Origin of the sequence: Pseudomonas sp. LFS044 (genome assembly GCF_047978245.1) — a bacterium.
Lineage (GTDB): Bacteria > Pseudomonadota > Gammaproteobacteria > Pseudomonadales > Pseudomonadaceae > Aquipseudomonas.
Genome location: NZ_JBFPFX010000007.1, coordinates 110,849 through 168,519, shown reverse-complemented (window position 1 = coordinate 168,519; position 57,671 = coordinate 110,849). Strand labels below are relative to the sequence as shown.

Here is a 57,671-nt window from a genome sequence, read left to right as displayed (position 1 = left end):
AAACCGTTCTTCAGCCCCGCAGCCTCCATGAACCCCTTCATCGCATACAGCCCGTAGACATACCCCGAGCACCCCAGAGAAATGTCAAAGGCGGCAATGGCAGTGGGCAGCCCGAGCTTGTGCTGCACGATGGCCGCCGTATGAGGCAGGCCTTCGGCATCGCCGTTCTGGGTCACGACAATGACCGCATCGATACTAGCCGGGTCCAGCGACGGGTTGGCGGCAAAGAGATTCCTGACGGCCTCGACGCAGAGATCGGAGGTTTCCTGGCCGGAATCTTTGCGCGGCAAGAAGGTGGAGCCGATCTTGCCAAAGATAAAATCCTGGTCCTTGCCAAATTTCGCGCCTTGCGCGTAGTTGTCCACGCCGTCAGTCGGCACGTAACTGGCGATGCTTTTAATGCCAATCATATGGCTTCCCAATTCAATGACAGCAAAGTGCGTACTGCGCTTGACACCCCACGGCCAGGCAAGAAGGTATTTCCGGACAAACGGGGGCGATCACGCAGTCGTTAACGGATGTAACGATGATAACAGTGAAGATGCCCGCCGTGACTCTTAAGTCACGCTATTTGTCGATTCATGTGCCGGAAAACCGCTCGATAGCCGTGGAAACGAAGAAGGCGCGCCGACAAGTCGGAACGCCCTCCATTCGCTGACGTGCAAGATCAACGCCGGTGATTTCAGCCGGCGATCCAGGCGCGGTACCAAGCCTCCAGATGATCGCCTTCAAGCATCCAGTCCCGCTGCACCACTGCCCGCAATTGATCACCCATTCGCTCGCTGGCAGCCGGATCGCTTACATGCATCCTGATCGCTTCGACCCATTCGGCGGCGCAGTTGCTGACCCGCGTGACCGGCAGCAAGCCTTGGTATGTGCGGACATCGCTGCACACCACCGGTACACCACAGGCGCCAAATTCCAACAGGCGCTGGTGGCCGAGGCACTCGTTGAGCGCACCGTGCTCCAATGGCGCCAAAGCCACGTCCAGCCCCAGTTGAGCCAAGGCGAAGGGGTAGCGTTCGGCTTGCGCAGCGGCATGGATTTCATGGACGAATGCGCGCAGGCTTGGCGGGCATTCGCCCAGCAACACCCATTCCACTTCCCCTGCCAACGCGCTGACGACATCGAGGATCAGTGCCTGCTCAGCGGGGCAGCTTATGTCAGCCCCTACAAGCCCGACACGCGGCTTGCGCCCTGTGCCACGCGTGCTTTCGAGCGACTTCCACCATTGCGGCAGCAGCCGGCTTTCGATCACCCGGATATCGCCATGCACGTTGGCGAAGGTCTCGGCCAGCGCCTCGCTCCCCACAACCAGTCGGTCGGCGAACTCCGCGCTGCGATGCAGCGCCACGAGGGCGTGCTCCAGAGCTGGCAGGTCCGCCGCCAGGCCTCGCAGTGACTGCACTTCCAACTCCATCACCTTGAACGCTTTGGAGAACGCCGAAAGGCGCTGCATGCGCACCACTTGCCGATCATCCACCGTACGTCGCAAAACGAGCGTATCCGGGGCGTAACGTTCCAACTCAGTCACGGACAACTGCGTCTGAATCAACGCACCCTCAATCAGGCCAGCGCGGCTGAGAGCCTCGAACGGCTGAATAACCCTCGAGTCGGCGCTGTCATGCAAGCTTTCTACGCATGCCAATACCGTAGGCAGTGGCTGCCAGGATGCGAGAGGCTTCCAACTGAGCTTGCTCGGTGCCAAAGTGAATTCGCCGCCACTGAGTGCAAAATGGGCACTGTAGGCAGGGTCACGGGCCAGCAATGGCAACCAACGCGCGTACAGGGCATCTTCCTGTTCGGCAGTGACCGCCGGCGCAAGGGTTTCGCTGATCAACAGCGAAGCCCGCGGCGTCCACACATTGAGATACCCTGCGCCATGCAGACGCAGACACAGGTCAACATCCGCCCAAGGGGCCATCTCGGGGCTTTCATCAAAGCCACCGACCTCCATGAACAACGCCTTGCCCAGCATCATGCAGTGCCCACTGACCGCCGCATGGTTCTGATCGACAAGCAACCGTTGCAGGTAGCCGGCAGCCTCCATTGGCCGCCCCCTGGCTACCCTGCCCACCGGCCCATCGAGCCCCAGCACCAGGCCGCCGTGACGCACCGTGCAGTCACTTGCCAGCAATTTTGCCCCTACGGCGCCCGCTTCCTGCCGGCAGGCATGGTTGACCAGTTGGAGCAACCAGTCAGGCTCAAGTACGGCAATCCCACCGTGCAGCCACAACAACAGTTCGCCATGTGCCTGCTGGGCGGCAAGATTGCGCACCTGCACCGATGAAAGCTCAGCCGGGAACCGCAGGATCCGGATGCACGCTGCGCCCAATTGCTCAACGCCTTCAAGCCAGGCTTGCAAGGCAGGGTCATTCACTTGCTGGTCCAGCAGCATGATCTCGAAGGCGCGGTAGCTGGTTTTTTCCAACAGGGTATCCAGGCATCGGCGAACCCGCTCCAGCCCTTCCTCCGTGGAGATCATGATGCTGACCAGAGCACTCTCGCCCACTCCGTAGTCAACGTCATAGTGGCCCGGCAGGCGACTGCCCAGCGAGGCGCCCTCGAACCCCCTGGCCAACAGGTGGCGCTGAAGCACTTCTCGCGTGGCCGGGCAGTCGCGCAGCGGCACACTGTCACGGGTTAGCAACGGTTCACTGATATGACCCAGGCCTTCCAGCCCTTGGTCTTCGATCAGGCGCAGTAGCAGATCCAGCTCGAAGGCTTCGCCGGCCTCTTGGCGGAAACCACCGAGCGACAGCCAGGCATCACGACTGAACAACCAATGGTTGGCCAAAATACCCGGCACACTGAGCAGCATGTCCAGGTTCAACCCTGGGCGCAGGGCCAATGTCAGTGCACCCGCTGGCGAACGCAGCACTTCGTCACCGTGAACGGCGCGCAGGCCCGGCGCACCCAGCAAGTCCAGGGCGGCAATCAACAGGCCACTGGCAGTGAACTCGCACCCGGCTTCTACCAGCATGAACCAGTCGAAATCACCTTCGCGCACGGCATGCTCGATTTCGGCCATGACAGAACCTTCTGCAAGCCGTCGAATGTGCAGCTTGTCCCCGGGTCTAGACGCCGCACCTACATCGAGGGGCGTCAACGCCACAATCTTCAGCGCGGGATAAAGATTGTTTTCCGGGCTTAAACTGCGCAGCGTCAGCTCTAGCCGATCGGCATCACCCTTGCGGTCGATCACCACCAGGCCAAGGGTCGGCAGGGCATTGGCGGCCAATCGTGCATCGATCAATTGCTGCTGCACGGCACTTGGCCTGCGCTCGTCCAGCCAGGCCTGCACATCAAGGTCGACCGGCAACGGCGGATGCTGACGCAGCGCGGCCTGGATCTGCTCGTTCGCGGTGGCTACCTCGCCTCCCCTTGCCGTGATGTCTGCGATCTGCTGGGCAAAGGTAGCGCGGAAAACCTTCTCGCGCAGCTCCCCGTAACTAGTGCGGTTTTCCGCCGTATCAGCCTCGCGCAGGCACGCCTTGATCTGGTCCAGCCGAACCAGATCGGCATTCAGTTCTGCGCCGGTCAACGGTGGTTTCAATGCTTCGTTGACGTGAACGCGCCATTGCGTCTCGGTGGCCAGGATAAGGGAAAGCAGCCGCTCCATGACGAACACCTTGCACGCATAGCCTTCCGTGGCACGGTGCAAGGTGGCGGCATTCAGCGCGGCACCGTAGGCCGTTGGCCACTCGCCACTGCGCGCCTGTTCGGCCGCCTGGAAGATAGTCTCTGCTTTGCTCAGCCAGTGCCGCCAGAAGCGCGGCTTGGCGATGAAGTAGTTGCAGAACTGCGACTGCGTCGAATCCATCACCAAGGTTTCAAGATCCACCCCCGGGGCCAGACGACGCGCCATTTCCACGAACACCGGCCAGATATTGGGATGGTGAACGAGGCCTTGGATGAAGACGTTTTCGTAGCGGGCTCCGTCCGAGAAGAAGACCGGGAACAGCAAGACATCGGCATCGTCCGGAGCCGAATCGACAAAACTCAGTACCTGACGAGAGTCCAGGCCGGTCTTTTCCTTGAATCGAGGCGACAGAACGCCATAGAACGCGTTCTCGTCCAGCGCGCTGCTCTGCAGCAGGTTGCGGATCGGCCAGTACTCGGCCCAGTCGGGTCGCTGACCGATGTTATCCAGCGGTATGTAGCCCGGCTCCAGCATCGCGCGGGTTTCTTCTGAATAGAAGATCTGGTGAATATGCGCACGTGCTGGCGCTGTCACGGGTGCGGCATCCGCAAATGCCAGGCACAGCGACAGCGGGCCTGCCAGGCCCGGCATTCCGGCGAACGCGCCGGAGCTGCGCAGTTCGATATCGGTGACGCCCTGATCGTTGGGCTCGAATGGCAGCAGCAAGCGTTGCACGCCAGCATTCCCGACCTGCAGTTCGCGCACACAGCGGCCATTGATCCAGACTTGAGTGACGAACGGGAAGATGTCGTATTGCTGCCCGGCAACTGCACTCATCAGCAGTTCGACGCCGGCCGACGAGGCCGCACGTCCTTTCACCGCCGGGGCCAGCTGCAATGCCGCTCGCGGCCCGGCCAGATACTGGCCGGCGCGATTCCCGACGACCCGCAGTACCGATGAGCGCAGCACGAGGTTGATCTTCTCGTCTTGCCACAAGGCCGTACGCCCGTCAGCCGCTACCGTTTCCCAAAACGCATCGAATACTTCGTCGTCGATGGTTTGCGGCAATTGCTTGAGCAATCTTTGCAGAGTGTGCGCCGCCACCAGCTGCCAGGCCGGACGCCCTTGCGATTGCCTTAACGCGCAGCGCAGGCGCTGGCGCACCCAAGCCTGGCTGTCATTGCTGTACGTCTCGGCGGGTAAGCTCTGCGCGCTCAACAGCACGGCATCGACTTCCCCATTGGCCAGCGAGGCCAGGCCGTCGCTGACCTGATGGGCGCTGCCAGGGCTGCAGGCAAGTTCGCCGTCCACCAGCAGGTAGCTATGGTCGGCCTGGCCATCGCGCAAGCGCCCTGCCAGCCATCGCTCACGGTCTGCCGGTGCGACGACGGAAATGTGTTTGAACGCCAGGCACGCGTCGAACGCTTCATGCAGATGCGCCGCCTGATCGCTGTACTGCCCATCGATCACCACATGCAGGCGAGGCACCTGGGCAATGGCCGAGGCCACACGTTCGGCCGAACGGCCATCCCTGAAGTGGCCGTAGAGGTGACGAACACGTTCTCGCTGGGCAGCCCGGCAATGCATATGGTGCAAGCCATGCGCGTCTTTGAGCAGCGCTATGAACGCTTCGTCGTCACCGAATTCCATACCGATATCACGCCAGGCGTTGCCGGGTGCATCGGGGTTGTACTCCCAGTGCCCTACCCGGGCTTCGCTGGAATACAGCAAGATCGGCCGGTCCAGCACCATGTATTCGAACAGCAGCGACGAACGATCCGCGACCAGGATATCCGCCTCGGCGAAGCTGTCGGCAATGCTCGCTTCAGGATCATCGACCAGCTCGACCCGGGGATCGGCTGCCACCTGCTCACGCCACTGCCCCATCAGGTCACGGAACAACGCCTTGTCCACGACGAAGCTGTGCTCATGCTGCACGATGGCAGGATGCGGCTTGATGATGATTCTGGCTTGGGGGTAGACCGAGCGGATCAGGCGCACGATACGGTCACCGAAATACACCGCCGCACTGATTTCCGGGTTGTAGGTGGGTGCAAACAGAATCGTCGGCTCGGCTTCGCTCAACTGGCGCTCGGGCAGTTTGAACACCTGGTCGACCCAGGCATTGCCAGTCAGCAGGAAACCATGGCGTGGATGAACATTGGACAGCAACGTGTCTTCGATATCCCAGACGCTGCCGCACAAGTAGTCAGCATGGTTGTATTGCGGCTCGGCATAGCCATATCGAGTGACCGAGCCATGGCGCATGCCGATCAGCAGTACCTGATGCGCATCGCAATAATCCCGCCAGAACTCCACCGACCAACCATCGGCAACCACAATGACCTGCGGCTTCCAAGCCATCACTTCATCGATCGAAAGGCTCAGGAGGCTTTCGTCGAAGCAGGCTGCCAATGGCCGCAAGGAACGGAAATGAAACGGCATGCTGCCGTAGCAGGCCACACGCAAGCCGGCAACAGGCAATGTGGCAGGTGCCTCGAGCACCGTGCGAAACACATAAAGCACGCTGGTCTGACCGCAGTTGTGCATGGTCAGCAGCGGATGCCTGGCTTCTTCGCGCAACCCCAGCGAACGGATGAGCGCGAGGTAGCGGGATTCAGGCCGATACTTGGCTTCGTAATGCTCGTTGAGCAGGGTCCGTGCCTCGCCCTCCTGCAGCAGGACCGAATCCTTCAGGATCAGTTGCCCACCGGGCTTGAGCATCGACAACGCTCGCAGGACCACGCGCGCGGCGGCAGTGTCATCACTGATAGTGGTCAACACGCCCATCAGGCTGACAGCGTCGAACTGCTGCTCGCAAGCGAACTCGAACACATCGGCAACCTGGAAATCGATGTTGTCGACGTTTTGCTCCAGGGCCTTGGCTCGCGCCTGCTCGATCAGTTTTTCACCCACATCGAACGCCACCACGCGCCCCGCACCACGGGCGAAGAGCAAGCTGAACTCACCATCAGCACAGCCGATATCCAGTACCTGGGCGTTGTTGGGCAGCGAGGGCAATACCTGCGAAAGCAAGCACTCGCGCTGGCGCTTGTAGAGTTCTTGCGGGCCAATCTGGCCGCGCTCGGTCTGGCTCCAGAAGTGACGCGCCACTTGACCCTGTTGGTTATTACTCATTCTCGCCCCACTGCGTCGCAAAGACTTTACGTGCCATGTCCAGGTCCGCCGTCGTGTCGATATCAAATGCTTTGAGTTCGAAAGCAGGCAACGGCAGGCAGGTTTCCAACGCCTGGTAAACGAAGATCGGCTGGTTGACCACGATCTGCGGCTTTATCACGGCGATGCCCGTCCACTCCATGGCATATTTCGGTTCACGGGTGAAACCCAGCAATCGGGTGCCAGCGTCATCGAGGTGGACCCTCACGCCGTCGCTGGTGATGTAGGGCGAAACGCCTACCAACTGGTCGTGGTGTTGCGCTGCCTCCAGGAACGCATCGAAGCTGCGGGGCTCAACGACAGTATCCGCGTCCAGCACCAGCATCCGCTCATCGAGGTGTCGAGAAACCCGGTAGATGCTTTGCAGGGTGTTGGTGCGCGCGTAGTCGGGGTTGCGTACCACGATTACATCGGGACGCAGTGAGATGGCATGCTCGATCACCTCTTCCTCATGAAAGCCGACCACCAGCCAGACAGTTTCTGCCCAGTGCAGACGCTCGAGGTGCCAATCGAGGAGCGTCCGACCCGCCACTTCGACCAGGCATTTCGGCTTGTTAAGCCCCAGCCGCGAGCCGATGCCGGCGGCGCAGATTACAGCGTGCTTAACAAGCGACATAGGGCCTTCCCATCGTAGGTAACAAAATCACTCAGTTTGATCAGCTCTTTGTTCGGCCGATGAACCCCGCCGAAAGCGATACGCCAATCGGCAGCCTCGAACATCGGCACATCATTCATGCCCTCGCCGACTGCGACGATGCGCTCGAAGCGCGAACGCAGGCTGCTGACTGCATCGCCCTTGTGCAAAATATGCTCGACACCGTCCAACTGGCCTTGCTGGTCGAGCCTGGCGAGCGAGGTGAAGCTGTGAATGCCCAGTTTGTCGAGCACCGGCTTCACCCACAGATCAAGGTTGCCCGTGACGATGAAGGATTGTTCGGGGTGACGCGTGATGAACTCCAGGATCGCTGGGTCGAACTCGACGTGCTTGTCGAGCGCCGCATGAATCCAGTCCAGTCGTGCATCGCGAAGCAGTTTGACGCGCAACTTGAACGACTTGTCGAACGGCAGCAGCCCTTCGATGGTGGCCTGTGTAAGGGCGCTGATCTCGTCCTCCAGGCCCACCGAAGTGGCGATCAGCGGCAGTAACTCCTGACGGGTAAGGGTACCGTCGAGATCGAAGCAGTAAGCGGTGCTCATACTTCCCCCCCAGGGCGTCGCAGTATGAAGAAGTACTGCCGGGTCTCTGTGCGCTTCTCCAGGCTTTCGGGGAACAGGAACCCCTCATGCTGGACGAACAGCCCCAGCCCGTCGAAGGCCTGCTCCATCAAGACGTGCAGCTCACTGGCGGTGCGATAGATTGCCGAATACTCGTCGGCAAGCTCTTCGGAATAGAACCGGTCCAGGGTGAACCGCTCGGCAACACCGACGGGCTCGCGCAGGTAGATGCCGCCACCTACAGCGGTCAGATGCGCGGCATCACGCAGTACCTTCACACAGTCGGCATCGTTGAGGTAAATGAGCAGGCCGGAGATCAGGGCCAGATCGAAAGGCCCTTTGACACTCAGTGCATCAGGCTGGATATCGGTGGCCGACATGACTTGAAAGTGCATGCCCGGCAGCTGCCGCGTGGCAGCCTCCTGCTCGGCTTTGGCAATCAGACTGGCTGAGAAATCAAGGCCCAGATAGTCGAGTGCTTGACACTGTTCGGCAAGGAACCATCCCCATCGCCCTGTCCCGCAGCCAATGTCCAGGATTCGCTGTGCCTGGCCCAGGCCGAGCATATCGGCCATTGCCGTTTTTTCCGCCTGATCGCGTTGTTCGACCAGTTCGGCATTATGATCCTGATACATGGTGGCGCTGAGCACATTGGTGTAGCTGCGGTTGCCGCGCGCTTCGAAAAAGGCTCGGGTCGCGTCGTAGTCAATGGCGACATGCGTACCCTTAATGCGTCGAGAGTCGTTCAAGATTGCTCCTTGTCACTGCAGCGGTCGGGCAATCAAGCAGTCAGAAATCCAACACTCGCCCTGTTCCGATGGCTGAAAGCAAGATGTTTGCCAACGCGCACAAAAAAGCCGGGCAGCGCCCGGCTTGATTGAACGAGGCCAGTCAGGCCAACGCTTGCAGCCAGCGGGGGCCTGCCGCTGTGGGCGGTACGGCAATGCCATGGCTGCCATCCACCGCGACTGCACGCGTGAACGCCCAGGGGGCTTGCGCTGCCAGCGCCAGCGCCGCGTCGTCAGGGACACCCGGCACTGCGGGGTTGAACAGCTGCGCGTGAGGGGCCATCAGCACCAACAGACCCTGCTGCCCGACGCGCAGGCACAAGTCGATATCCAGCGCTGCCTGCTGGCCAAGGCCACCCACAGCATCGAAAACCTCTTTGCGTACCATCAGGCCATCAGCGGAAACAGCTTGGCAGGTGCGAACAACACCCAGGCCCAGCGCTTCGACGGTCTCGCCAACACCGCGTCCACGCCAGCCGGCATGAACCTTCCCGCCTTCGAGCAGCTCGTAACCAGCATGACTGACGTACCCGGCACCGTCATGCATCTGGCAACCCACCACACCTACTTCCGGGCGCTGCGCCTGGTTGAGCAGGCTTTCGATCCAGCCTGGGCTGGACACCTGGCTACGGTCACTCATCAGCACAAGATATTCGCCACGCGCCTCGCTGGCGGCCAGGTTGAGCCGCTCAGCCAGCACCGGTGATGGGCATGCCAGCATTCTGACTCGGCTGCCAAGACTAGCCTCCAGGCGCTGCTCGCCCTGGGTAACCACCAGCACTTCATAACGCGGGTAGCGTGTGCGCTGCTGGATACTCGCCAGGCTGGCACCCAGAACCTGCAGATCATCGCCGCCTACCAGCAGGATGCTCACCAGCGGCGTGCTCGTATGCCGGAAATCAATGTGCAGGTGACCCGCTTCATCCTGCCCCACCTGCCCGCGGTAGCCCAACAGCGACAGATGCCGCTCCAGGGTGGCCCGTGCATCAGGCAGCATGGCTTCGCGTTGATTGCTGGTGATGACCAGGAACTCATCGATATGCGCCAGGCCACCCAAGCCTTGAGTCTCCACTATGCGCAACAGCAGATCGAATTCGAGGGCGCCCCGACAAGTTTCGCTATAGCCATCGACCTGCAGGACTGCCTCGCGGCGCACTAGCCAATGCGTAGCCATCGCATCCGGGCGGCTGCGCAGCAGATCAAGGTCAGCTCCCGGACGCTGCAACGCAACCAGGCGGCCTTCGCCGTCACGCTGAACTTCGTTGCCACACACTGCCTTCAGGTTGTTGTCCTGCGCCAGCTCCAGTTGCAGACGCAACAGCCCGCTGCCGGCCAACTCATCCCCCGCCTGCAACAGCATCATCCAGTCACTGGGTACCTGCCGGGCCACCTGATTGAGGTGCGATACGCTGTTCTGCGCCGTGACCTTGACGAAGTGCACCGTGTCTCGCGGCGTGGTGATGGCGGGAAGGTTGCCGGCCTTGAGCACGACAATGCGCATGTCACGCAACCCGCTGCTGGCGACGCTATCGAACGTCCGCTGCAACGCTTCGTTGTCATCTGCGAGGTCGAGCACCAACAGCGCCATGCTCACGCCTTTGCCTGCCGCCTGGTGCTGCTGTACCCGCTGCCGGCTGGCATCATCCAAGGTGGCTGCGGCCAATGCGTGCAAGACATGCCCCGAGGGCGTAGCGGCCAGGCGCGCGGCACTATCCGGCGCACCTGCAAGGGCCAGACGCTCGATCCAGGCTTCAAGCTCCTGGCGCGCTTCTTCATCCTCCTCGGTCAACACGTCCAATAGCAACTGGCATACTTGCGGCGCGAACAGGTTGATTGACAGCGCCTGCCAATAGCGGTTACGCAATGTGCTCACATTGTCGTTGCCATGCTGCAGCAGCAGATCGCGCTGCCGAACCCAGGCCCCCTCCACCGCGCGCACATGGGCAGGGCCCGCAGGCCATGCATGCAACAGGAATTCCAACGCCGTCAATTGCTTGAACAGCCCGGCATTGTAATAAGGCAGCTCTACGTACTGGCGCACCTCGAAACTGCGCACAGGCTCATGGACGACGCTCGCCCAGGGTGAGGTGAACAGCAGCGGTGCAGCGCCAGTCAATCCGGTAGTCAGTACGAACTGGCGCAGAATTGCGAACCCGTCGTCGTCGTTGAAACACCCACCCTGCTGCGCATCCCATTGCCGCAAGGCGCGCAGGGTCGGCGCCAGTTCGTCACCTTCCACAGCGTGCTCGGCGCACTCGCTGACAACCATGGTCTGCTCCAAGACCTTGATCGCCCCCTGGCGCAACAGGGCAAAAGACAGGCAGAGCAAGCCGTCTTCACCCTCGACATGGGCCGCCATCTCTGCCAGCGCACTGCGCAACTGCTGCACACGCAGTAACGCACGCCACGGCTGCAACCCGCTCAATGCATGCTGCAGCACCCGCTCACGCAAACCGCCCTCGCCATCCTGATGCGCCGTTTCACCCAACCGGTGATAGCCCACCGTCGCATTGCCCGGACGCATACCGAGTGAGTATCCCTGTACGCCCTGCACCTGCGGGTGGCTCAACAGCCACTGCCGAGCCTGCGACAAAGCATCGTGCAGCAGGAAGTCGCTGTCTTTGGCCAGCACCACGAACGGCGTAGTCACCTGATCGAGGGCCCGCGCCAGCGCTACGTGCAGTGGTTCGCCATTCACCCGGTCGACCCCTACAGGCTGGCACCCAAGCCCACGGATGTGCGCACTTGCGCGCGCACGGTAGTTTTCGTCTGCATTGTGCAGGGCGCCCCCGAGCTCAGTGCCCAGCAGCAGTACACTGGTATCCAGCGACGACAAAGTATTCAGGGTTGCATGTCCAGTCATTGGGTTACCCGATGCTATAAAACCAGTCTTGTCACGGTCACTCGCCAGACGACCTGCCGTGACGCTTCAGTCAGCCAACCACGCGTTGGCCCAGTGCTGCAGATGGCGCTCGTTGAGCACGTAATCACGTAAAACGGTTTCCCGCAGGGCATCACCCTGCCGGTAGCTCGCATCAGGGTCGGCCAGGTGCATCCGAATGGCGTCCAGCCACTCGTGCGATCGATTATGGGTGACCCGTGTGCAAGGCAGATATCCGGCATAGGCCTTGGTATCCGAGCAGATCACCGGGAAGCCGCAGGCCCCGTACTCCAGCAGCCGCAGGTTGCTCTTGCAGTCGTTGAACAGGTTCTGCTCGAGCGGAGCAAGCGCCAGGTCCAGGTTGAGACTGGCCAGTTTCTGCGGATAGAACGTCATCGGGATGCCCTGGTGAAACTCCTTCACGTAAGGGCGCAGCGGCTCCGGGCACATGCCGAAGAATACCCAGTCGACCTCGTCGGCAAGTGTCTTGATGACCTCCAGCAGCAGCTCCAGATCGCCTCGATGGCTGGTGCCGCCAGCCCATCCCACGCGCGGCCTGGCAGCGGTCTGTCGCTCACTGGCAAGCCCGGTCCACAGCCCGGCAGCGAGCATGTTGGGCACCACCCGGATATCCTGGTGCATACTCGAAAGCGCATCGGCCAGCGGCTCGGTGGAGACGACCAACCGATCACACATCGAGATACCGCGCTCGACGAGGTTACGTATGTCAGCAGCGATGTTGCGGGAGTGGTCGTTGCGCTTGGGCACATCAATGATGTAGTCATCGATCTCGTAGATGTGCCTGGCACTGGACGAGCGCACCAGCCGCTCCATCTCCACCACTGAGCTCGCTTTGCTGCGGTACTGGAACACAACGATGTCCGGCTTCTCGCGCTCGATCTGGATCAACTCCGGTAGCGAGTAATCCACACGCCCCTGTAGCCAGCCAGCATCTTCCAGCGCCTGGAACGGCTGAGACACACGATAGTGGCCCACGGCGGACGAGTTGACCGGCAACGCCATGACCGACGGCAGGACTCGTTTGATGAACGGGTCCCAGCCCTCGCGCAAGCCGGGGTCCATGGTGAAGCTGGCCATCTTCAAGCTGAGATTGCGATTGTAGGCCGGGTCGCGGGCTATTTTGGCCAGCCAGCGGCTGTAGAAAGCATCCCGGTCTTGATGCGGCTCGCTGACTTGCACCTGGCGATGATGGGCTTGACTGGTCAGGCGCAACAACATCGCCGCAGGCGTCCAGACCGCGAGGTATCCCTGCTCACCTGCACGCAAGCAGAAATCCGCATCTTGCAGCTCACCCTGCAGCGCTTCGCAGTCGAAACCACCCAAAGCAAACAGAAGTTCGCGACGCACCAGCAGGCACTCCAGCGACAGGGCGCTCCAGTTCTGCACCGTCATCAGTCTGTGCATGTAGCCGCCGCTGTCCGCCGGCATGCCAACGAACGGGCTACCGGCTTCGCCGTGGAGCCCTAGGACCAGACCGGCCTGCAGGATACTGCCAGCCGTATTGCAGAGCTTGGGGCCAACCACGCCGACCTCGGGCCGACGCGCCTGGGCCATGAGTTCGGCCAGCCACTGTGCCTCGAACGCCACGCAGGCGCTTTCAAGCATCAACAGATAGTCACCGCGCGCAGCGGCACTGGCCTCATTGAGCCGCGCCACCCGTCCCTGCGCGGCAACCTCGATCAGCCGCAGTTGGTCGCTGCCCAGGCTGCTCATCGCCTGTAGCCACTGACGCAACTCGGTGGGCGCGTCCGAACCGGCTATCAGCAGCACCTCGAAATTACTGTAGGCGGTATGCTCGAAGAGCGATTCGACACATCGCCGTGCTGCGATCAGGTCGACACCAACGTCCACCAGTATCGACACGCTGGCCTGCCCTTCATGACGGTAAGCCACCCTGCACAGTGCTTGCCCCACCACCCCTTCGACCTCGGCATCGACCCCCAGACGGCCCAGATGGGCGCGCACCACGCGGGGCGCCTGCGCTACGCAGCGCGGGTCGCTCAACCATTGGGCATAATCCCACTGGCTGTGCACCAGCAGTTCGTCGACGTGCCCGATAACCTGCAAGCCACGGTTTTCTGCGAGACGCCAGAGCAGGTCATGCGGCGCCAACAGGTCGAAATCGTGATCGAACCCGCCTGCTTCGCGCACCGCCTTGCACTCAAAGGCCAGCAAGCGTCCGACGTAGGGCAGGCTGCGCATCAGGTCGAGATTGAAATCCGGTTTGAAGATCGGCGTGGATGGGTTGATGGTGTCGTGCCCACCTTCATCGACATACAGGCACACTCGATTGCCCAGGACCATGCGCTCAGCCATGATCGCCAACGCGTGTGGCACCACGCGGTCACCGGCACGGAGCAGGAAAATCCAGTCGGCGTCTACCGCCCCGGCCAGGCGTGCCTGCAACTGAGCAATGCCATTGCCCTGCAACGGCAGATGGTGGACACCCGGTACCGGGGGGCAGCACATCTGGGCAGGTGCAAGCACCCAGTATTCGGCGGGCGCATAAGATTGCGCTGCGAAACTGTCGAGGGTCGCGCGCAACGCTTGTTCTTCACCTGGCTCGGCCCAGATCACTGGCACGATCCGCGGTTGCGAAGGCCACTGCTCGATACGTTTGGGCAACAACTTGAGTTGTGCCGGGGACAACGCTCGGCATTCCAGCCACTGCGCGTACACTTCTTCGAATGACAGACAGTCGCTACCGACCTGCTGCCGTGCCCGGGCAGCCTGCAAAGCGCTCAAGCCATTGAGGTCGTACTCCTCCCACTGGCTCGTTCGCTCACCCGTGTAGGTGTGCAACGGCACATAGCGCACCCAACCCTTCGCAGGCGCAGGCTCACTGGATCGCGCAGCCAACATGGCCTTGAGCCAGTCGGTTTCGGTGGGATATAGCAGGGTAATGCCGGGGTTATGGCTCAACCGCCCCGCATGCAGGCGCTCCATACTGAGGAAACGATCGAGGTGCCCGAGGTTGCCGCGGCGCATCATGCAAATGTAAAGCGCCATGTCCAACCGAGCAGTGAAACCCTGGCCTTCGAGCACCAGCGACGGCAGAAATTCCTCCACCAGGGCTCGGCGCAGCAGCGCACTGCTGAGCCCGCCGAACAGGTTGGGCGCATGCTGCTCCAACCCCTCAAGCAGGTCGGAGCCCTTGACCACCGCATCATCCGGGCACATCACCATGTTGATCATGCGTGACGGGAGCAGCGTGTCGTCTGCCGAACACAGCATACGCTGGCAGATGGTCAGGCTGACATCCGCATGCGTGTTCATTACGGCCGCCTGCAGGCTTACGCATTCAGTGAACAGCAGGTCGTCATCGCACAGGAACTTGATCAGCTCACCCCGAGCCTGCTCCAGGCACGTCAGCAGGTTGCGAGCAAAACCCAGCGTCTGCGGGTTGCGCAGGTAACGTACAGGCCTGCCGGTATCGTTCACCACTTCATCGACGATGCGCTGGACTTCCTCACCACGGCTATCGTCGCAGACCAGCACTTCACAGTGCGGATAATCCTGGTTGAGGGCGCTGATCAGCGTTCTGCGCAGGAAGTCTGGGTTGAAGGCCGGAATGGCAATGGTGACGAGAGCCGATTGATTCACGATGCGGGACCTGGGAGAGGGTCCGCGCACCGCCCCGGTGGAGCGATGCACGGTGGGTGACACGAGAGGAAAATCAGATGTAGTTGACCAGCGACAGGCTGGAGACCTTGGCATAAGCCTGCAGCGAAGCCTGCAGCATGTTGGTCTGCATTTGCAGGCGCAGCATCACCTCGGCTGGATCACTTTCACGGATCGAGCTCTGCGTCTTGGTGTTCTCGGTGCTCAGCGCCTCGTTGGTTTCCGCTTGAACGTCCAGCGCCTGGCCACGGCCGCCGATGGCACTGATCGACGAGGAAACCTGATTGGTAGCACTGGCGATGTTGCCAATCGCCGAATCCAGCGACGCCAGGAAGTTCTGCCGGGCAACGGGATCGTTGTCGACCGGGCTGGTAAGCGCCTGTCGCAGTTGGCTGATGGTATCGAGCACGTTCTGGGTCTGATGGGTATCAACCTTTACCGCGAACGAGTCGCCCGCGTTTGGGGCCGCCGACAATTCAAAACTGACCCCCGCCGCCGTGGCAGTGGTGCCGTTCGGGCCGCCCAGAGCGCCCGTGGCGACCGGACGGCTGTCAGCGGTAACCGGCGAGGCGTACAACTCGAACGTGCTGGTACCGGTGAACTTGAGCACCGCGCCACCGGAGGGGAACGCAGCCTTGTAAGCGTTTTGATCGGTGATGGTCGCACCCGTCACCTGCTCCGACGACGTGTTGCCCGGGCTGCGGGTACCCGAGACTTGATCGGCTTTCGAACTCAGGCTGAAGGTATGACCGGCGATGGCAGCATCTTCATTGCCCTTGTCGCCGTCCTTGAAGGTGATGTCCAGCCGCAGGTCGACACCGCGGAAGCTGATCGAGCCGTTGTCGGCAGCAGGGTCGAACTTGCCGCCCTGGCTGGCTTCCAGGGTAACGTCGTTGTTGTTGGCGTCGGTGATCTTGTATTCGGTGCTGCTGATGAACTCGATCTTGTACGGCTCGCCGCTGCGGAAACGGTCGTTATAGGTCGAGCTGCCCGCAACCTGGCCATTGGACAGGCTGACGCGCCCATCGTCGGTGGCCGGTGCAGTCAGCCTGGTCTCGCTACGGCTGGTGTTGAGCGCCTGTTCGAAAGCGTCATAGCCGGTTTCGTTGGCCGCCAGGCTAAGCATGTCACCGACCTGCAGGTTCAGCTTGCCCTGGTCGCCCTGGTAGCTGTAGGTACCATCGGCGTTCCGCGCGTAAGGCGGGGTATCACCCTTGGACCCCGAGAAGATGTACTTGCCGTTCTCGTCCTTGCTGTTCATCAGCGAGAACAGCTGATCTTCCAGCGAGGCCAGCTCATCGGCGTTGGCCTTGCGATCGGCGTCGGTGAACGTGCCGTTGCCCGAGGCCACCGCCAGTTCGTTGACGCGCTGCAGGATGGTGCCGATCGAGCTCAACGTACTCTCGGCAGTGCCCAACGCATTGCGCACATTGGTGATATTGCCCGAGTACTGCTTCAGCATGTTCTGCTGCTGCTCCAGCTGCAGCAACCGCGCCGCACCCACCGGGTCATCCTTGCCCGACCGCACGCGGATGCCATCGCTGGCCTCCTGCTGGGTCTTCACGGTATTGGCGAAGTTCTTCTGATAGTTGGCGCTGTTGGTGTTGTAGAACTGCGAAGTAGAGATGCGTACGCTCACGATCTACGGCTCCTTAAAGACTGTTGATCAGGGTGGCGAAGGTTTCCTGGGCCGCCTTGATGATCTGCGACGACGCGGTGTAGTACTGCTGGAACTTGATCAGGTTGCCGGTCTCTTCGTCGATCGAAACGCCCGACAAGCCGTTGCGGCTGTCCAGTGCAGAAGTTTGCAAGGCGCTTGTGGCGTCGCTGTCCATCTGCGCCTGGCCGGCCTTGCCGCCGACGTTGGACACCAGCTTGGCGTAGGCATCGGTGATGCTGATGCCCTTGCCGTCGGCCCCGACCTCGACCGTGGCCTTGGTCTGCAGGTCGATGATCGACTGGCCGTTGCGGTTGTCCGCCGAGCCTGCGGCGGTCAGCGCCACGGTGTAGCTGTCGCCGTTCTTCGGAGCGCCGGAAACGCTCATCTCGAAGGTGAAGTTGCCGCCCAGCGAGTTGCCGTTGGCATCGACCATCGGCACCGACAGCTGCAGCTTGTTTTCCTGGCCGGGCACGATGGTGCCGCTGCCAATTTCGGTGCCCTTGGCGTCGTACATCTTGTAGGCCTGGGGCGACGTGGCTTCGTCACCGAACACCAGCTTGACCGGGGTCGAGTACTTCAGGCCATTTTGCAGCTGGGTGCGCTGGGCGGCATCGTAGATGTCCAGCTGCGAGGTCAGCGTCGGCTGGGTGATTACGCCGGTGCCCTTGTTGCCCGAGCCGCTGGTGGCGGTCAGCGGCGACGACAGCGCCAGGCGCTTGGGGTCGGTGAGCACGGTATCGATGCTGGCCGCCGCGTTGCGCGTCGGGGTGATCTTGAAGCTGTCGCCGGCACTCAAGGCACCGCCATTGAGCGACAGGCTGAAACCGTCGATCACCGGTGCCGGGTCGTCGTCGAGGCTGTAGCTACCCATGTCAGTGCCGTCGGGCAGCTTACGCACGGTGTACTGCTTGTCGCTGGTGAAGGTCACCTGGTAGTCGCTGGTGGACAGCTTGCCGGTGTCCTTGATGGTCACATCGAGGTTGCCGGAGCCGGCGCTGTTGCCGGTCTTGGCGATGCTGCGCTGGCTGATCGCGGCGGCACTGTTGATGTCGCCGAACAGCGTGGCGCCGAAGTCACCGTTCTTGTCGATGCCCTGGGCCAGCTGGCTGTTGATGGCATCGGCCACCACCAGGGCCACGCGGCCCAACTCGTTGAGCGCAGGGTCGAGGGTTTCGCTGCGATAGCGGATCAGCCCGCCCAGCTCGCCACCGGTGGCGCTGCTGGTGACGTCCATCTTGGTCGAACCGCGGTTGAGGATCAGGCTCATGCGGGTCGGGTCGGTAGCGCTGGCCTGCACGCCCAGGGTCTGGGTGGTCTTGCCCAGCACCAGTGCCTGGCCGTTTTTCAGGTAGATGTCGTAGTTGCCTTCACGCTCGACCACATCGGTGCCGATCAGCGAACTCAGCTGGCGCACCGCGCCGTCGCGCTGGTCGAGCAGGTCGTTGGGCTGGCCGGAAACGGCGCTCACGCGGGAAATCTGTTCGTTGAGGTCGGCGATGGTCTTGGTCAGGCTGTTCACCTGGTCAGCCAGCGACGCCATGTTGCTGTTGATGTTGCTGTTCTGCTGATTGAGCTGCGCCGACAGGGTATTGAAGCGCTTGGCCAGCGACTGGGCGCTGGTCAGCAGCAGCTGGCGCGAGGCGTCCTCGGTCGGCTTGGCGGCGGCATCCTGCATGGCGCTGAAGAAGCTTTGCAGCGCGGCGGTGATGCCGGTGTCGCTGCCGGACAGGGAGGTATCCAGCGGGGTGATCTGATCCAGGTACGAGGAAGCCTCGCTGCTCAGCGACGTGGTGGTGCGCAACTGGTTCTCGAGGAACGCGTTGTACACGCGGCGCACGTCGGCCAGCGTGGTGCCGCTGCCGATGAAGACCTGGCCGACCTGCTGGCCGCCCTTGGTCTTCTGCACGTTCTGCTGGCGCGAGTAGCTCTCGACGTCGGCGTTGGCGATGTTGTTACCGAGGGTGTACATCCCCGACTGCGCGGCGCCAAGCCCCGACATACCAATATTGATCAGACTCGCCATGGTTCCATGCCCTTAAAGTTTCGTTGTGGTACCGAGCATTGCGTAGCGCTCGTACGACTTCATCTGTCTTGCGATCTGCGAGATCTTGCTGGCGTAATTCGGGTCGGTGGCATACCCGGCCTTCTGCAACTCTTGCACGAACTGTTCTGGTTTATCGGCCGCCTTCACCGCTTCTTGATAGCGGGAATTGTTCTGCAGCAGGCTGACCAGGTCGTGGAAGCTGTCCTGATACGAGTCGTAGGAACGGAACGCCGCCGTCTCCTTGACGAACTGGCCGTCGCGGAATTCGCTGGTGATCGCCCGCGCCGAATCGCCTTCCCAGTTGCCAGAGGCCTTGATGCCGAACAGGTTGTGGCTGCTGCTGCCGTCGCTGTTGCGCATGACCGACTTGCCCCAGCCGGTTTCCAGGGCCGCCTGGGCCACCAGGTAACGCGGGTCGACACCGATGCGCTTGGCAGCCTGTTCGGCCATCGGCAGCATGGTGGCGACGAATTCGTCGCTGTCGCTGAAGGCCTTCTTCGGCGCCAGGGGCGGCTGTGCCACGGCGCGGCCGGTGATGCGCAGGCCGCCCTCGGGTACCGCGAAGCTCTGCGCGACCTGTTGCCCGTCGCGGGCCGGCACGGCGGCGGTATTGGTAGTGGCTGCAGGGTTGGTTGCCGACGGCACGATACCGGCCAGCAGGCGGTCGGTAAGCTTGCCCGGCAAGGCCAGGCGCCGCGAATTGAGCGCGGCGACATCGTTGCGGCTGGCCGACTGCGCGGCATGCACCGGCTCGGCCACCTTGTTGCCCCACAACGCCGGCGCACTGCCCTCGTTGCGCGGGAACGGGCTGGTGTTGGCCGGCGTGCTCTTGTTCTTCGACAGCTGGCGCACCAGCACGTCCTGCAAGCCGATACCCCCGCCCTCGCGGGACATGCTCACGGCCAACTGCTGGTCGTACATGTCGCGGTACTGCTTGACCGTCTGGGTGTTCATCGGGTTGTCGTCGGCCAGCACATCGCTGGCCTTGCGCGAGGCCTTGAGCATCTCGCTGATGAACAGCGACTCGAACTCCTGGGCCACCTTGCGCACGTTGGCGTCGCTGTCGCGGTCACCGTGCTTGAGCGAGCTCAGGCGGTTGAGGTCGGTGTAGGCGCCGCTGTCGGCGGCGCTGGACACCAGGCTTTTCGAGTTCATGGGTGGCGTCCTCAGATCACGATCAGGTCGGCCTGCAAGGCGCCGGCCTGTTTCAGGGCTTCAAGGATCGCCATCAGGTCGCTGGGCGCCGCGCCGACCTGGTTCACCGCGCGGACGATCTCATCCAGCGTGGTGCCCGGGCCGAACTTGAACATCGGCTTGGCTTCCTGTTGCGCGTTGACCCGCGAGCGCGGCACCACGGCGGTCTCGCCATTGGAGAACGGCCCCGGCTGGCTGACGATCGGGTCTTCGGTAATGGTCACGGTCAGGCTGCCGTGGGTCACCGCCGCCGGCGAGACCTTGACGTTCTGGCCGATGACGATGGTGCCGGTGCGCGAGTTGATGATGACCTTGGCCACCGCCTGGCCGGGGTCGATCTCGAGGTTTTCGAGGATCGACAGGTAGTCCACGCGCTGGGTCGGGTCCATCGGCGCACTGACGCGCACCGAACCGCCATCCACGGCCTGGGCGACACCTGGGCCGAGCAGCTCGTTGACCTTATCGACGATACGCTTGGCCGTGGTGAAGTCGGGGCGATTGAGGTTCAGGGTCAGGCTGTTGCCCTGGTTGAAACCGCTCGGCACGGCACGCTCCACCGACGCGCCACCCGGGATGCGACCGGCCGACGGAACGTTGACGGTGATCTTCGAGCCGTCGCGGCCTTCGGCATCGAAACCGCCGACCACCAGGTTGCCTTGGGCGACCGCGTAGACGTTGCCATCGATACCCTTGAGCGGGGTCATCAGCAGGCTGCCGCCACGCAGGCTCTTGGAGTTACCGATCGACGAAACGGTAATGTCCACCACCTGGCCGGGCTTGGCGAACGCTGGCAGGTCGGCATGCACCGACACCGCGGCGACGTTTTTCAGCTGCACATTGCCGGAGCCTGCCGGCACCTTGATGCCGAACTGCGACAGCATGTTGTTGAAGGTCTGCAGGGTGAATGGCGTCTGGGTGGTCTGGTCACCCGTGCCATTGAGCCCCACCACCAGGCCGTAACCGATCAACTGGTTGGAGCGCACGCCAGAGATACTGGCGATGTCCTTCAGGCGCTCGGCATGGGCACCGAACGCACAGGACAGAAGCAAGGTTGCGGCAATCAGCTGCCTGACGTTGAACATGTTCATCCGTACTCAGAAAGGCCAAAGCGGGCTGAGGAAGAAGCGATCCAGCCAACCGGGCTGGCTGGCATCGGCGAATGAGCCGGTGCCCGAATAGGTGATGCGCGCATCGGCCACACGGGTGGACGGCACGGTGTTGTCGGTGGCGATATCGTCGGCGCGGATCAAGCCGGCAATGCGCACCAGTTCCTCACCGGTGTTCAACGTGAGCCATTTTTCACCGCGCACGGCGATGATGCCGTTGGGCAGCACCTCTGCAACGGTCACGGTGATCGAGCCGGTCAGGGTGTTGCCCTGGGTGGCCTTGCTGTCACCTTTGGTGGTGCGGTCGCCGCTGTAGCCAGCCTCGAGCGAAAGGTCACCGCCGCCGAACGGGTTGTTGGTGTTCGGCGAGGCGCCGAACAGCGAGGTCAGGCCGATGTCTGCCTTGCTGTTCTTCTGGATCTGCGAGCCGGCGTTCTTGCTCGCCGAGGTCTTCTCGTTGAGCGTGATGGTGATGATGTCACCCACCCGAAACGCCTTGCGATCGCTGTACAGGTTCTGGTCGAAACCGGCCTGGTAGATCGAACCGTTGTTGGCCGCTGCCGGCAACGGGGTGCGCGGCAATACCGGCGCGTAGTACGGGTCGTTGGGCTTGGCCGTCGGTGCGACGCAACCAGCCAGCAACACCGCCCCCCCCAGGGCGAATACGGACAACAGACGATTCATGACGCTTACCTCACGGTGTAACAAGGGCTAGGGCTTACAGCTGCTGGGTGACGAACGAGAGCATCTGGTCGGCGGTGGAGATGACCTTGGAGTTCATCTCGTAGGCGCGCTGCGTGGTGATCATGTTCACCAGCTCTTCCACGGTGCTGACGTTGGAGTTTTCCAGGGTCTGCTGCAGGGTGGTGCCGAAGCCGTTCAGGCCTGGGGTGCCGACCTGTGGCGCGCCGCTGGCGGCGGTTTCCAGGAACAGGTTTTCGCCGATGGCCTGCAGGCCCGCCGGGTTGATGAAGTCAGCGGTCTGGATGTTGCCGATGACCTGTGCAGCCGGGTTGCCGGCAGTGGTGATCGACACGGTGCCGTCCTGGCCGACGGTGAAGGTCTGGGCGTCGTTCGGCACGACGACCGCAGGCTCCAGCGCAAAACCGTTGGCGGTGACGATCTGGCCGTCCGAGTTCAGGTGGAAGGTACCGTCACGGGTGTAGGAAACCGTGCCATCGGGCTGCAGCACCTGGAAGAAGCCACGGCCGTTGACCGCCATGTCCAGCGGGTTTTCGGTGGTCTGCAGGCTGCCAGTCTGGAAGTTCTTCTGGGTGCCGACGATGCGCACACCGGTACCCACCTGAAGGCCCGACGGCAGTTCGCTGTCCTGGGTGGACTGCGCGCCTGGCTGGCGTTTGATCTGGTACAACAGGTCCTGGAATTCGGCGCGATCACGCTTGAAGCCGGTGGTCGAAACGTTGGCCAGGTTGTTGGAAATGACCGTGAGGTTGGTGTCCTGGGCGGACAGGCCGGTTTTAGCGACCCAAAGAGCCGGAAGCATCAGTATTCTCCTCGTGCGCCTGTTTTACGGCACCCGTTCAAGTGTGGTTAGCCGATTTGCAAAACACGCGCCATGGCTTCGTCGCCTTCCTTGGCCGCGTTCATCATCTTCACGTGCAGTTCGAATTGGCGGGACAGCGCCAGCACCGAGGTCATCTCTTCAACGGCGTTGACGTTGCTGCCTTCCAGAAAGCCCGACACCACTTTGACGTTGACGTCGGCCGCCGCTGGCTGGCCGTTGCTGGTGTGGATCAAACCGTCCAGGCCCTTGGTCATGCCTTTGATGTCCGGGTTGACCAGCTTGATGCGGTCGACTTCGGCCATCACCCGCGGGTCTTCACCCATGGAGCGGATACTGATGGTGCCGTCCTCGCCCACTTCGACTTTCTGTTCTGGCGGAATGGCGATAGGGCCGCCATTGCCGATCACCGGCATGCCGTTGCCGGCGCGCAGCACCCCCAGGGCGTCGATGTTCAGGCTGCCGGTGCGCACGTAGGCTTCGCTGCCGTCCGGTGCCTGCACGGCAATGAAGCCCTGGCCGGCGACGGCTACGTCCAGGTCACGCCCGGTCTCGACCATCGGCCCTTCGCTGAAGTCGGTGGCGGGACGCTCGGTCATGGCAAACGCCCGCGACGGAAAGCTGTCGCCGAACACCGGCATCGAGCGCGCCTGCTCCAGGTCGCGCTGAAAGCCATTGGTGGAAATGTTCGCCAGGTTGTTGGCGTGGGCCTTCTGCGCCAGCGCGTTCTGGCTGGCGCCGGTCATGGCCACGTAAAGCATCTTGTCCACAGTCATCCTCCGCTGCACTGGCGATCGCTTGCCGCTCGCCGTTGCTGTGCAGGCACTAAAGCAAGTTCCGAACCAACTTTTGGAAATCGTGAAAAAGCCCATGATTACGGGCTTTTGCGGGTGAGGGTGGCGAGAGGAACGCCGGTTATCCGGCGCCGGATTGCCGATTGCGGCAAACCTGTACCGGCCTCTTCGCGGGGCCAGCCCGCTCCCACAGGGAATTGTGTTGCGCCCTCAAACCTGTGGGAGCGGGCTTGCCCCGCGAAGAGGCCGACACAAGATTCAACGATCGCGGCACCCACCATTGTTGTAAGGCCCGGCAAACCGCTTCCAGCCCTCCCCCGGCGACCACTGCGAGCACACCAGACGCCCATCCACCTGGCTTTCCCAGCGCCACCAGGGGGCAGTGCCGGCTTGTGCCTGATACAGGCAGAAGGCGGCGAGCAACGCGACAAGCAACCTTTTCATGAACACTCCCGCAAAAACGACGAACCCCTTCACGACAAAGGGGTTCGTCCTCACGCCATCAACCCGCGACCATCAGGCCATCTGGATGACGGTCTGCATGATGGTGCTTTCGGTAGAGATGGTCTTGGCGTTGGCCTGGTAGTTGCTCTGCGCCTTGATCAGCTCGACCAGCTCTTGAGTCAGGTTGACGTTCGAGCCTTCCAGCGAGTTGGACTCAACGCTACCCAAAGTACCGGTCTTCGGTGCATCGATGCCCGGAATGCCCGAGTTGTAGGTCTCGGTCCAGCGAGTACCGCCAATCTGCTGCAGGCCCTGCTCGTTGGCGAAGCTGGCCAGGGCAACCTGACCGATGGCGCGCGACTGGCCATTGCTGAAGCTGGCGAACAGCACGCCCGTGGCGTCGATGCTCAGGCTCGACAGGATACCGGTGGCAAAGCCATCCTGGGACTGCGACATACGCGCGGTCTCGGTGTTGTAGGAGGTGGTGCTGTTCATCGACAGCTTGATGCCGTCGGCATTGCCGGCCGCCCCGTTGGACGCCCAATTGCCCGCGGCATCTTCCACCGCCGGCACCCAACCGGTCATGGTGAAGGTGTTGTTGGTCACGGTGAACGACGAACCTGCCGGGTGGCCGGTGTTGTCGGCCGCCATGCTCTTCACCGAACCATCGCTGTTGAAGCTGATGGTGCCGGTCAGCGGCGCAGTGGAAGACGGGTCGAACGGGTTGCGGCCGTCGATCAAGGTGTACGACGTCCACTCATTGGTACCGGTCTTGCGGTAGTACTGCTCCATGGTGTGCTCGTTACCCTGGCTGTCGTACACCTTGGTCGGGAACGACTTGCTGTAGGTCGTCTCGTCAGTAGGGTCGAACGGCAGGTTCGGGACCATGGCGCCGGTACCATCGTCGACTTCCAGCGGGATGTCCTTGGACGAGGAATTCAGGTTGATGCCCTGATCGATCAGGCTGGTGGCCTTGGGCTGCAGCGCCGACGTATCGATCTGCAGATCGGTCAGTACACCCTTCTGGATCTTGCCGGACGAATCGGCCGCGTAGCCTTGCAGGCGCAGGCCGTCCGAGGTGGTCACGAAGTTATTCTTGTCGGCCTGGAAGGCACCAGCGCGGGTGTAAACCTTAGAGCCGTTGTCGGACAGCACGAAGAAGCCCTGCCCCTGGATGCCCATGTCCAGCACGTTGCCAGTGGTGTTCACATCACCCTGGGTGAACTGTTGCGAAACAGCTGCCAGGCGCACGCCGTTACCGACCTGGTTCTTGCCCACGCCCAGGCGGTTGGCGCCTGCGTAAACGTCGGCGAACTCGGCGCGCGAGGACTTGAAGCCGGTGGTGTTGACGTTGGCGATGTTGTTGCCGGTGACGTCGAGTTGCTTGTTGGCTGCGTACAGACCGCTAAGGCCGATATTGAAAGACATGAATTCGCTCCTGCTCCGCGCTGGCGGGCCTTAGATACCGATAGTTTGTACGTCGGAGAGGGAAACCTTACCGACACCCGCGAGGTTGAGCACCATTTCGCCGGTTGCATTGAAGCTGACGCTGGTCACCTTGGCCGGCAGCAGGGTGTTCATCTGCACTGCCTGCCCGTCCACGGTGGTGCTGGCGGTGAAGGTGTAGGTGCCCGGGTCGACCTTCTCGCCACTGTTGTTGGTGCCATCCCAGATGAAGTCGGCATAACCGGCTTTCTGCTCGCCCAACTCGATGGTCTTGACGGTGTTGCCGTCCTTGTCCTTGATGGTGATCTTCGCTTCGCTGATCGCCTGCGGTACGACGAACTGCGCATTGAAGCTTTCGGCCGTATCGACCACGGCCTTGTCGTTCTGCACGACCACCGAACGGCCGACCAGCGACGAAGCCTGCAGGGCCTGGGACGAGGCCATGGCGTTGGTGATGCTGCTGACCGAATCGTTCAGCGTAGTGATGCCTTCCAGGCTGCTGAACTGCGCCAGCTGGGCCACGAACTCGCCATTGTCCTGCGGGTCCAGCGGGTTCTGGTGCTGCATCTGGGTAACCAGCAACTGCAGGAACGCATCCTTGCCGAGCGTGTCGGTGCCCGTCTTGGAGGCGGTATCCGTGGTTTTCTTGGTGGTGCCACCGACGCCCGATGCCGTGAGGACATCATTGAGGTTTACACCGCTGGTGCTATCGACTGCCATGGTCTGGATTCCTTATCACTGACCCAGGGTCAGGACTTTCTGCATCATGTTCTTGGCGGTGTTCATCAGCTCGGCGTTGGTCTGGAACGCCCGGCTGGCGGAGATCATGTCGGCCATCTCCTCAACCACGTTGACGTTCGGGTAATAGACGTAGCCGTCCTTGTTCGCCGCCGGGTGGTTGGGCTCGTAACGCGCCTCCAGGTTGCTCTGGTCTTCGATGATGCCCTTGACCTGCACACCCTGCCCCGCCTCGCCCTGGTCTTCGAACAGCGACTGACTGCTGCCGGCCTGGGCATTCTGGAAGGTGGTGGCGAATACCGGGTGGCGTGCGCGGTAGGTCTGGTCGATGCTCGACGAGACGGTTTCGGCGTTGGCGATGTTAGAGGCAACGGTGTTGAGGCGGGTGTTCTGCGCACTCATGCCGCTACCGGCAATGTTGAAGACACTGGAAAGGGACATGGTCATTCTCCGCGCAGGGCCGAAACCAGCCCTTTGAATTTACTGTTGAGCAAGGTGAAGCTGGCCTGGAAACCGATGGCGTTTTCGGTGTAGTTCGATTGCTCGATCTGGGCGTCCACGGTGTTCTGGTCGATCGACGGTTGTGTCGGCGTGCGGTACTGCAGCGTGTCGTCGGCCATCGCCAGGCCTTCAGCCTCGATGTGACGGCTGTTGGTCCGGTCCATGGCGAACCGGCCAGCGGTTTGCTGCTTCTGGCTTTCGGCGGCGAGCACCGAAGAGAAGTCCATGTCACGCGCCTTGTAGTTGGGCGTGTCGGCGTTGGCGATGTTGTTGGCCAGCACTTCAGCGCGCTGGGCGCGGAAGCCCAGGGCCTTTTCGTGGATGCCAAGCGCCTTGTCGAAACTGATGCTCATGTCGGGGAAACCTTCGAAGGTTGACCGGAAGATCGTTGGCCAAGTTATAGCAAGGGCTGTGCCAATGTTCGGAAAGCCCGGAAACGCTGGGCTGGGCGGCGGATGATTGCGGGGGTGATGCCAGAAAAGCGGCAAAGTGCTTCCGCCTGGGGAAGGCAAAGCGGCAATTGCCGGGTGGCAAAAGCGGCAAAACAAAAAATTGACGTCAAGGGTTGGGATTGGGGGGGGTTAAAGCGCTCGGCTGGAGATTTGAGGGGGTGCGCAAATCGCTCGGCTGGAAATTTGAGGTGATGCGCAAATCGCGCGCCGCCCGCGCGGCGCATCGCTGGCAAGCCCGCTCCTACATTTGTTGCAACGTGCCATTCCAGTCAGGCCATGGTTGTTCGCCTTGGTGCATGACTGAAGACAGGTGGGGCGGCGGCAGCGCCGGCCGAAAAATCGCGTCGTGCTAACAAGGCTGACAACTATGGCCTGACTGGAATGGCACGTTGCAACAAATGTAGGAGCGGGCTTGCCCGCGATGCGCCGCGCGGGCGGCGCTCGATCTCAAGGACGCCGAAGCAATCGCGTCAAGCCCCCCCCCAGAACGCAGCACAATCCCCGCCAATTAGCGCCGATAGAGACTTTTCCTACAACCTTCTCAGAAATGATTACGTTCATTCCATGATGTGATTTCCCCCTGCACGCACCTGTCAGGGAGACACACATGTTTCTGAGCCGCCTTGTGCCGTCATGGCACGAGATCGAGTCGCGCATCATCGATGAAATGGGCTATCAAGGAGGTGCCCGTTTCGTCGACCAGTACAACCAACCGGTCGCGTCACTCGCACTCAACATTCGCCGAATCCGCGCCGTCCAGTCCGCCTTCAACCAGGCTGAATGGCAAGCCGCGCAGCTCTTGCGCCAACGCTTCACCGAGCTGGAAATCGCCAGCATCCTCGACGAACTGTTGGTCGTGGTCCGGCAGATGGCGATGATCGTCGCCGGCAGTGCCGTTACCGGCGGCGCCATCGGTGCCGGGATCGGTGCCTTTGGTGCCGGTGCCGGAGCTTTTCCCCTCGCAGGGGTAGGCGCCACGATGGGCCTGAAGGTTAGCGGCTGGGTCCTCGGCGTACTCGGCCTGTCGTCCATCGCCGAGTTTTTCATCGACGGGTTGCCGCGTATAGGCGAGTACTACCTGGACGGCATCCGCAGCGCCTGGGAAGGCACGCACGATGAAGGCTTGAGCCCGTTCGGCAGAGATGATCCGAATGCGATATCGCGGGCCGCGCATTCGATTGCCCTTGGCCATGTGGAAGTCGTGGCGCTGTTGCTGGGTGCGATTGTTTCGTACCTCACTCGGGGGCGCGGCGATGCCCGGGTGCTGGCGCAGGAAATGGCTGCCAGCGACAAGGGGGCGCGGCTTGGGCAATGGATGCTCAAGCATGAAGAGGGGTTGAAGAAGCGGCCGGATTTGCAGGTGCCGGAGCGCCGCAGGGGGGCGGTTGATGATCCACCGCCCGCGCAGCCGAATCGGCCTGCGGGGAAAGACAAGGAGCCTTCGACTGGGAAGCCCGGTAGCATGCCGTTGCATAGGGTGGCGTGCTTCAAGGCGGACAACTTGCCGACCTCCAAGCATGGGGAGTTTGAACGGCAGTTGAAGGGGCAGCAGGATGGGTTGAACCGGCTGACGGTTGAGGAGTTTCTCGAAAACGTTGCCAATCCCGTGAAACGCAGTCCGAATGCAGCCAGACGCGCCCGGAAAGAATTGGAAGAAACCCTGACTCGGCGATTCGAAGAAGAATTGCAACAAACGCTAAGCTACAAAGCGGCGAGAGTAGAGGCCGCGAAGAGGGTGAAGGAAACGATGGCCAGTATCGCTGCACTGCACAACCCTGACCTTATTGCCGGAGGGAAAGACGTAATCGGAGGATTCGGCGATCGCCAGGTCAACGCCAGTATTGGACCGCAATGGAAAACGAAGATTGAAAACCTAAAAAACGCCGCCCAGGCAGTCCCTGAGTCTTCGCACAGCAAAACACTAATGAATGTCGATCTTCATAAATGCTAAGGAGCTTTGATATGGATGAAGCATTTTCCATGTTTCTGGAAGAGTTTGGACCACCGATCGAGCGCCGGGAGGTACCGACATCCAGCATTCAACGCTACAAAGGCAAGCTACCTGATCAGCTGCTGGCATATTGGGCCGAGCATGGATGGGCCGGCTACGGGGAGGGTATCTTCTGGATGGTAAACCCTCAGGAGTATCATGGGGTGGTCACCTCTTGGCTCACGGGTACCGAGCTCGAGACTATCGATAATTACCATGTAATTGCCAGAAGCGCTTTTGGCGATCTGTATCTCTGGGGCGAACAAACAGGCGCCTCACTCAAAATCACAACCATTCTCTCGCGATATACAACCCACAAGTCCATCTACACAGGAGACAAAATGGATAAAGGCATAAGAGCCTTCATGGCGTCCCTACGTATGGACACCAATGATTATGGCGAACTGTTCATCCCAGCCAAAAAGAAGCTAGGCCCACTTCTCCATGACGAGATGTACGGTTTTACACCGGCACTGCTACTTGGCGCCCCCGACAGTTTGGGACATTTGGAAAAAGTAAAAGCAGTGGAGCATCTTGTCTTTCTTGCACAGCTTGCACCCCTTTCACCCTACAACTTCTCGGACTTCTGATACAGCACAAAGCGTTATCAGCAGGGCTGCTAAGCAGCCCCTCGAAAAATCTACCAACGCCTTACTTAGCCTGATAAATGATCCCCGGACTGCACTGCACCATCTGATAATGATCCGGCAACCCATTGAGCGCCTCGGAGGCGCCGAGGAACAGATACCCACCCGGCTTCAGCGTGCTGTGAATCCGCAGCAGGATGTCCTTCTTCACCTGGGCCGAGAAGTAGATCAGCACGTTACGGCAGAACACGATGTCGAACTTGCCCAACGCTGCGTAGCTGTCGAGCAAATTGAACGAGCGGAATTCGACACGGCTGCGGATGGCCGGCTTGACCGCCCAGCGCCCCGGGCCCTTGGTATCGAAATAACGCTGCAGGCGCTCCTGGGACAGGCCGCGGGCGATTGCCAGGCTGTCGTACTCGCCGGTCTTGCAGTTGTTCAGCATCGAACCGGACAGGTCGGTGGCGACGATCTGCGCGCCCATCTTCAACTGGCCGAGGTTGCTGCGCTCGAACTCGTCGATGGCCATCGAGATGGAGTACGGCTCCTGGCCCGACGAGCAGGCTGCCGACCACATGCGCAGGCGCTGGCCCGGGTTGTTCTTGATGAACTCGGGGATGACCTTGTTCTTCAGCACTTCGAACGGGTAGGTGTCGCGAAACCACAACGTTTCGTTGGTGGTCATCGCATCCACCACCTGCTCGCGCAAGCCGCCACGCGGCTGGGCCTGGATGCGCTGCACCAGCTCGCCCAGGCTCTTGATGCCCTGTTGCTCCATCAGCTTGTTGAGACGGCTGGCGACCAGGTACTGCTTATTCTCGCCCAGCAGGATGCCACAGGCTTTCTCCAGGAATACCCGGAACTGTTCGAAATCCAAATTACCCGTAGACACTACTGCGGCCTCTTTTCAATCACTGGTGCCGGGAGTCGCCTCCCGGCTGCTTCAATGCGCTGCCTTGATCCGGTCGACCACTCGCTGGGCCAGGTCGTCCGGCTTGAACTTGGCGAGGAAATCATCGGCACCGACTTTCTTGACCATCGCCTGGTTGAATACCCCGGACAGCGAAGTATGCAGGCAGATGTGCAATTTTTGCATACGTGGATCGCTGCGGATCTCGGCAGTGAGCGTGTAGCCGTCCATTTCCGGCATTTCAATGTCCGAGATCATCATCAGGAATTCTTCTTCCGGCCGCTTGCCCTCATCCACCAGCTTGCGCAGGTAGTCCAGGGCCTGACGGCCGTCATTGAGTGCCACCACCTCGACCCCGACCGTCTGCAGGCAGCGGCTGACCTGCTTGCGCGCCACCGACGAATCGTCGACGGTCAGCACACGCAGCAGCACGGCCTTGTCCTGCGTATCGGCATCGACCACACCGGCAGATACCTGCTCCGACGACGGCGCCACCTCGGCCAGCACCTTTTCCACGTCGATGATTTCGACCATGCGGTTGTCCACTCGGGTGACTGCAGTCAGGTAGTGGTCGCGGCCGGTACCCTTGGGTGGCGGATGGATTTCTTCCCAGTTCATGTTGACGATGCGCTCGACCGAGTGCACCAGGAAGCCTTGGGTCTTGGTGTTGTACTCGGTGATGATCACGAAGCTCTTGCGCGTTTCTTCCTGCAGCCCGGGCAACCCGGTGGCCATCGACAGGTCGAGGATCGGAATGGTCGCCCCGCGAATATTGGCCACGCCACGCACCACCGGGTGTGATCTGGGCAGCACGGTCAGGTCCGGGCACTGCAGCACCTCGCGAACCTTGAACACGTTGATCCCGTAAAGCTGTGCGCCATTGAGGCGAAACAGCAGCAACTCCAGGCGATTCTGCCCCACCAGCTGTGTGCGCTGGTTGACCGAATCCATTACCCCCGCCATGCCTGACTCCTTCTTCTTTCTGCCATTTCGTAGCAACTCATGTAGCGAGTCGGCACGGGCTTTGCTTTTTTGAGCGCCATGTACACGAAAACGACAATTTTCCGACGACTGACGCACCTGCTGAGCGGCTCGCTTGCCGTGCTGTGCCTGTTGGCACCCGGCGCTCGCACCTGGGCGGACGCGGTTACCTTGCCTGAACAGCTTATCGGTGTCACCCAAGGGTTTCTTGAATTCACCGTCGAGGATTACCTGGCCACGACCCAGACTGCAGGCCGCTACGAGATCCAGGTCAACCCGCTCGACCCGCGCCTGCGCATGCCGTTGTGCAGCCAGCCGCTGGACGCCTCGCTGGAGAGCCCTGCGCAGCCTTTGGGCCGGGTGACCGTGCGGGTGCGCTGCGATGGCAGTGCGCCGTGGACGATCTTCGTGCCGGCCACCGTGCGGCTGTTCCGCGACGTGGTGGTGGTGACCCGCCCGCTCAAGCGCCAGAACATCGTCGGCGAAGGTGACGTGGCCCTGCGCGAACGCGACGTCGGCACCCTCGGCCAGGGCTTTCTCACCGACCTGGACCAGGCAGTGGGCATGAAGATGCTGCGCCCGACGGTCATCGACCAGGTGCTTACCCCGCAGCATCTGGAGCAGGCCGAGGTGGTGCAAAAGGGCGACCACGTCGTCATCATCGCCCGCAGCGGCAGCCTCAGCGTGCGCATGCCTGGCGAGGCCCTGAGCAAGGGTGGCCAGGGTGAGCAGATACGGGTGCGCAACCTGAATTCGCAACGGGTGGTAAAGGCCCGGATTACCGGCCCCGGCCAGGTCGAGGTCGCCATGTAGATTGGGCTGGCGGTTGGGAACCGCTTTTCCTAAACTGTGTCAGAACACGGGTTCGCGGGCTTGCCGACAGGCGGCTGAGCATTTGTGCCTAAAGTTTCTTTCGGGATGGCCGAAAACAAGGCAAGCGTCCAAATACCCAGGGGTTTCTGATCATGGTCATCGACTTCAGTCGTTTGAATAATTCTCCGTCCATCACGGGCGGCGTTCGCGGCAATGCCGCCCCCGGCAACGCCGACAAACCCGGCGAAACCAGTGAAGCGCCGAAAAGCGCCAGCGCCAGCGGAGAAGCGGTACACCTCAGTCAAGAGGCCCAGCAGTTGCAGAAGATCAGCGACAAGCTGCGCGATCAGCCGGTTGTCGACAGTGCCCGCGTGGCGCAGTTGAAACAGGCGATCGCAGATGGCAGCTACCAGGTCGATGCCGGCCGGGTCGCCAGCAAACTGCTCGATTTCGAAGCCCAGCGCTGACCGTTCGGCGCGCTGACTTCACGGACGCTTTAAAAGCCAAGAGTTAGCCATGCACGACATCACATTGCTGCAACTGATCGAAGACGACATCGCACCCACCCAGGAACTGCTCGACCTGCTTCAGCAGGAGGCAGTCGCCCTGCACGGCCGCGACATGGCACCGCTGGAGGGTATTCTGGCCCGCAAGCAGTCGCTGATCGTCCTGCTCGAGCAGCAAGGCATCCGCCGCAACAACCTGCTCGCCAGCCTCGGCCTCAGCGCCGACCGCGCCGGGGTGCAGGCAGTGGCAGCGCAGTCGCCCAACGGTGAAGTGATCATGCAGCAACTCAACGTGCTGACCCAGTTGATGGACGCCTGCCAGAAGGTCAACGAGACCAATGGCCGGATCATTCAGGTACAGCAGCACGTGACGGCCAACCAGATCAGAATCCTCATGGGCGGCGATTCTCCGTCGCTCTACGACAGCCGTGGCGCTACCTCGCCACTGGCCAAGCCCCGGGCGCTCAGCCAAGTGTGATTACTTCTATCAAGGCACGGAACATACTGGCAAAATGCCGTTACTTGCGTGTGCCGCTTTTGCCTGGAGATTGATAACCCGTGTTCAATGAAACCGATGCTCCGCAGCCACCAAAGGTGCTGAACACTCCTTTGGAGATCGCGGCCAACCTGCGCCAGCTACAGGACAGTCACGATCCTCTGATCATCACCTTCCATGAGCGCAGCCAGCGGTTCCAGAGCTACGTGGTGGATGTGGACCGTGACAGCCATACCCTGGCGCTGGACGAAATGATCCCGCGCGACGGCGAACGATTCATCGAGAACGGCGAACCGTTCCGCGTCGAAGGCTTCCACGATGGCGTGCGCATCGCCTGGGAATGCAACCACGAACTGAAGATCACCGAGGTCGACGGCCACCGCTCGTACCGCGGTGCAATGCCTGAAGAGATGACCTACCACCAGCGCCGCAATGCGTTCCGCGCCGCGCTGAAACTGTCGCAACTGGTCGATGTGATCCTCGACGGCGCCCACCTCAAGGGCAATGGCGCCCTGCGTGGCAAGCTGCTGGACATCTCTGCCACCGGCTGCAAGCTGCGTTTCGACGGCAATGTCGAAGACCGCCTGCAACTGGGCCAGGTGTACGAGCGCTTCAAGGCCGGCAACCCCCTGGGCCTGGTCGACACCATGGTCGAGTTGCGCCACCTGCACCACGAAGAACGCATCAACACGACCTTTGCCGGCGTGCGCTTCCATAACCTTAATGGCCAGGCGCAGCGCAAGATCGAGAGCTTCGTGTACCAGTTGCAGCGTGAAGCGCGGCGCTTCGACAAAGACGATTATTGATTGCCTGTCGAATGCGCAAATGCCACCCATTGGGTGGCATTTTTGTTTTCGATGTGCCTGAACCGGCCTCTTCGCGGGGCAAGCCCGCTCCCACAGTGCTACCAATGGCTTGGGGCCTGCAGGGTATCTGTGGGAGCGGGCTTGCCCCGCGAAAGCGCCGGTACAGACGACACAAGGCTCAAACCGACTTGCTGATCTCATCCCCCACCGGAGCCTCAGCCACAGGCTCTGCTTTTTCTTCCACTTCGGTATCCTCAGCCGCCACCGGCGCCTGCATCACATCCTGCACGGTCTGCTCATCCACGCGCGGGTCGAGCGCCGCCGACAATGGCGAACCCGCCGCCGGCATCGCCACGTGGCCCAGCGGTGCGTCCTGCACCTGGTGCAAGCCGGTGACCGCTTTCGGGCGGATCCGCCACACCAGCACCAGCGCGAAGAACACGAAGAAGGCATAGAGCATCTGGGAACCCAGCACCTTCATCAGCACCCCCGCCGCCAGCGGCCCGATGCACGCCCCCACGCCATAAGTGACCAGCAACATCGCAGTCAGCGAGACGCGCCGCTCGCTTTCCACATGGTCGTTGGAAAAAGCGACCGCCAGCGGATACAGGCAGAACTGCAGGAGCGAGATCAAAAAGCCGATGCCGAACAGCAATTCCAGCGGCACGTTGGGGAGAATCGCCAGTGGCGCCGCCGCCAGCGCCAGCCCCACCGCCACACTGCGGATCAGTACCGCCCGGTCGTAGCGGTCGGACAACCAGCCCAACGGCCACTGCACCAGCAAACCGGCAAAGATGCAGCTACCCATGAACAGACCGATCTGCTCGGTGGACAGCCCTTGGCTTGAGGCATACAGCGGCGCCAGGCCGTAGAACGAACCGACGATCAGCCCCGACCCCAGCACCGTGCTCAGCGATTGTGGCACCCGCTTGATGAAGAATTTCGGCTCCATTGGCGCCGGGCGCAGCGGTGCAGGGTGAATGCGCCGGGTCATCGCCACCGGCACCAGGCACAGCGCAAAGCACATGGCGACCAGCATCAGCAGTTCAGGGCCAAGTTCCGGGTGCACCACCAGGATCAGCTGGCCAAGCACCAGCCCCAGGTAGGAGGCGATCATGTAGCCGCTGAACACCGCACCACGGTGCTTGGCATCGGCCTGTTCGTTGAGCCAGCTCTCGATGACCATGTACTGGCACATCATGCCCAGGCCGACGATCATCCGCAGCCCGACCCAGGCCGGTAGCCAATTGGTCAGCCCATGCCCCAGCACCGCCGCACCGACGATACCGGCACACGTGGCATAGGCGCGAATGTGCCCGACCCGGCCGATCAGCCGGTGGCCGACCTTGCCGCCCACGGCCAGGCCGAAATAGTTGGCTGCCATCAGCGCACCGACCCACAGGCTGTCGACATGATCGGCCGCCAGGCGCAGTGCCAGGTAGGTACTGAGCAGACCCGAGCCGATAAGCATCATCAAGGCAGCGAAATACAGCGACTGAAACGGCTTCCAGATGTTTCGCATACGTCCCGTCGGGCTCCCTGGTCTGGTGGCGTTGGCTTGGCAAGCATAAAAGCAATTGTGCCGCAGCGCAGTCCCCTGCCGGCGAAATAGCCGAACAGGGACGCGCCCAGTAGCGATGGTGTCGCGATCAGGCCTGTGCTGCCAACACGCGCCGCTCCCACGGCGTGATCTCGTCAAAGAAATCGGTCAGCTCAAGCGTCTTGGTGGCAACGTAGCCTTCGATGAACTCACTGCCGAACAGTTCCCGTGCCAGCGCGCTGCGTTTGAGGCGCTCCAGCGCCGCGTGCAAGGTGCACGGCAGGCTCAGGTGCTCCGGCACCGCGAACTCGCCCTGTATCGCCGGCGTGGGCTGCAGGCGTTGCTCGATGCCGTGCAGGCCGGCCGCCAGGCTGGCGGCGATGGCCAGGTAGGGGTTGGCGTCGGCACCCGGCAGGCGGTTTTCGACACGCCGCGCCACTGGGTCACTGGCCGGGATGCGCAGCCCGGCGGCGCGGTTGTCTTCGGACCAGCAGGCATTGTTAGGCGAGGCATAGGGGTGGCAAAGCCGCTGGTACGAATTGACGTTGGGAGCGAACAGTGCGGTGAAATCGGCCATGCACGCCTGCTGCCCACCGATGAAGTGGTAAAAGGTCTCGGTCGGCTGGCCCTGGTCATCGCTGAACACGTTACGCCCCGTGGCAACCTCCACCAGGCTCTGGTGAATATGCATCGAGCTGCCCGGCGTATGCGCCAAGGGCTTGGCCATGCACACCACGTTCAGCCCATGCTTGAGCGCCACTTCCTTGAGCAGGTGCTTGAACACGAAGGTCTGGTCAGCCAGCACCAGCGGGTCGCCGTGCAACAAGTTGATCTCGAACTGGCTGACGCCCATTTCATGCATGAACGTGTCGCGCGGCAGGCCGAGCGCGGCCATGCAGTGGTACACCTCCTGGAAGAACGGGCGCAGGCCATTGTTGGAACTGACACTGAACGCCGAATGGCCAAGCTCGCGACGGCCGTCCTTGCCCAGCGGCGGCTGAAAAGGCTGCAGCGGGTCGCTGTTGGGCGCGAAGACGAAGAACTCCAGCTCGGTCGCCACCACGGGCGCCAGGCCGAGCGCAGCATAACGGGCGATCACGGATTTGAGCTGGCCGCGGGTGGAAAGCGCCGATGACCTGCCGTCCAGCTCGTTGGCATCACAGATAGCCAGGGCCAGGCCCTCCTCACTCCACGGCAACCGGTGGATCTGCGAAGGCTCCGCCACCAGTGCCAGGTCGCCGTCGTCACTGCCGTAAAAGCGCGCCGGCGGGTAGCCGCCCATGATGCATTGCAACAGCACGCCGCGGGCCATCTGCAGGCGGCGGCCCTGCAGGAAGCCTTCGGCGGTCATCACCTTGCCGCGAGGTACACCGTTGAGGTCGGGGGTGACGCATTCGATCTGGTCGATGCCCTGGAGGTGCTCGTCGAGCGAGCGTTGGGCTGCGGTGGTCATGACGCTTGTCCTTGTTGTTATAGGCTGACCACAACATAGGCTGGGGGTGTTTAAAATATCAAGCACCCCGCACTGGCCTCATCGCCGGCAAGCCGGCTCCCACAGGGAAATCACAGGCCCTCACAGCGGTGCAATACCTGTGGCAGCCGGCTTGCCGGCGATCAGGCCCGTATGAACAACCTTATTCGCGCAGGGTCATGCCATTGGCAGGCAACGGCAAGGCGGTCTTGTACCGCACCTGCTTCAAGGCAAAACTCGAGCGAATGTTGGCCACCCCCGGCAACCGCGTCAGGTAATCAAGAAAGCGTTCGAGCGCCTGAATGCTCGGCAACAACACCCGCAGCAGGTAGTCCGGGTCACCGGTCATCAGGTAGCACTCCATCACCTCGGGCCGTTCGGCGATCTCTTCCTCGAAGCGGTGCAGCGCCTGCTCGACCTGCTTCTCCAGGCTGACATGAATGAACACATTCACATCCAGCCCCAGAACCTCCGGCGACAGCAACGTCACCTGCTGGCGGATCACGCCCAGTTCTTCCATGGCCTTGACCCGGTTGAAACAGGGCGTGGGCGACAGGTTCACCGACCGCGCCAGCTCTGCATTGGTGATGCGGGCGTTGTCCTGCAGGCTGTTGAGAATGCCGATATCGGTACGATCGAGTTTGCGCATGAGACAAAATCACCGGTTTTTTGTGTTTATGCAGAATGTTTATCTGTGCCGCCCGATAAAGGCAATCAACTTGAGAGAAAAATTCTCCCAGCGTGTCACTACTATGTAATTGACGCTGACCTACCAGTCACAAGCCGGTATTCAGCGGCGGCCGCTTCAGAGCTCACAAAAACAACATCCGAGCGAGCGTAAAAAGCATGAACGAGTACGCCCCCCTGCGTTTGCATGTGCCCGAGCCTACCGGCCGGCCAGGCTGCCAGACCGATTTTTCCTACCTGCGCCTGAACGACGCAGGTCAAGTCCGTAAACCCCCTATCGATGTCGATGCTGCCGACACCGCTGACCTGTCCAACAGCCTGATCCGCGTGCTCGACGAGCACGGCGATGCACTCGGCCCATGGGCTGAAGGCATCGACCCGCAGATCCTGCGCCAAGGCATGCGCGCCATGCTCAAGACGCGCATCTTCGACAGCCGCATGGTGGTTGCCCAGCGCCAGAAGAAGATGTCCTTCTACATGCAGAGCCTGGGTGAAGAAGCCATCGGCAGCGCCCAGGCGCTGGCGCTCAACCGCACCGACATGTGCTTCCCCACTTATCGCCAGCAAAGCATTTTGATGGCCCGCGACGTGTCGCTGGTGGAGATGATCTGCCAGTTGCTGTCCAACGAGCGCGACCCGCTCAAGGGCCGCCAGTTGCCGATCATGTATTCGGTGCGCGAGGCCGGCTTCTTCACCATCAGCGGCAACCTGGCGACCCAGTTCGTGCAGGCGGTCGGCTGGGCCATGGCCTCGGCCATCAAGGGTGATACCAAGATCGCCTCGGCCTGGATCGGCGACGGTGCCACCGCCGAGTCGGATTTCCACACCGCCCTGACCTTTGCCCACGTGTACCGCGCGCCGGTGATCCTCAACGTGGTCAATAACCAGTGGGCGATTTCCACGTTCCAGGCCATTGCCGGCGGTGAATCGACCACCTTCGCCGGCCGGGGCGTCGGCTGTGGCATCGCCTCGCTGCGGGTCGACGGCAACGACTTCGTCGCCGTATACGCCGCCTCGCGCTGGGCCGCTGAACGCGCCCGCCGCGGCCTCGGCCCCTGCCTGATCGAGTGGGTGACCTACCGCGCTGGCCCGCACTCCACCTCCGACGACCCGTCCAAATACCGCCCGGCCGACGACTGGAGCCACTTCCCACTGGGCGACCCGATCGCCCGCCTGAAGCAGCACCTGATCAAGATCGGCCAATGGTCCGAGGAAGAACACCAGGCGGTTACCGCCGAGTTCGAGGCCGCGGTGATTGCCGCGCAGAAGGAAGCCGAACAGTACGGCACCCTGGCCAACGGCCACATCCCGAGCGCGGCCTCGATGTTCGAGGACGTGTACAAGGAAATGCCCGACCACCTGCGCCGTCAGCGCCAGGAACTGGGGGTTTGAGATGAACGACCACAACAACAGCATCAACCCGGAAACCGCCATGTCCACCACCACCATGACCATGATCCAGGCCCTGCGCTCGGCCATGGATGTCATGCTCGAGCGCGACGACAATGTGGTGATCTACGGCCAGGACGTCGGCTACTTCGGCGGCGTGTTCCGCTGTACCGAAGGCCTGCAGACCAAGTACGGCAAGTCGCGCGTGTTCGACGCGCCGATCTCCGAGAGCGGCATCGTCGGCACCGCCGTCGGCATGGGCGCCTATGGCCTGCGGCCGGTGGTGGAAATCCAGTTTGCCGACTACTTCTACCCAGCCTCCGACCAGATCGTTTCCGAGATGGCGCGCCTGCGCTACCGCTCGGCCGGCGAATTCATCGCCCCACTGACCCTGCGCATGCCGTGCGGTGGCGGCATCTACGGCGGCCAGACGCACAGCCAGAGCCCGGAAGCGATGTTCACCCAGGTGTGCGGCCTACGCACGGTGATGCCGTCCAACCCGTATGACGCCAAAGGCCTGCTGATCGCCTCGATCGAATCCGACGACCCTGTGATCTTCCTCGAGCCCAAGCGCCTGTACAACGGCCCGTTCGACGGCCACCACGATCGCCCAGTGACCCCTTGGTCCAAGCACCCGCACAGCGCAGTACCCGATGGCTACTACACGGTGCCGCTGGACAAGGCAGCCATCACCCGCCCCGGCAGCGACGTTACCGTGCTGACTTACGGCACCACGGTCTATGTGGCCCAGGTGGCCGCCGAAGAGACCGGCGTCGACGCTGAAGTGATCGACCTGCGCAGCCTCTGGCCGCTGGACCTGGACACCATCGTCGCGTCGGTGAAAAAGACCGGCCGCTGCGTGGTGGTGCACGAGGCCACCCGTACCTGCGGCTTTGGCGCCGAGCTGGTGTCACTGGTGCAGGAGCATTGCTTCCACCATCTGGAAGCGCCCATCGAGCGCGTCACTGGCTGGGACACCCCCTACCCTCACGCGCAGGAATGGGCTTACTTCCCAGGCCCTTCGCGGGTAGGTGCGGCATTGAAACGGGTCATGGAGGTCTGAATGGGCACGCACGTCATCAAAATGCCGGACATTGGTGAAGGCATTGCGCAGGTCGAGTTGGTGGAATGGTTTGTCAAAGTCGGTGATGTAATCGCCGAGGACCAGGTAGTAGCAGATGTCATGACCGACAAGGCCACCGTGGAAATTCCTTCGCCGGTCAGCGGCAAGGTACTGGCCCTGGGCGGCCAGCCAGGTGAGGTGATGGCGGTCGGCAGCGAGCTGATCCGCATCGAAGTCGAAGGCAGCGGCAACCATGTGGATGCGCCGCAGGCCAAGCCTGCCGCAACTGAAGCCGCACCGGTTGCTGCCAAGCCGGAGCCGCGTGTCGAAGCGCAACCGGTTGCCTGCCCGGCAGCAGCGTCGCACAGCGCGGCGCCGATCGTGCCGCGCCAGGCCGACGAAAAACCCCTGGCCTCCCCGGCCGTGCGCAAGCGCGCGCTGGATGCCGGCGTCGAACTGCGTTACGTGCATGGCAGCGGCCCGGCCGGGCGCATCTTGCACGAAGACCTCGACGCCTTCATCAGCAAACCGCAGAGCACTGCAGGCCAGGCGCCCGGCGGCTACGCCAAGCGCACCGACAGCGAGCAGGTGCAAGTGATCGGCCTGCGCCGCAAGATCGCCCAGCGCATGCAGGATGCCAAGCGCCGTGTCGCGCACTTCAGCTACGTCGAGGAGATCGATGTCACGGCGCTGGAGGCCTTGCGCCTGCAACTCAACAGCAAGCACGGCGAGAACCGCGGCAAACTGACCCTGCTGCCGTTCCTGGTCCGCGCACTGGTTGTCGCGCTGCGCGACTTCCCGCAGATCAACGCCACTTATGACGACGAAGCGCAGGTGATCACTCGCCATGGCGCGGTGCATGTGGGTATCGCCACCCAGGGCGATAACGGCCTGATGGTGCCCGTATTGCGCCACGCCGAGGCCGGCAGCCTGTGGGGCAATGCCAGCGAGATTTCCCGCCTGGCGAACGCCGCCCGCAACAACAAGGCCAGCCGCGAGGAACTGTCCGGCTCGACCATCACCCTGACCAGCCTCGGCGCGCTGGGCGGCATCGTCAGTACGCCGGTGGTGAACACCCCGGAGGTGGCGATCGTCGGCGTCAACCGCATGGTCGAGCGGCCGATGGTGATCGACGGCCAGATCGTGATCCGCAAAATGATGAACCTGTCCAGCTCGTTCGACCACCGGGTGGTCGATGGCATGGATGCCGCGCTGTTCATCCAGGCCGTGCGTGGCCTGCTTGAGCAACCCGCCTGCCTGTTCGTGGAGTGAGCATGCAACAGACTATCGACACCACCCTGCTGATCATCGGCGGCGGCCCAGGCGGCTACGTGGCTGCCATCCGCGCCGGGCAGTTGGGCATCCCCACCGTTCTGGTGGAAGGCCAGGCGCTTGGCGGCACTTGCCTGAACATCGGCTGCATTCCGTCCAAGGCACTGATCCATGTGGCCGAGCAGTTCCATCAGGCCGCCCGCTACACCGAACCGTCCGAGCTGGGTATCAGCGTGACCTCGCCGCGCCTGGACATCAGCCAAAGCGTGGCCTGGAAGGACGGGATCGTCGACCGCCTGACCACCGGCGTCGCTGCGCTGCTGAAAAAGCACGGGGTCAAGGTGATCCATGGCTGGGCGAAGATCCTCGACGGCAAGCATGTCGAGGTCGATGGCCAGCGTATCCAGTGCGAGCACCTGCTGCTGGCCACCGGCTCGAACAGCGTCGAGCTGCCGATGCTGCCGCTGGGCGGCGCTGTGGTTTCGTCTACCGAAGCCCTGGCACCGCAGACGCTGCCCAAGCACCTGGTGGTGGTGGGCGGGGGCTATATCGGCCTGGAGCTGGGTATCGCCTACCGCAAGCTGGGCGCTCAAGTCAGTGTGGTGGAGGCGCGCGAGCGCATCCTGCCGACCTACGACAGCGAACTGACCGCGCCGGTGGCCGACTCACTGAAAAAGCTGGGCATCGCCCTGCACCTGGGGCACAGCGTCGAAGGCTATGACAACGGCTGCCTGCTGGCCCGCGATGGCCAAGGCGCACAGCTGCGCCTGGAAGCCGACCGGGTATTGGTGGCCGTGGGCCGCCGCCCGCGCACCCAGGGCTTCAACCTGGACAGCCTGGCACTGAAGATGAACGGCGCTGCCATCGCCATCGACGACCGCTGCCAGACCAGCATGCGCAACGTGTGGGCCATCGGCGACGTGGCCGGCGAACCCATGCTCGCCCACCGCGCCATGGCGCAAGGCGAAATGGTGGCCGAAATCATCGCCGGCAAGGCGCGACGCTTCGAGCCCAGCGCGATTGCCGCCGTGTGCTTCACCGACCCGGAGGTGGTGGTGGTCGGCCACACACCGGAGCAGGCAAGCCAGCAAGGGCTGGACTGCATCGTTGCGCAGTTCCCGTTCGCCGCTAACGGCCGGGCCATGAGCCTGGAGTCGAAAACTGGCTTCGTGCGCGTGGTGGCGCGCCGTGACAATCACCTGATCGTGGGTTGGCAGGCGGTTGGCGTGGCGGTTTCTGAGCTGTCCACGGCCTTTGCCCAGTCACTGGAAATGGGCGCTCGGCTGGAAGATATCGCCGGCACCATCCACGCCCACCCGACCCTGGGCGAGGCGGTTCAGGAGGCGGCACTGCGCGCGCTGGGCCACGCCCTGCACATCTGACACTGAAGCGGCTACGGCCGATTTGGCCCGCAGTGCCTTGAAGGCGCTGCGGGCCTTTTTTCATCTCGCCGATGCAGGTTCACTCGGAAATGGCGTTCTTGCCGGCACCCTTTGCCCGGTACAAGGCCTTGTCTGCACGACCGAGCAGGTCGCTCTGACCTTCACCTTCCTGCCACTGCACCACGCCATAGCTCAGGGTCAGCCGGCACTCGCCAATCTGCTCGACCTGCACCATCGCCTGACGCAACCGGCCCGCCACCGCCAGCGCCTCGTCCAGCGTGGTCTGCGGCATCACCATGACGAACTCGTCGCCGCCCCAACGCGCCAGCAGGTCGTGATCGCGCAGGCAGGTACGCAAGTTCTCGACCACGTGGACCAAGGCTGCATCGCCCTGGGCATGACCATAGCGGTCGTTGATTGGTTTGAAATCGTCCACGTCCATGGCGATCACCGCCAGCGGCTCACGAAAGCGCTGGGCGCGCCTGCATTCCTGTTGCAGCGCCTGCTCCAGCCGGTAGCGATTGGCGATGCGGGTGAGCGCATCACGCTCGGCCAGCTCGCGGTTTTCGTCCAGCTGGCGCTGCAGCTGCTGGTTGACCCAGGACAGCTCGCGCGTGCGCTCAGCCACCTGAGCCTCCAGCGATTGGTTCTTTTGCTCAAGCTGAGCCACCAGGCGCTTGCCGGCGTCGATGTTGCGGTGCGCGCCCAGCATGCGCGCCACCGAGCCGTCTTCGTTGCGGGCGATGATGTGGCCGCTGTCCTCGATCCACAGGTAGCTGCCATCCTGGCAGCGGCAGCGGTACTCGATGAGGTAGCGCTCGTTGCGCTGGTTGATGTACGCCTCGAAGTGCGCCATCACCCGCGGGTAGTCCTCGGGGTGGATCACGCTCTCCCAGGTAAGGACGCTGTTGGCCATGGAATGGCTGGCGTAGCCGAGCATGGCGTACCAGCCGGGGTTGCGATAGACGTAGCCGGTGTTGGCGTTCCAATCCCAGATGCCATCGCTGATCAACTCGAACAGCATCTGCAATTGCTGCTCACTGAAACCGGCAGGCACCGGCCTTGATTCCTGACTCATGGACGCTCTCCCTGGTGTCCAGCAACTGCGCCCCGGTCAAGGTGCTGCCGAATGTGCTCGTGATTGCCGCCAGCGGCAAGATCGTTCCTGTCACTGGCGAGCATATTCCGCGCAGATGGCAACCGGAATAGCCCAGACGCCCTATTTTCTCGGGTTTGCCTCACTGGCATGGCCTTTGCCCCTGAACCGAGCCCTTTAATGACTTCCAGGGACAAGGAGGAAACACCGTGATCATATTCAATGGCTTGGGCTGGCAACCCACGGTCCAGCAACAGCACCGGATCATTCTCGAACAGCCACAGGCCGATAGCGTGCCGCTGCGTGCGCCACAGGCACCAAGCAACACCTCCGCGCAAAAGAACAGCCAGGGCAGCACCTCGGAACAGAACGCCGAAGAGGCCCGTGAAGAAGCCTTTGCCAAACTGAAGGTGCTGCTGCAGAACCCCGACATTGCCGCACGCCAGCAGGCCGGCGCAAGCACCCAGGAAAGCAGCGATGCCACACAAGCATTCCGCGAGTACATGGCCAAGACGCCCGAGGATAAAATCAAGGAGAAAATGCTCGCCGAACTGGGCATGACGATTGAGGAGTTCAACGCGCTGCCACCGGAACAGAGAGCCAGGATTTGCGAGCAGATAGCGCAACGCATCAAAGAAGACCTGAAAATGGAGGCTCAGGCAAAACTCCAGGAGCAGGGTGGGATGGCCGAGCAGCTTCCCCAAGGCACCGACCTTGCAGCCTCGCAGGGCAACGCCGAACGTGAAAAAGCGTTGGAGGCTAGCCAGATCTGAGCGTCGATGGCCACCCCTGCCCGGGGTGGCGTCACTATGCAGCACCGGTTTATGTAGGCGCAGTACGGCATCGTCATTGGACATTTCTTCATTCGACGTCAGCACGCCGTATAATCCCGCCCCCCAAAATCCGATGATGTTTTCTCATGAAGAAACTGCTGTACGTCGTAACGCTCGCCCTCGCCGCCATCCCCAGCGCATTCGCCAATCCACCCGCAACGTTTACCGAAGCCAAGGTTGTCGCCAAGCAGAAAATCTACCTCGATCAGGCAAACAGCCCCATGGGTGAGCTGTACTGTGGCTGCAAATGGACCTGGGTAGGCAAGTCCGGCGGCCGGGTCGATGCCAAGTCCTGCGGCTATGAAACCCGCAAGCTGCAGACACGTGCCGAGCGAACGGAATGGGAACACATCGTGCCGGCGTGGACCTTTGGCCACCAGGGCAAGTGCTGGCAGAACGGTGGGCGTGAACACTGCGTCGATAAAGACCCGACCTTCCGCGCCATGGAGGCTGACCTGTTCAACCTTTACCCGTCCGTGGGCGAGGTGAACGGAGACCGCAGCAACTTCAACTACGGCATGGTTTCGGGCGTCGCGCCGCAATACGGGCAATGCACCACCAAGGTGGACTTCCAGCAGAAAACTGCCGAACCTCGCGATGAAGTGAAAGGCCTGGTGGCGCGTACGACGTTCTACATGTTCGACCGCTACAAGCTGAGCATGTCGCGCCAGCAGCAACAGTTGCTCATGGCCTGGGACAAACAGCACCCGGTATCGGCATGGGAGAAACAACGGGACCAGCGTATTGCCGCGATCATGGGCCACTCCAACCCCTTCGTAACGGGCGAACGCACGTGGACCCTGGGTTACAAGCCCGCAGGCGCTCCCGACATCGCCGCATCGGCAGCCCCGAAAAATGCAGTGAAGGAGGTGGCCAAACCGACATTGGCGAGTGCGTCGATCGACGGGGCGATTATTGGCAACCGCAACAGTCATGTGTACCACCTGGCCAGCGGGTGCCCAGGGTACAGCCAGGTCGCGCAGAAAAATCAGGTGGCGTTCGGCAACGAGGCCGAGGCGCAAGCTGCGGGGTACCGCAAGGCGGGGAACTGCAAGTAGCAGAAATATGGCGTCCCAGGGCAGGTTCGAACTGCCAACCTTCCCCTTAGGAGGGGGATGCTCTATCCAATTGAGCTACTGAGACACAAGAACCGACAGCGAGCGCTGCACGGCTGGACGGGGAGCATGTTAACCAGCAGGCTGCCGTTTGTCATGCACCTATCGGGCTTTTTGCACGTAGGGCCTTTCCGATACATGTCAAACGAGCAGCCGCTCCTGGCGCAGCACCTCAAGCAACGCGCACACCGCCGTGGCCAGCGACCCCGAGTTGTCCAGGCGATACACCGCCGAATCGGCGCCGGCCTGCAACTGCGCACCTCGCGCCAGGCGCTGGTCGACCTGCTGCGGCGTCTCGCGCCCTCTGGCGAGAAGGCGCTCGCGCAGGATCTCGGGCTTGACCTCCAGGCATACCGCCAGAAGGTCCGGATAGCGCTGTCGAGCTTCGGGCAGATAAGCCCGGGAACCATTGACCAGCACCGATCGCCCCTGCGCCAGCCAATCGTTGACCTGGGCAGGGATTCCGTACGCCAGGCCATTGGCTTGCCAATACATGGCAAATTCTCCGGCCGCCTGCATGGCCGCGAAACGCTCTGGCGTAACGCCATGGGCAGCCTCACCCTTGGCCTCCGGCGAGCGGGTGATGACCCGCCGGGCAATTTCAACCCCCGCGGCAGAGAGCTGCTCACGGGCCGCATCGATCAGGGAATCTTTTCCCGAACCTGAAGGTCCTATCAGGAATATCAGGCGGCCTGGGGGTTTACGTTGGGCGCTTGCGTCATGTTGCATAGCCACTATGCTCTATGAAAGGAAACCCGCGCATTTTAGGGGTTTTCTGTGACCTTTGCTGCGTTTTACGGGTTTTTGACGGCAAGGGCCTGACGGTAGGGTGAGCCTGGGAATGCAAAACTTTTCAAACCAGTACTCATTTCTGATAATTGGTACTGGCAAAAAGCCTTTATCGGGATCACTATTTGTCACAGAATTGACGCCAAGGAAACGGCGACCTTGAGGCAAGATGAGCACCAAATTTTCCAGTCGGTTGAACATTTTGTCGTCGCCACGGTCGTACCACCATCCCGTGCGGCCAATTTGAGAACCGCTTCCCCTGAACCAAAAACCGGTCAATTTATATGCGCCCAATGAAACAGGCTATTTATTCGAGCCGCACCGCTGACAAGTTTGTAGTCCGCCTGCCAGACGGAATGCGTGAGCGCATTGCCGAGGTAGCGCGCAACCATCACCGCAGCATGAACTCCGAAATCATCGCTCGCCTGGAACAAAGCCTTATCCAGGAAGGTGCGCTGGGCGACGAGCTGAGCATGCGCCTGGACAGCCCTGAACTGTCCCTGCATGAACGCGAGCTGCTGCAACGCTTCCGCCAGTTGTCGCACCGCCAGCAGAACGCGCTGGTGGCCCTCATCGCTCACGACGTGGAAATGGCCGCCGACGCTTCCTGAAGCGTACAGCGAGCACAAAAAAGCCAGCGCAAGCTGGCTTTTTTCGTTGTGCCGAGAACGCCGCGGGGAACTGCCAGGCAGCCCCCCAGGCGTTGACGCTGTTACAGCAGGAACAGCGTCGCCAGCCCCAGGAAGATGAAGAAGCCACCGCTGTCGGTCACGGCAGTGATCATCACGCTGGAGCCCATGGCCGGGTCGCGTCCCAGACGCGTCAGGGTCATGGGGATCAATACCCCCATCAGCGCGGCCAGCAACAAGTTCAAGGTCATCGCCGCAGTCATCACCAGGCCCAGTGACCAGCTGCCGTACAGCCAGAACGCGACGATACCGATCACCCCACCCCAGATCAGACCATTGAGCAGCGAAACTGCCAGCTCCTTGCGCATCAGGCGGCTGGTATTGCCCGGTGACACCTGGTCCAACGCCATGGCGCGAACGATCATGGTAATGGTCTGGTTACCGGAGTTGCCGCCAATGCCCGCAACGATGGGCATCAGTGCAGCCAGGGCTACCAGCTTCTCGATGGAACCTTCGAACAGGCCAATAACCCGCGAAGCCAGGAATGCGGTAATCAGGTTGATCGCGAGCCACGCCCAACGGTTGCGCAGGGAACGCCAGACCGAGGCAAAAATGTCCTCCTCTTCACGCAGGCCCGCCATGTTGAGGACTTCGCTCTCGCTCTCCTCGCGAATCAGGTCGACCATTTCATCGATGGTCAAACGGCCGATCAAGCGGTCGCTCTTGTCCACCACCGGCGCCGATACCAGGTCATAACGCTCGAACGCCTGTGCAGCGTCGTAGGCATCTTCCTCGGGGTGGAAGGATACCGGGTCGGTCGCCATGACCTCCGCCACCTTCTTGTCCGGGTCGTTGACCAGCAAGCGCTTGATCGGCAGCACACCTTTGAGAATGCCGTCGTAGTCGACCACGAACAGCTTGTCGGTGTGGTTGGGCAGTTCTTTCAGGCGGCGCAGGTAGCGCAGCACGACTTCCAGGCTGATGTCTTCGCGGATGGTGACCATCTCGAAGTCCATCAGTGCACCGACCTGCTCCTCGTCGTAGCTCAGCGCCGAACGGACACGCTCGCGCTGCTGGGCATCGAGCGTTTCCATCAGCTCGTGAACGACGTCACGCGGCAGTTCCGGCGCCAGGTCAGCCAGTTCGTCGGCGTCCATCTCCTTGGCCGCAGCGAGGATCTCGTGATCGTCCATGTCGGCGATCAGCGATTGGCGTACCGAATCGGAAACCTCGAGCAGAATGTCGCCATCACGATCCGAGCGCACCAGCTGCCAGACCGTCAGGCGGTCTTCCAGAGGCAAGGCTTCGAGGATGTAGGCGATGTCTGCAGGGTGCAGGTCGTCGAGCTTACGTTGCAGCTCGACAAGATTCTGACGGTGGACGAGGTTTTCCACCAGATCGTGGTGATGACCTTCCTGACGGTGGGTCAGGTCTTCCACCACGCGTTGGCGCTGCAACAGCTCGACCACTTGGGCCAGGCGATCCTGCAGGCTCTCTTGCGCTTTTTTTACTTCTACTTCAGTCATAGGCGAACTCCACTCCCAGCAGCGGAGCACGCCGGGAGAATCAATCGGTCAGATCAAGCTGCATGAAACGTGTTAAGGAGTAACTACTGGGTAAGTCCATGGTGGTTTTCCACAAGCCCCGGCGGGGCTGACGGGCGCAATCATACACTGCCTAAGCGGGCAGATCGCCTAAATTTTTGGCCAGAACAATCGTTTGCGCGATAAAGCTAGGACAACGCTCGAAGCTATCTGTGCGACGGCAGCTGCGAAAGAAAGAACACATCCACCGCGCAAAAGAGTGTGGCGCTGGTTAGTTTGAGTCTAGCGGGCATCACTGATAAATCAGTGACCGGGAGAAAACAAAAAGCCCGCTCAAATGAGCGGGCTTCTTGATTGTATGGCGGACTCAGCAGGATTCGAACCTGCGACCGCTCGGTTCGTAGCCGAGTACTCTATCCAGCTGAGCTATGAGTCCGTGGTGGTAGTTTTAGACCAGGTTACCACTGGTGGGTTGAAGTGCCTTTGCAAGCAGAGCCACTTCAAAAATGGCGGACTCAGCAGGATTCGAACCTGCGACCGCTCGGTTCGTAGCCGAGTACTCTATCCAGCTGAGCTATGAGTCCGTGGTTGGTAGTTTTGAATCAGATTACCACTGATTGCTTGAAGCGCCTTTGCAAGCAGAGCCACTTCAAAAAATGGCGGACTCAGCAGGATTCGAACCTGCGACCGCTCGGTTCGTAGCCGAGTACTCTATCCAGCTGAGCTATGAGTCCGTAGTTGGTAGTTTTAGACCAGATTACCACTGGTTGTTTGAAGCACCCTTGCAAGCAAAGCCACTTCAAAAATGGCGGACTCAGCAGGATTCGAACCTGCGACCGCTCGGTTCGTAGCCGAGTACTCTATCCAGCTGAGCTATGAGTCCGTGTCTTGCCGCGCATTATAGGTCGCTGAAACATTTTTGCAAGAATCTTTTCGTTTAAAATCAACGACTTAGCGTTCTTACCGCTTACAGCGCCCTACGCAAATAATGGCGGTGAAGGGGGGATTCGAACCCCCGATACCCTTATGAGGTATACTCCCTTAGCAGGGGAGCGCCTTCGGCCACTCGGCCACCTCACCGCAACACGAGGCGAATATTAAACAGGCTCTTCCTCGTTTGCAACCCTTTTTTTGAAAAAAACTTCAAAAGAATTAAAGGCTTGGCTCCTCATCCTTCTCTTTCTTGATCCGCAGGTAGATTTCTTCGCGGTGAACGGCCACTTCCTTAGGGGCGCTGACGCCGATACGCACCTGGTTTCCTTTCACGCCGAGCACCGTCACGGTGATCTCGCCGTCTCCAATGATCAGGCTCTCGGCGCACCGACGAGTCAAAATCAACATAGCTTTCTCCTTAGGCAAACATTCAGGGATAACAGTCTGGTAACAGCAGGGCCTGGTCGCGGACAACGACTCAAGGCCGCAAAGCGCGTCACGCCGGCAGGACAGGGCCTGCGTGACGAGCAGAAACGCGAAGGGCGCGGCAAGCCGCGCCCCTCAAGGCAACGCCTTACTCGCCCTGTCGGGCCGGAGCGTCGAGCTCGAACGCGGTGTGCAGCGCGCGTACGGCCAGCTCCAGGTACTTCTCTTCGATGACTACCGAAACCTTGATTTCGGACGTGGAGATCATCTGGATGTTGATGCTCTCCTTGGCCAGGGCTTCGAACATGCGGCTGGCAACGCCGGCGTGCGAACGCATGCCAACACCGACGATCGACACCTTGGCGATCTTGGTGTCGCCGATCACTTCACGGGCACCGATTTCACGCGCGGTGTTTTCCAGCACACGGTAAGCACTCTCGTACTCGTTGCGGTGCACGGTGAAGGTGAAGTCAGTGGTGTTATCGTGCGACACGTTCTGCACGATCATGTCCACTTCGATGTTCGAGGCGCTGATCGGGCCGAGGATCTTGAAAGCGACGCCCGGGGTGTCCGGCACGCCACGAATGGTCAGCTTGGCTTCATCACGGTTGAAGGCGATACCGGAAATGATCGGCTGTTCCATGGATTCCTCTTCATCAATGGTAATGAGGGTCCCCGGACCCTCCTTGAAGCTGTGCAGCACGCGCAGCGGAACGTTGTACTTGCCGGCGAACTCCACCGAACGGATCTGCAGCACCTTGGAACCGAGGCTGGCCATTTCCAGCATCTCTTCGAAAGTGATCTTCTCCAGGCGGCGAGCCTGCGGCACCACACGCGGGTCGGTGGTGTAGACGCCATCGACGTCGGTGTAGATCTGGCACTCGTCAGCCTTGAGCGCGGCCGCCAGGGCCACACCGGTGGTGTCGGAGCCGCCACGGCCGAGGGTGGTGATGCTGCCGTGCTCGTCGACGCCCTGGAAGCCAGCCACAACCACCACGCGCCCGGCCTTGAGGTCGGCACGAATCTTCTGGTCGTCGATCTGCAGGATGCGCGCCTTGTTGTGCGAGCTGTCGGTGAGGATGCGCACCTGGTTGCCGGTGTAGGACACAGCCGGCACGCCACGTTTGATCAAGGCCATGGCCAGCAGGGCAATGGTGACCTGCTCGCCGGTGGATACGATCACATCCAGCTCACGCGGAACCGGCTGATCGGTGATCTGCTTGGCCAGTTCGATCAGGCGATTGGTTTCGCCGCTCATGGCCGACAGCACAACCACCAGGTCGTCGCCCGCCTCACGGTGTTTCTTGACCTTGTCGGCAACCTGCTCGATCCGCTCGATGGAACCGACAGAGGTACCGCCAAATTTCTGTACGATCAACGCCATTTCAATGGTGCCTCAGCCCATACAGGGCCCCAAAAAAACCATCCAACATGAAGGGGCCGGCGACTAGACCGCCGGCCCCTTCATCTCAAAGTCCCTGCTCTGCGAACGGCACGGCCAGCGCCAAGGCCTGGTCCAGCGCAGCGACGTCGACGCCACCACCCTGGGCCATGTCCGGACGGCCACCGCCCTTGCCACCCACTGCCGCAGCGGCTTGTTTCATCAGGTCGCCAGCCTTGAGTTGGCTGGAGAGGTCTTTGGTCACGCCGGCCACCAGCACGACCTTGCCCTCATGCTCGCTGCCCAGCAGGATCACTGCGTGGCCGAGCTTGTTCTTCAGTTGATCGACCAGCGCCAGCAGGGCCTTGCCATCCTGCCCATCCAGGCGGGCAGCAAGCACCTTGGCGCCCTTGACCTCAACAGCCGCGTTGGAGAGATCATCCCCGGCGGCGCTGGCGGCCTTGGCCTGCAGCTGTTCCAGCTGCTTCTCCAGCTGGCGGTTGCGCTCAAGCACAGCCGACAGCTTGTCGATCAGGTTGTCACGGTTACCCTTGACCAGCTGCGCGGCTTCCTTGACCTGCTCTTCGGCAGCGTTCAGGTAGGCCAGCGCGGCAGCGCCGGTAACTGCTTCGATACGGCGTACGCCAGAGGCCACGCCACCTTCGCTGATGATCTTGAACAGGCTGATATCGCCGGTGCGCTTGGCGTGGATACCGCCGCACAGCTCGACGGAGAAATCGCCACCCATGCTCAGCACGCGCACGGTATCACCGTACTTCTCGCCGAACAGGGCCATCGCGCCTTTGCGCTTGGCGGTTTCGATATCGGTGACTTCGGTTTCAACCGGGGTGTTCTTGCGCACTTCACGGTTGACGATGTCTTCCAGCGCCTTGATCTGCGCAGGCGTCACCGCTTCGAAGTGGCTGAAGTCGAAACGCAGGCGCTGGCTGTCGACCAGCGAGCCCTTCTGCTGCACGTGCTCGCCCAGCACCTGGCGCAGCGCTTCGTGCAACAGGTGGGTGGCCGAGTGGTTCAGCGAAGTGGCGTGCTGCACCTCGGCATCGACCTTGGCCTCGACCGGCGAACCGATGACCAACGCACCGCTGCTGACGACCCCATGGTGCAGGAATGCACCGCCGGTCTTGGTGGTGTCCTGCACGTCGAAGCGCACGGCACCGGATTGCAGGTAGCCACAGTCACCGACCTGGCCACCGGATTCGGCGTAGAACGGCGTACGGTCCAGGACCACGACGCCCTGCTCGCCTTCACCCAGCTGGTCGACGGCCTGGCCGTCCTTGTACAGGGCGATGACCTTACCCTGGCCTTCGGTGGCGCTGTAGCCGACGAAGTCGGTGGCCGTGTCGACCTTGACCAGGCTGTTGTAGTCCATGCCGAAGGCGCTGGCGGAACGGGCACGCTCACGCTGGGCGTCCATTTCGCGCTCGAAGCCGGCTTCGTCGATGGTCAGCTCGCGCTCGCGGGCGATGTCGGCGGTGAGGTCCATCGGGAAGCCGTAGGTGTCGTACAGCTTGAACACCACGTCGCCCGGCACCACGTTGCCCTTGAGCTGGGCCAGGTCCTGCTCGAGGATGCGCAGGCCCTGCTCGAGGGTCTTGGCGAACTGCTCTTCTTCAGCCTTGAGCACACGCTCGATGTGCGCCTGCTGGCTCTTGAGCTCCGGGAAGGCCTCGCCCATCTCGGCGACCAGGGCAGCGACGATCTGATAGAAGAAGCTGCCCTTGGCGCCCAGCTTGTTGCCGTGACGGCACGCACGGCGAATGATGCGGCGCAGCACGTAGCCACGGCCTTCATTGGACGGCAGCACGCCGTCGGCGATCAGGAAGCCGCAGGAGCGAATGTGGTCGGCCACAACCTTCAACGAAGCCTGGCCATCGTTGCTGCAACCGATGGCCTTGGCGGCTGCGATCAGCAGGTTCTGGAACAGGTCGATCTCGTAGTTCGAGTGCACGTGCTGCATGACCGCACTGATGCGCTCAAGGCCCATGCCGGTATCCACCGACGGCGCTGGCAGCGGGTGCAGGACACCGTCAGCCGTGCGGTTGAACTGCATGAAGACGTTGTTCCAGATCTCGATGTAACGGTCGCCGTCTTCTTCCGGGGAGCCGGGTGGGCCGCCCCAGATATCAGCGCCGTGGTCATAGAAGATCTCGGTGCACGGGCCGCACGGGCCGGTATCGCCCATGGTCCAGAAGTTGTCGGAGGCGTACGGGGCGCCTTTGTTGTCACCGATGCGCACCATGCGCTCGGCCGGCACGCCGACTTCTTTGGTCCAGATGTCGTAGGCTTCGTCGTCGCTGGCGTAAACGGTGACCCAGAGCTTTTCCTTGGGCAGGTTCAGCCACTTGTCGGACGTCAGGAAGTTCCAGGCGAAGGTGATCGCATCGCGCTTGAAGTAGTCGCCGAAGCTGAAGTTGCCCAACATTTCAAAGAAGGTGTGGTGACGCGCGGTGTAGCCGACGTTTTCCAGGTCGTTGTGCTTGCCGCCGGCGCGCACGCACTTCTGGCTGCTGACCGCACGGGTGTAGGCGCGCTTCTCTGCACCGAGGAAGCAGTCCTTGAACTGGTTCATGCCTGCGTTGGTGAACAGCAGGGTCGGGTCGTTGTTCGGGATCAGCGAACTGGAGGCGACTCGGGTATGGCCTTGCTCTTCGAAGAAGCGAAGGAAGGCTTCACGGATTTCTGCGCTTTTCATAGGTTCTTCCACGGAAACGGCGGCCCTTGGGGGCAAACGCGTCGACGAAACGACGGCAAAGGGCCGCATTATATCGGTCCTGCAATCTCGGTGCAGTGTGTTTATGCGATAGAAAGCGTCGATTGGACGGCTTTTCAGCTCAAGCAAACGAAAAATACATGACCGGATGCTAAAGGCAGGCTTTTGCCGCTGGCAAGCCAATTACCGCCCAAGGGAAGGGAAAATGGAACAGGCGGTTAATTAAATACTTTTAACGGATGCGCTGGGATCCAATGCTGACCGTTCTGACCCTATCGCCGGCAAGCCGGCAATAGGCCTCAGCAATTCATCCCAGCCGTTGCCCCGAGTCCGGGACGATGAGAATCCCGGCGCGCAGCCCGTTCTTGACCTTGGGGTTGGGGAAGATGATCCGCGCGCCCTCCTCCTCGACCACCCAGCGCATTTCCGCCAGGTCCTCGGCCAGCAGGTAACCCTTGCTCAGCTCGGAGAAGTTCTCGATGTCCGCCGGTAGGTGCAGGCGGAAGCCCTCGCTGTGCTTGATGATCTCGCGGGCTACGCTGAAGAGTTGCAAACCGTCCAGCGAGCCTTCGGTCTCGGGCTCGGCACCTTCGATAATCTGGATCAGACGCTCTTCCAGCTTGTCGAGATTGACCTGCTCGTTCTGCCCGAATGGCCGCGCCTTGCCAAGCTCCAGGGTGAATGCCTCGGCGTCGAGCTGCTCATAGGTGAAGGCACTGAAGGTGATCGACGACTTGCTTTGCAGCAGCACCGCCTCCATGCCGGCGGCCGCCAGGCGCGCCAGCTCGCGCCGGGAATGCTGGCGCCCCTCTTTGTAAGGGTACAGGGCGAACTGCTCGATCTTGGAACCGCGGATGGCGGTATGCAGGTCGTAATGCAGGCGGGTGCGCTCAGGCTTGCTGAAGAAAACCCGGGCAAACTGCTCCAGCTCGGCGGCACGCAGCGCCTCGAAACCACTGGAGAGTTCGTGGCGGCCATTGAACAGGCGGTTGATGTCCTGCTCGATGAAGCGCTCGCCCTTGCGGATGGCTGCCGGGTTGCCGAACAGGAACAGCACCCGAGCACGCGGCTTGATCTTGCCATTGGCAACGCCATGCAGCAGCCGTTCGAGCAGTTCGATCGGCGCGGTTTCATTGCCATGAATACCCGCCGACAGCAGCAGGTCCAACCCACAATCGTCGACTTCCGGAGGGCGCACTTCCAGCGCGCCCTCCCCCAGCCAGCGCAAACGCACGCCCTTGGTTGTCACTTGGGTCTTCTCGGCCGGCTCGTGATCGGTCAGGGTCAGCTCAAGCAATTTGCCAAGGGCGAGCATAGGCGCTTCCTTAGTGGTGGTGGCCGCAATCGGGGCCATGGACGTGATCATCGCCTTCATCACCGACGTCTGCCGGCTCCATCTCCAACTGCAGGCTGACCAGGTTGGTGGCCATCGGGCGCAGCAGCAGATTGGCAAACTCGGCGTCGTTCTCGTCGACGTCGACGCCAATCAGCAACTGGCCACGGCCGTCTTGCTGAATCCACACTTCCTTGCCTTGCCACACCACGGCAAAACGGGTGCAGGAGGTTTCCAGCTGGGTGCCGTCTTCATCTTCAAGGATCAGGCGCAGGGCGTCGGTCATTACAAACTCTCTCTTCAAGGTTGGCGTTGGAACGGATAGACCGAACCCAACTTCAGGATCTGGGTCAACTCATCCAGTGCCGTACGGCATTCGACCAGCAACTGCGGGTCGGCAAGGTCCGCCTCGCCGAGGCGGTCGCGGTAGTGCTTGTCGACCCACTGCAGCAGCGTGTCGTACAGCGGGGCGGTCATGATAACGCCTGGATTGACCACCGCCAGTTCCGATTCCTTCAGTGCCACGCGCAAGCGCAGGCACGCCGGCCCACCGCCGTTCTGCATGCTCTGCTTGAGGTCGAACACCTTGACCTCCTGCACCGCGCCGCCCTGGCTGGCCAACTGCTGCAGGTAGGCCCAGACGCGCTCGTTGTTGCGGCACTCCTCCGGCACCACCAGCAGCATCGAGCCGTCTTCACGGCTGAGCAGCTGGCTGTTGAACAGGTAGGACCGTACCGCGTCCTCAACCGCAACCTTAGCCCGTGGCACCCGGATGGCCTGGAAGTTGCCGCCCTTGCTGGCCAGTTTAGCTTGCAGTTGGCCAAGCACCGCGTCGGTCTCAAGGAAGGCATCTTCGTGGTAGAACAGCACCTCGCCGTTACCCACCGCAATCACATCGTTGTGGAACACCCCCTGGTCGATTACCGCCGGGTTCTGTTGAGCGTAGACCACACCGTCGTCACTCAGGCCGTGCAGCCGCGCTACCGCCTGGGAAGCCTCGAGGGTCTGACGTGCCGGGTACTTCTGCGGCGCCGGGTAGCGGCTGTCGAATGCACTGCGCCCATAGACGAAGAACTCGACACCAGCTTCGCCATAGCTGCGGCAGAAGCGCGTGTGGTTGGCCGCGCCTTCATCGCCGAACTGTGCCACGGCAGGCAGTGCCGGGTGGTGGGCAAAGTGTCTGTCGTTGTCGAACATGGCGGCCAGCACACGGCTGGTGGTCGGGTGCTCGATGCTGCGGTGGTACTTGCAGTTCAGGTTGGCAGCGGTGAAGTGCACTCGGCCATCGGCGGTGTCGGCGCTGGGGCTGACAGTGGCGGCATTGGCCACCCACATGCTCGACGCCGAGCAGCTGGCGACCAGCAGCGGCATGGCTTCTTTGGCGGCGCGCTGGATCACCTCGGCATCACTGCCACTGAAGCCCAGGCGGCGCAACGCGGCCACGTCCGGGCGTTCCTGTGGCGCCAGCACGCCTTGCTTGAAGCCCATGTCAGCCAACGCTTTCATCTTTGCCAGGCCCTGGCGCGCCGCTTCACGGGGGCTTGAGCCCTGCTGGCTATTGCTCTGCGAAGCCACGTTACCGTAGGAAAGGCCGCCGTAGTTGTGGGTAGGCCCCACCAGGCCATCAAAATTCACTTCATAGGATTTCATCGGCTAGGCTCCGTGACCTGTTGTTATAGGGTGACGCCCGGCGTCAGGGTCGCCGGCAAGGCAAGGCTGGC

At 61.8% G+C, this 57,671-nt stretch carries 47 protein-coding genes and 6 tRNA genes (2 of these 53 running past the window's edge); 13 read left to right on the top strand and 40 right to left on the bottom strand.

The annotated features are described in order from the left end of the window. The 19 genes from ACNQPL_RS08280 to flgB form a co-directional block, all read right to left on the bottom strand. Window positions 1-410, bottom strand: the beginning of a protein-coding gene (locus tag ACNQPL_RS08280; RefSeq protein ID WP_346615064.1) for a ketoacyl-ACP synthase III. 526 nt of this gene lie to the left of the window's left edge; only the first 410 of its 936 coding nucleotides appear in the window; it begins with the start codon at window positions 408-410; its stop codon lies off the left edge, out of view. 272 nt (window positions 411-682) lie between these two features. Beyond that, window positions 683-6,781, bottom strand: coding sequence for a methyltransferase domain-containing protein (locus tag ACNQPL_RS08275; RefSeq protein WP_416466423.1), 6,099 nt, complete (start codon window positions 6,779-6,781; stop codon window positions 683-685). Beyond that, complete coding sequence (locus ACNQPL_RS08270; RefSeq protein WP_346615062.1) at window positions 6,774-7,436, bottom strand: NTP transferase domain-containing protein; 663 nt, start codon at window positions 7,434-7,436, stop codon at window positions 6,774-6,776. The genes ACNQPL_RS08275 and ACNQPL_RS08270 overlap by 8 nt, the downstream gene beginning before the upstream one ends. Next, window positions 7,412-8,017: an HAD family phosphatase gene (locus tag ACNQPL_RS08265; protein ID WP_346615061.1), complete on the bottom strand. Its 606-nt coding sequence runs from the start codon at window positions 8,015-8,017 to the stop codon at window positions 7,412-7,414. Before ACNQPL_RS08265 ends, ACNQPL_RS08270 begins: the two co-directional genes overlap by 25 nt. Then, window positions 8,014-8,784 carry a class I SAM-dependent methyltransferase gene (locus ACNQPL_RS08260; protein WP_416466422.1) on the bottom strand — a complete coding sequence of 257 codons (771 nt, stop codon included), beginning with the start codon at window positions 8,782-8,784 and terminating at the stop codon, window positions 8,014-8,016. Before ACNQPL_RS08260 ends, ACNQPL_RS08265 begins: the two co-directional genes overlap by 4 nt. 142 nt (window positions 8,785-8,926) lie before the next feature. Then, window positions 8,927-11,686, bottom strand: coding sequence for a glycosyltransferase family 2 protein (locus ACNQPL_RS08255; RefSeq protein WP_416466421.1), 2,760 nt, complete (start codon window positions 11,684-11,686; stop codon window positions 8,927-8,929). 66 nt (window positions 11,687-11,752) lie between these two features. Beyond that, window positions 11,753-15,328 (bottom strand): glycosyltransferase, encoded by a 3,576-nt coding sequence (locus ACNQPL_RS08250; RefSeq protein ID WP_416466420.1) that lies wholly within the window; start codon window positions 15,326-15,328, stop codon window positions 11,753-11,755. Between the two features lie 73 nt (window positions 15,329-15,401). Beyond that, entirely contained in the window at window positions 15,402-16,985 is a 1,584-nt protein-coding gene (locus tag ACNQPL_RS08245; protein WP_416466419.1) for a flagellar hook-associated protein 3, read from the bottom strand. A gap of 13 nt (window positions 16,986-16,998) precedes the next feature. Beyond that, window positions 16,999-19,029: a flagellar hook-associated protein FlgK gene (gene flgK, locus ACNQPL_RS08240; RefSeq protein WP_416466418.1), complete on the bottom strand. Its 2,031-nt coding sequence runs from the start codon at window positions 19,027-19,029 to the stop codon at window positions 16,999-17,001. Between the two features lie 12 nt (window positions 19,030-19,041). Beyond that, window positions 19,042-20,205, bottom strand: a complete 1,164-nt coding sequence (gene flgJ / locus ACNQPL_RS08235; protein ID WP_346615055.1) for a flagellar assembly peptidoglycan hydrolase FlgJ — start codon at window positions 20,203-20,205, stop codon at window positions 19,042-19,044. An 11-nt stretch (window positions 20,206-20,216) separates the two neighbouring features. Next, window positions 20,217-21,326, bottom strand: coding sequence for a flagellar basal body P-ring protein FlgI (locus tag ACNQPL_RS08230; protein WP_346615054.1), 1,110 nt, complete (start codon window positions 21,324-21,326; stop codon window positions 20,217-20,219). Between the two features lie 12 nt (window positions 21,327-21,338). Continuing rightward, window positions 21,339-22,034: a flagellar basal body L-ring protein FlgH gene (gene flgH / locus ACNQPL_RS08225; protein WP_387527586.1), complete on the bottom strand. Its 696-nt coding sequence runs from the start codon at window positions 22,032-22,034 to the stop codon at window positions 21,339-21,341. Between the two features lie 34 nt (window positions 22,035-22,068). After that, a complete protein-coding gene (gene flgG, locus ACNQPL_RS08220) occupies window positions 22,069-22,854 on the bottom strand; it encodes a flagellar basal-body rod protein FlgG (RefSeq protein ID WP_346615052.1) in 786 nt (261 codons plus the stop codon). Between the two features lie 47 nt (window positions 22,855-22,901). Continuing rightward, a complete protein-coding gene (flgF, locus tag ACNQPL_RS08215) occupies window positions 22,902-23,642 on the bottom strand; it encodes a flagellar basal-body rod protein FlgF (RefSeq protein WP_346615051.1) in 741 nt (246 codons plus the stop codon). A 282-nt stretch (window positions 23,643-23,924) separates the two neighbouring features. Further along, the gene (locus ACNQPL_RS08210) at window positions 23,925-24,110 is read right to left on the bottom strand and encodes a hypothetical protein (protein WP_346615050.1); all 186 of its coding nucleotides are present in this window, start codon (window positions 24,108-24,110) and stop codon (window positions 23,925-23,927) included. Between the two features lie 72 nt (window positions 24,111-24,182). Then, the gene (flgE, locus tag ACNQPL_RS08205) at window positions 24,183-25,538 is read right to left on the bottom strand and encodes a flagellar hook protein FlgE (protein ID WP_416466417.1); all 1,356 of its coding nucleotides are present in this window, start codon (window positions 25,536-25,538) and stop codon (window positions 24,183-24,185) included. Between the two features lie 30 nt (window positions 25,539-25,568). After that, window positions 25,569-26,276 carry a flagellar hook assembly protein FlgD gene (gene flgD, locus ACNQPL_RS08200; protein WP_346615048.1) on the bottom strand — a complete coding sequence of 236 codons (708 nt, stop codon included), beginning with the start codon at window positions 26,274-26,276 and terminating at the stop codon, window positions 25,569-25,571. A gap of 15 nt (window positions 26,277-26,291) precedes the next feature. Continuing rightward, complete coding sequence (gene flgC / locus ACNQPL_RS08195; protein WP_416466416.1) at window positions 26,292-26,735, bottom strand: flagellar basal body rod protein FlgC; 444 nt, start codon at window positions 26,733-26,735, stop codon at window positions 26,292-26,294. A 2-nt stretch (window positions 26,736-26,737) separates the two neighbouring features. Next, the gene (gene flgB, locus ACNQPL_RS08190; protein WP_416466414.1) at window positions 26,738-27,148 is read right to left on the bottom strand and encodes a flagellar basal body rod protein FlgB; all 411 of its coding nucleotides are present in this window, start codon (window positions 27,146-27,148) and stop codon (window positions 26,738-26,740) included. Between the two features lie 706 nt (window positions 27,149-27,854). Between flgB and ACNQPL_RS08185 the strand changes: the two genes are divergently transcribed. Next, entirely contained in the window at window positions 27,855-29,198 is a 1,344-nt protein-coding gene (locus ACNQPL_RS08185) for a DUF6861 domain-containing protein (RefSeq protein ID WP_416466413.1), read from the top strand. A gap of 11 nt (window positions 29,199-29,209) precedes the next feature. Further along, window positions 29,210-29,827: a GAD-like domain-containing protein gene (locus tag ACNQPL_RS08180; protein ID WP_416466412.1), complete on the top strand. Its 618-nt coding sequence runs from the start codon at window positions 29,210-29,212 to the stop codon at window positions 29,825-29,827. Between the two features lie 61 nt (window positions 29,828-29,888). Here the strand turns inward: ACNQPL_RS08180 and cheR are convergent, their stop codons facing one another. After that, a complete protein-coding gene (gene cheR / locus ACNQPL_RS08175; protein ID WP_416466411.1) occupies window positions 29,889-30,716 on the bottom strand; it encodes a protein-glutamate O-methyltransferase CheR in 828 nt (275 codons plus the stop codon). Between the two features lie 51 nt (window positions 30,717-30,767). Then, window positions 30,768-31,697, bottom strand: coding sequence for a chemotaxis protein CheV (locus ACNQPL_RS08170; RefSeq protein WP_346615044.1), 930 nt, complete (start codon window positions 31,695-31,697; stop codon window positions 30,768-30,770). A gap of 78 nt (window positions 31,698-31,775) precedes the next feature. On the opposite strand from ACNQPL_RS08170, the gene flgA reads away from it, so the two are divergent. The 4 genes from flgA to ACNQPL_RS08150 all read left to right on the top strand — a co-directional run bounded on the left by flgA (window position 31,776) and on the right by ACNQPL_RS08150 (window position 34,336). Then, window positions 31,776-32,528: a flagellar basal body P-ring formation chaperone FlgA gene (flgA, locus tag ACNQPL_RS08165; protein ID WP_346615043.1), complete on the top strand. Its 753-nt coding sequence runs from the start codon at window positions 31,776-31,778 to the stop codon at window positions 32,526-32,528. A 152-nt stretch (window positions 32,529-32,680) separates the two neighbouring features. After that, window positions 32,681-32,995, top strand: coding sequence for a flagellar biosynthesis anti-sigma factor FlgM (gene flgM / locus ACNQPL_RS08160; protein WP_346615042.1), 315 nt, complete (start codon window positions 32,681-32,683; stop codon window positions 32,993-32,995). Between the two features lie 49 nt (window positions 32,996-33,044). After that, entirely contained in the window at window positions 33,045-33,512 is a 468-nt protein-coding gene (locus ACNQPL_RS08155) for a flagellar protein FlgN (protein WP_346615041.1), read from the top strand. A gap of 80 nt (window positions 33,513-33,592) precedes the next feature. Next, window positions 33,593-34,336, top strand: a complete 744-nt coding sequence (locus ACNQPL_RS08150; protein ID WP_346615040.1) for a flagellar brake protein — start codon at window positions 33,593-33,595, stop codon at window positions 34,334-34,336. A 178-nt stretch (window positions 34,337-34,514) separates the two neighbouring features. Here ACNQPL_RS08150 and ACNQPL_RS08145 read toward each other — a convergent pair whose 3' ends face one another. The 3 genes from ACNQPL_RS08145 to bkdR form a co-directional block, all read right to left on the bottom strand. Beyond that, on the bottom strand, window positions 34,515-35,858 hold the full coding sequence (locus tag ACNQPL_RS08145) for an MFS transporter (RefSeq protein ID WP_416466410.1): 1,344 nt from the start codon (window positions 35,856-35,858) through the stop codon (window positions 34,515-34,517). 127 nt (window positions 35,859-35,985) lie between these two features. Beyond that, on the bottom strand, window positions 35,986-37,227 hold the full coding sequence (locus ACNQPL_RS08140; RefSeq protein ID WP_416466451.1) for a glutamine synthetase family protein: 1,242 nt from the start codon (window positions 37,225-37,227) through the stop codon (window positions 35,986-35,988). Between the two features lie 283 nt (window positions 37,228-37,510). Continuing rightward, entirely contained in the window at window positions 37,511-37,996 is a 486-nt protein-coding gene (gene bkdR / locus ACNQPL_RS08135) for a Bkd operon transcriptional regulator BkdR (RefSeq protein WP_008098689.1), read from the bottom strand. Window positions 37,997-38,193: 197 nt separating this feature from the next. Between bkdR and ACNQPL_RS08130 the strand changes: the two genes are divergently transcribed. From ACNQPL_RS08130 to lpdA, 4 genes are read left to right on the top strand one after another with little or no spacing between them, the layout of a single operon-like run. Further along, a complete protein-coding gene (locus ACNQPL_RS08130) occupies window positions 38,194-39,426 on the top strand; it encodes a 3-methyl-2-oxobutanoate dehydrogenase (2-methylpropanoyl-transferring) subunit alpha (protein ID WP_346615038.1) in 1,233 nt (410 codons plus the stop codon). A 1-nt stretch (window position 39,427) separates the two neighbouring features. Next, window positions 39,428-40,486 carry an alpha-ketoacid dehydrogenase subunit beta gene (locus ACNQPL_RS08125; protein WP_416466409.1) on the top strand — a complete coding sequence of 353 codons (1,059 nt, stop codon included), beginning with the start codon at window positions 39,428-39,430 and terminating at the stop codon, window positions 40,484-40,486. Then, window positions 40,487-41,758, top strand: a complete 1,272-nt coding sequence (locus tag ACNQPL_RS08120; RefSeq protein ID WP_416466407.1) for a dihydrolipoamide acetyltransferase family protein — start codon at window positions 40,487-40,489, stop codon at window positions 41,756-41,758. 2 nt (window positions 41,759-41,760) lie between these two features. Then, window positions 41,761-43,140, top strand: coding sequence for a dihydrolipoyl dehydrogenase (lpdA, locus tag ACNQPL_RS08115; protein ID WP_416466406.1), 1,380 nt, complete (start codon window positions 41,761-41,763; stop codon window positions 43,138-43,140). A 79-nt stretch (window positions 43,141-43,219) separates the two neighbouring features. Here lpdA and ACNQPL_RS08110 read toward each other — a convergent pair whose 3' ends face one another. Then, window positions 43,220-44,218: a diguanylate cyclase domain-containing protein gene (locus ACNQPL_RS08110; RefSeq protein ID WP_416466404.1), complete on the bottom strand. Its 999-nt coding sequence runs from the start codon at window positions 44,216-44,218 to the stop codon at window positions 43,220-43,222. 311 nt (window positions 44,219-44,529) lie between these two features. On the opposite strand from ACNQPL_RS08110, the gene ACNQPL_RS08105 reads away from it, so the two are divergent. Both ACNQPL_RS08105 and ACNQPL_RS08100 read left to right on the top strand, forming a co-directional pair. After that, complete coding sequence (locus ACNQPL_RS08105; RefSeq protein WP_416466402.1) at window positions 44,530-45,009, top strand: hypothetical protein; 480 nt, start codon at window positions 44,530-44,532, stop codon at window positions 45,007-45,009. A gap of 146 nt (window positions 45,010-45,155) precedes the next feature. Continuing rightward, window positions 45,156-46,127, top strand: coding sequence for an endonuclease (locus ACNQPL_RS08100; protein ID WP_416466400.1), 972 nt, complete (start codon window positions 45,156-45,158; stop codon window positions 46,125-46,127). A gap of 8 nt (window positions 46,128-46,135) precedes the next feature. Here the strand turns inward: ACNQPL_RS08100 and ACNQPL_RS08095 are convergent. Together ACNQPL_RS08095 and phnN are read right to left on the bottom strand one after the other, a co-directional pair. After that, window positions 46,136-46,212, bottom strand: a tRNA-Arg gene (locus tag ACNQPL_RS08095). 113 nt (window positions 46,213-46,325) lie between these two features. Beyond that, the gene (gene phnN, locus ACNQPL_RS08090; RefSeq protein ID WP_346615032.1) at window positions 46,326-46,913 is read right to left on the bottom strand and encodes a phosphonate metabolism protein/1,5-bisphosphokinase (PRPP-forming) PhnN; all 588 of its coding nucleotides are present in this window, start codon (window positions 46,911-46,913) and stop codon (window positions 46,326-46,328) included. 344 nt (window positions 46,914-47,257) lie between these two features. On the opposite strand from phnN, the gene ACNQPL_RS08085 reads away from it, so the two are divergent. Then, window positions 47,258-47,584, top strand: coding sequence for an Arc family DNA-binding protein (locus ACNQPL_RS08085; protein WP_003254499.1), 327 nt, complete (start codon window positions 47,258-47,260; stop codon window positions 47,582-47,584). Window positions 47,585-47,685: 101 nt separating this feature from the next. Here ACNQPL_RS08085 and mgtE read toward each other — a convergent pair whose 3' ends face one another. From mgtE to astD, 13 genes are all read right to left on the bottom strand, one after another. Then, a complete protein-coding gene (gene mgtE, locus ACNQPL_RS08080; RefSeq protein ID WP_346615031.1) occupies window positions 47,686-49,128 on the bottom strand; it encodes a magnesium transporter in 1,443 nt (480 codons plus the stop codon). A 377-nt stretch (window positions 49,129-49,505) separates the two neighbouring features. After that, window positions 49,506-49,582: transfer RNA gene (locus ACNQPL_RS08075), tRNA-Arg, on the bottom strand. Window positions 49,583-49,653: 71 nt separating this feature from the next. Beyond that, window positions 49,654-49,730 (bottom strand) — tRNA-Arg (locus tag ACNQPL_RS08070). Between the two features lie 73 nt (window positions 49,731-49,803). Then, a tRNA-Arg gene (locus tag ACNQPL_RS08065) sits at window positions 49,804-49,880 on the bottom strand. Window positions 49,881-49,952: 72 nt separating this feature from the next. Further along, window positions 49,953-50,029, bottom strand: a tRNA-Arg gene (locus ACNQPL_RS08060). Window positions 50,030-50,135: 106 nt separating this feature from the next. After that, a tRNA-Ser gene (locus tag ACNQPL_RS08055) sits at window positions 50,136-50,226 on the bottom strand. A gap of 72 nt (window positions 50,227-50,298) precedes the next feature. Further along, entirely contained in the window at window positions 50,299-50,487 is a 189-nt protein-coding gene (csrA, locus tag ACNQPL_RS08050; protein ID WP_003254503.1) for a carbon storage regulator CsrA, read from the bottom strand. Window positions 50,488-50,653: 166 nt separating this feature from the next. Beyond that, window positions 50,654-51,889, bottom strand: coding sequence for an aspartate kinase (locus ACNQPL_RS08045; protein ID WP_346615030.1), 1,236 nt, complete (start codon window positions 51,887-51,889; stop codon window positions 50,654-50,656). 85 nt (window positions 51,890-51,974) lie between these two features. After that, entirely contained in the window at window positions 51,975-54,599 is a 2,625-nt protein-coding gene (gene alaS / locus ACNQPL_RS08040; protein WP_416466399.1) for an alanine--tRNA ligase, read from the bottom strand. A 325-nt stretch (window positions 54,600-54,924) separates the two neighbouring features. After that, window positions 54,925-55,932 carry a succinylglutamate desuccinylase gene (gene astE / locus ACNQPL_RS08035; protein WP_346615028.1) on the bottom strand — a complete coding sequence of 336 codons (1,008 nt, stop codon included), beginning with the start codon at window positions 55,930-55,932 and terminating at the stop codon, window positions 54,925-54,927. Window positions 55,933-55,942: 10 nt separating this feature from the next. After that, window positions 55,943-56,236 (bottom strand): topoisomerase II, encoded by a 294-nt coding sequence (locus ACNQPL_RS08030; RefSeq protein WP_346615027.1) that lies wholly within the window; start codon window positions 56,234-56,236, stop codon window positions 55,943-55,945. Window positions 56,237-56,250: 14 nt separating this feature from the next. Beyond that, on the bottom strand, window positions 56,251-57,600 hold the full coding sequence (gene astB, locus ACNQPL_RS08025) for an N-succinylarginine dihydrolase (protein WP_346615026.1): 1,350 nt from the start codon (window positions 57,598-57,600) through the stop codon (window positions 56,251-56,253). 23 nt (window positions 57,601-57,623) lie between these two features. Beyond that, window positions 57,624-57,671, bottom strand: partial view of a succinylglutamate-semialdehyde dehydrogenase gene (gene astD / locus ACNQPL_RS08020; protein WP_346615025.1) — the 3' portion only. 1,416 nt of this gene lie beyond the right edge of the window; the window shows 48 of its 1,464 coding nt (coding positions 1,417-1,464); its start codon lies beyond the right edge, outside the window; it ends in the stop codon at window positions 57,624-57,626.

Excerpts from the sequence above, each read along its gene's own strand:
- ACNQPL_RS08275 (WP_416466423.1), bottom strand. The coding sequence starts at position 6,781 with ATGAGTAATAACCAACAGGGTCAAGTGGCGCGTCACTTCTGGAGCCAG.
- ACNQPL_RS08270 (WP_346615062.1), bottom strand. The coding sequence starts at position 7,436 with ATGTCGCTTGTTAAGCACGCTGTAATCTGCGCCGCCGGCATCGGCTCG.
- ACNQPL_RS08265 (WP_346615061.1), bottom strand. The coding sequence starts at position 8,017 with ATGAGCACCGCTTACTGCTTCGATCTCGACGGTACCCTTACCCGTCAG.
- ACNQPL_RS08255 (WP_416466421.1), bottom strand. The coding sequence starts at position 11,686 with ATGACTGGACATGCAACCCTGAATACTTTGTCGTCGCTGGATACCAGT.
- flgK (WP_416466418.1), bottom strand. The coding sequence starts at position 19,029 with ATGGCGAGTCTGATCAATATTGGTATGTCGGGGCTTGGCGCCGCGCAG.
- flgJ (WP_346615055.1), bottom strand. The coding sequence starts at position 20,205 with ATGAACTCGAAAAGCCTGGTGTCCAGCGCCGCCGACAGCGGCGCCTAC.
- ACNQPL_RS08230 (WP_346615054.1), bottom strand. The coding sequence starts at position 21,326 with ATGTTCAACGTCAGGCAGCTGATTGCCGCAACCTTGCTTCTGTCCTGT.
- flgH (WP_387527586.1), bottom strand. The coding sequence starts at position 22,034 with ATGAATCGTCTGTTGTCCGTATTCGCCCTGGGGGGGGCGGTGTTGCTG.
- flgG (WP_346615052.1), bottom strand. The coding sequence starts at position 22,854 with ATGCTTCCGGCTCTTTGGGTCGCTAAAACCGGCCTGTCCGCCCAGGAC.
- ACNQPL_RS08210 (WP_346615050.1), bottom strand. The coding sequence starts at position 24,110 with ATGAAAAGGTTGCTTGTCGCGTTGCTCGCCGCCTTCTGCCTGTATCAG.
- flgE (WP_416466417.1), bottom strand. The coding sequence starts at position 25,538 with ATGTCTTTCAATATCGGCCTTAGCGGTCTGTACGCAGCCAACAAGCAA.
- flgD (WP_346615048.1), bottom strand. The coding sequence starts at position 26,276 with ATGGCAGTCGATAGCACCAGCGGTGTAAACCTCAATGATGTCCTCACG.
- flgC (WP_416466416.1), bottom strand. The coding sequence starts at position 26,735 with ATGTCCCTTTCCAGTGTCTTCAACATTGCCGGTAGCGGCATGAGTGCG.
- flgB (WP_416466414.1), bottom strand. The coding sequence starts at position 27,148 with ATGAGCATCAGTTTCGACAAGGCGCTTGGCATCCACGAAAAGGCCCTG.
- ACNQPL_RS08185 (WP_416466413.1), top strand. The coding sequence starts at position 27,855 with ATGTTTCTGAGCCGCCTTGTGCCGTCATGGCACGAGATCGAGTCGCGC.
- ACNQPL_RS08180 (WP_416466412.1), top strand. The coding sequence starts at position 29,210 with ATGGATGAAGCATTTTCCATGTTTCTGGAAGAGTTTGGACCACCGATC.
- ACNQPL_RS08170 (WP_346615044.1), bottom strand. The coding sequence starts at position 31,697 with ATGGCGGGGGTAATGGATTCGGTCAACCAGCGCACACAGCTGGTGGGG.
- flgA (WP_346615043.1), top strand. The coding sequence starts at position 31,776 with ATGTACACGAAAACGACAATTTTCCGACGACTGACGCACCTGCTGAGC.
- flgM (WP_346615042.1), top strand. The coding sequence starts at position 32,681 with ATGGTCATCGACTTCAGTCGTTTGAATAATTCTCCGTCCATCACGGGC.
- ACNQPL_RS08155 (WP_346615041.1), top strand. The coding sequence starts at position 33,045 with ATGCACGACATCACATTGCTGCAACTGATCGAAGACGACATCGCACCC.
- ACNQPL_RS08145 (WP_416466410.1), bottom strand. The coding sequence starts at position 35,858 with ATGCGAAACATCTGGAAGCCGTTTCAGTCGCTGTATTTCGCTGCCTTG.
- ACNQPL_RS08140 (WP_416466451.1), bottom strand. The coding sequence starts at position 37,227 with ATGACCGCCGAAGGCTTCCTGCAGGGCCGCCGCCTGCAGATGGCCCGC.
- bkdR (WP_008098689.1), bottom strand. The coding sequence starts at position 37,996 with ATGCGCAAACTCGATCGTACCGATATCGGCATTCTCAACAGCCTGCAG.
- ACNQPL_RS08130 (WP_346615038.1), top strand. The coding sequence starts at position 38,194 with ATGAACGAGTACGCCCCCCTGCGTTTGCATGTGCCCGAGCCTACCGGC.
- ACNQPL_RS08125 (WP_416466409.1), top strand. The coding sequence starts at position 39,428 with ATGAACGACCACAACAACAGCATCAACCCGGAAACCGCCATGTCCACC.
- ACNQPL_RS08120 (WP_416466407.1), top strand. The coding sequence starts at position 40,487 with ATGGGCACGCACGTCATCAAAATGCCGGACATTGGTGAAGGCATTGCG.
- lpdA (WP_416466406.1), top strand. The coding sequence starts at position 41,761 with ATGCAACAGACTATCGACACCACCCTGCTGATCATCGGCGGCGGCCCA.
- ACNQPL_RS08110 (WP_416466404.1), bottom strand. The coding sequence starts at position 44,218 with ATGAGTCAGGAATCAAGGCCGGTGCCTGCCGGTTTCAGTGAGCAGCAA.
- ACNQPL_RS08100 (WP_416466400.1), top strand. The coding sequence starts at position 45,156 with ATGAAGAAACTGCTGTACGTCGTAACGCTCGCCCTCGCCGCCATCCCC.
- phnN (WP_346615032.1), bottom strand. The coding sequence starts at position 46,913 with ATGCAACATGACGCAAGCGCCCAACGTAAACCCCCAGGCCGCCTGATA.
- ACNQPL_RS08085 (WP_003254499.1), top strand. The coding sequence starts at position 47,258 with ATGCGCCCAATGAAACAGGCTATTTATTCGAGCCGCACCGCTGACAAG.
- mgtE (WP_346615031.1), bottom strand. The coding sequence starts at position 49,128 with ATGACTGAAGTAGAAGTAAAAAAAGCGCAAGAGAGCCTGCAGGATCGC.
- csrA (WP_003254503.1), bottom strand. The coding sequence starts at position 50,487 with ATGTTGATTTTGACTCGTCGGTGCGCCGAGAGCCTGATCATTGGAGAC.
- ACNQPL_RS08045 (WP_346615030.1), bottom strand. The coding sequence starts at position 51,889 with ATGGCGTTGATCGTACAGAAATTTGGCGGTACCTCTGTCGGTTCCATC.
- alaS (WP_416466399.1), bottom strand. The coding sequence starts at position 54,599 with ATGAAAAGCGCAGAAATCCGTGAAGCCTTCCTTCGCTTCTTCGAAGAG.
- astE (WP_346615028.1), bottom strand. The coding sequence starts at position 55,932 with ATGCTCGCCCTTGGCAAATTGCTTGAGCTGACCCTGACCGATCACGAG.
- ACNQPL_RS08030 (WP_346615027.1), bottom strand. The coding sequence starts at position 56,236 with ATGACCGACGCCCTGCGCCTGATCCTTGAAGATGAAGACGGCACCCAG.
- astB (WP_346615026.1), bottom strand. The coding sequence starts at position 57,600 with ATGAAATCCTATGAAGTGAATTTTGATGGCCTGGTGGGGCCTACCCAC.